The following is a 57671-nucleotide window of genomic DNA, read 5'->3' as shown; positions in this document are numbered from 1 at the left end:
CGCACTAGCACTGCCAGAGACCGTTTGATCAATTTACGATTTTCTAGATTAGGTAGCTGGTCAATCAGTGTTGCTAAATCCGTTGACAGTGAGTTGAAGCCATCCGCAGAAGGAGATAGGGTCATATCGTATCCAGTTGACTACTTATCATTAAAGGTTTTTCGTCAATTGAAAATTGAAAATTGAAAATTGTCAATAGTCAACTCGCTTGACCTTTGGTCACGCTTCGCGAACGCTCCAATTCAAAATTAAAAATTATTAATTCAAAATGACAATCAGTGGGGGCTTGTACCCGGAATTAATTAATTCAAAATTTGTTCTAAACTTGATGCGTAAATTTTTAATTTTTAATTTTTAATTTTTAATTCCCCAAAGGGGTAAAGGATGAATTAGCAATTAACAATTAACAATTAACAATTAACGATTTTCCTGAATACGAAGTGATTAATAAGGTAAGCATTCAGCCGTCAGCCGTGAGCTAAAAGCTCACGCTACTTGAGGTGCCGTGAGCTGACGTAACAGAGATTAAACCAATGGTTAAGCTGTTGTGCATTTAAATTCTACAACACCAAGGCAGAAGGCAGAAGGCAGAAGGCAGAAGGCAGAATGTAAAAGAGTTTCAGTTTTTTTTTCTGATTTAATCAAAGGGAGTTTAAATACGCGACAGCTTACTGGTTTTATTCAAAAGCTGATAGCTGAATGCTGATAGCTGAATGCTTACTTAATAAGACTAGATATTATTCCCCCGACTTATCACGAACGCCTTTAACAATCCGAGAGAGTTCGCTCTTTTCATCGACGGGAATCCGAGTGGGAGAACCACTGATAATTCGTTCGTAATTGCGGAAGGAATCCTTAATTTCTGGTCCATCCTTACTGATAGTGTACTCTCGGATACCTGTATCATGCCAAGAGCCACGCATCTTAAATACATTGATAGCACGGGACATTTCACCACGAATTTCCACATACTGTAGCATTATAATTGTGTCAGTAATTGTAGAAATATGGGAATCGGTAATGGAGTGAGCTCCCATAAATTTATCTGTGGTATTGGTAAAAAATCCAGTTATTTCTTCTTGCTTCGCATAGCCCGTCACACCAATCACAAACTGCCGAAAGGCATTGTTGCTCACTCCCCGTGCTAAAGCAGAAAGAGAGTCGATGGCAATGCGAGAGGGTTTAAATTCAGCAATTTCTGTTTTTATCCGTTGTAAGTGGTCTTCTAACCCCGCTGATTCTGGATAAGAACAAAGAATTTTTAATAAACCCTTTTGTTCCATTTCCTCAAAATTAATGCCCCAAGACGATGCATTACGAGATAGCTGAGCCCGAGATTCTTCGTAAGCAAACAAAATCGCGCGATCACCTTGTATGCAAGCATTTTGGATAAACTTGCTCACTAACAAGGTTTTGCCAGTACCTGTGGCACCCGTTGCCAGGATAATGGAATCCTTAAAGAAACCACCACCACACATAACATCAAGAGTGTTGATTCCGGAAGACACTCTGGCCATGGAAGACCGTTGAGTCAGTCGCATTGCTCCTAAGGGGAAGATATTGATCCCTTGATCCGTAATCGTAAAGGGGTATTCTCCTTTCATATGGGTGGTACCCCGCAGCTTGAGAATTTCTATAGTGCGGCGTCGGCGTTCCCCTTCCAGAACATTACGGACAATGACCACATTATCCGAGACAAACTCTTCCACCCCGAATCTAGCTACTGGTCCATACTCTTCAACTCGCTCTGTAGTCATAATGGTGGTTACGCCAATGCTTTTCAGGCGTGCCACTAGGCGAAAAATTTCTCGACGTACCACAGAAGCAGCATCGTACTGCTGAAATATGGCAGTGATTGAGTCAATGGAAACTCGCTTGGCTTTGTATTTGTGAATGGCGTACTGAATACGCTCGATCAGGGCAGACAGGTCGAAGTTGCCGACAATGTCCTGTCCTTCTGGATCCGGGGAAGCATCCAGAATAAATAGCTTGCCTTCATTAACTAGTTTATTTAGCTCCCAACCAAAGCTTGATGCATTTTTGCTGATATCTGTGGGTGATTCTTCAAATGTAACAAACACACCAGCTTCATCAAAATTGCTAATGCCGTTGTAGAGAAATTGAACGGCTAATAGAGTTTTTCCAGTGCCAGACGTTCCACTGACCAGGGTGGTTCTACCAGATGGTAAACCCCCATGAGAGATTTCATCGAAGCCTTCGATCATTGTCCGTATTTTCTGGACACCGACCGTTGTTACTGAGTTTTGATATAGTTCATTTTGATTAAATTGATTCATATTGGTCTTAAGTAAATGTTCTTAATCAAAAAAAAGTTTAATGGTGTTGCTGACTTGCTAAATCTTGACTATTAATCTAAAATGGTATAAGATATTTAGAAATCCAAATCTCCTTCACGGAGTTCTTCATAGAGCAAATCTAAGCCGATCAAGACTTTTTCTCGATCCGAGAGATCCCCAATGATTTTTCGCACAGGAGGCGGTAAAACTTTTGCCAAGGTTGGTGTTGCCAAAATTTTATCTTCCTCAGCTAGTTGGGGGCTCTTGAGAACATCAATTACTTTGAGAGCGTAAACCCCTTGGAATTCCTGTTCGAGAATAGTTTTCAGTGTTCTCAAAGCCCTGACGGAGTTGGGGGTGTTCCCAGCTACATAAAGCTTGAGAACATAAGTTTTTTTATAGGAACTCATAGGCTCTTAAGTTTAGGAGAAGATGGGTTAAAGGTCAATACAAGGGATCAAGGAACTCAAGGAAACGGTTTTTTAGGAGAGCCTCCCATCAAGCTTACTACTCAATGTTGATCCGATTATGCTGATCTTACAGTTCTCTGGGGATGGAGCGGCGATACATTTCACCTAAGTGAGCAATCACGTCGATTAACGTCAGGCGATAATCCAGCAGTATATCCTCTCTACGCCCTTCCAGCTGCAACTGTTTGGAAAATTCATCCATCAGTTCCATATGAATTTCCACAATCTTAGATATAGAAATATCCGCAAAAAACACTTGTTCTACAAAATGATCGATGTCTTGGTTTAGGGTATCTCCCGGTGCAAAGTACTGTAGAACAATTTGACGATACTGTGATCTTAAGTGTTCTAACAGCTCATCCCTGTCGTTGAGAGATAGATTACGAAAAAAAAGCCGAGGATTTCTCTTGTAGTACACACCAAGGTATCCAAGTCTTTCCCTGAGCTTTTCAGCTAACCGATGCTGCTGCTTACTCAAGAAACTGTAATTAGCTACTGCGAGGTTAGGATAAACTGGGCCAGATGACCTGGGTAAGTTACAGGCGGGAGCTAGGGACAAAAACTCTGTCATCGCCTGTTGGATGAAATCGCCAATCTCAGGTAATTGGTGAATACTAAGTTCGACTTCTGCCGGATGGAACAGATGAGCGCTAGACCTAGCGGTGAATTTATCCGTCGTCTGGTTAGAAGCCAGCTGTTGATTGCTGTCAACCCTAGGGGGGATTTCTGGGGAGTCCGACCGCAAAAATACTGCAGGTAAGGTGGTTCCTTGCAGGTACAAGTAGTGGATCACCTTGGGAAGTGTGTCGGTATCCTGCAATACCAAACAATCAAGATCCTGTTTATGTTGCTCAACCACCTCGAAAAATTCAGATTCGGAGCTAGTAGAGTGTATAATATACTGCTCGCTACCCAAAACCTGAGAAAGGGATTGAGCTAGGGAATCAGAACTGATCAGCGTACATATGGTTAGTTGGGAAAGCAACACAACAGGTCTGGAATAACAAACTGGTTACTCTTACTATATAAGAGTCCTTAAACCAGTAAAATTTTAACATTTTTTTTAACAATGAGCTTAATATAAATTAAATTGAATTGAAACAGTCTGATAATTGAAATTAATTTTGATTTCGCGCCTCACTATATGCCCAGTGTTGAGCAGTATATTGAAAAGTACTTGCTCTTCAAGCATTAGGGGATCGCCCATGCCCTGTTGGGTTTGAGTGAATTCCTTTGTTGCTACTTTAGGAGGATGTGTTGCTACTGTAGGGCTCAACCGCTGTTGAAGCTAGATTGGTTATGTCGATGCCTACTCCCAGTATCCAAAAATTTGCCGAGCTAGTTCCTATTTGTCAAAGGACTTCTGATTTGGCTACTATTCTTGATATTTTTCATGCTTCAAGGCATGACTCGATTGTGGTAGTCAGCGAACAGCAATATCCTGTGGGAGTGGTTAACCTAAGGCAGATCATGCCTCACCTGCTCTCATACGCTAAGGTAGGTAGCTCAGGAGCAACAATGACAACTGGTTTTCTTCACAAACCACTATCTTGGATACAGCCAAACATCATTGAACCCATAACCATCCTACCAGGTAAGCTGAGTCTAAACCAATTCTGGTACTACCTACAAGACCATGGAAGTAGGGAGGGGGGGTTAGGGGAGTTGGGCAGAAACTGGGATAGAGAATTTAACCAATTCCCCATCCCAGATCAGGAACACTGGGCATTAGTAGATGGGGACCAGAAATTTATCGGACTCCTTAACAGTTGCCTGCTGTTAAAATTCTTAGCATCCACATTCACCCAACAACGTTCTGAATCGATAGTAAAGCGTACTCAACCCAAGGGACTGAACCCTAATCCCCTCAGGACTCACCACCCACACTATGGATTAACAGCCAAGAGTTCTTGGGCCAATTCCCTAGGATTATCATCTCGAATCAACTCAGGACTGAAAACTCAGGAAGAAGCCCTAACTTACAGTGCCCAGTTCAAGGGCATGAAACCCTTAGTGCAACTGTTAGAACAACTGCCATTACCCCTAAGCATACAAACCTCGACGGGAAAAGTTTTAGTTGAGAATCTGACCTGGCGTGAGCAGATTGAGACATCATCCGAGGGGACTCCGGGAAATAGTAGCACCACAGGCACTAAGAATACTACCTCTGCTATGAAAAACCCTGGAGCTAGGGAAAAGATACCCTACCGTTCTTCTTACAATCGTCTCTTATCTAATCATGTACCGAGGGAAGTCAGTAAGGAAGGTTTGAAGCAATCGATGGAAGAGCCTAGGACATCGTTAGACTTCCAGTGGCGTCAGCCTGATACCCAGAATTCCCCAACCTTCCATAACCAATCTGCTCCTCGATCTCCAGGACAATGGCCATTATCTGTGGGCAATGTTTGTGACCAGGGAGACAAAACATCTGAACAAGCTGCTGTTGGGCAATACTGTGCTCTTGATACTCCCTATCAAGCAGCAACCACTATTCACGAGCGCGTGCTGCTCTTTTCACCACCAGTCAAGAAAACCGGGGCAAACCATACCCCCTGCCAGGAAACCGCTGCGCCAACTGATCCAACTCTTTCAAACAGCCAGGAGCGGGTATTCTCGTTTGTCAAAATTCCTCTGTCACCTGCTATCGCTGCTCTTTGGGAAGGAGGACTAGAAACTGACAGTTGCGAGCCTAAGGTAGCTTTTAACTATTCCCCATCTCCAATATCTCGGTCTGAGTCACCTAACTCTCAATTGTACCTAGTGTTGGCTCAAGATACCACAGAGCAACGACTCTTTGCCCAAGAACTGGCAGCAAAAAATGCTGATTTAGTGCAACTAAACCGACTCAAAGATGAGTTTTTAGCTTGTATTAGCCATGAACTGAAAACACCTATAACTGCGATTTTGGGTTTGTCAACTTTGTTGAAAGACCAAGCCCTAGGGGAACTCAATCAACGTCAATCCCGTTATGCGCAGTTAATTTATCAGAGTGGGCGTAAGCTAATGACCGTGGTCAACGATATTCTCGATTTGACCCGTATGGAGACTGGTCAACTGAAACTTACCCTCGAACCGGTGCCAATTCGGACTGTATGCGATCGCGCTTATGACCAGGCTCGCTCTGAAATAGACTCAAAACACTCGGAGGACAACAATCGAGATTATCCCACAAAATTCACCCTAGAGATTGAAGCAAGTTTAGAGATGCTGATTGCTGACGAGTTGCGTTTACGGCAAATGTTGGCCCATCTGTTTTCTAATGCCCTTAAGTTTACCGATGGCAGTGGTGAAATTGGTCTGAAGGTCAATTGGTGGCAAGGTTGGATTGCTTTCACGGTCTGGGACACTGGCATTGGTATTCCTGCTGATAAACAGCACTTGATCTTTCAGAAATTCCAACAGCTGGAAAAGCCTCTGACTCGTAGCTTTGAGGGGACGGGTCTGGGATTAGTCTTAACACAACATCTAGCTCACTTGCATGGTGGAGATGTCTCGTTTATTTCCAAGGCAGGGCTCGGTAGTCAGTTTACCTTACTCTTCCCCCCCTGTCCTCCCCACGCTTCATCTGATCAATTGGACAATTGGGATGAGCAACTATCAGAGATTGCCCCTACGGCAAGGTCTCACCCCCCATCTTCGACGCCCAACCGTTTAGTGTTAATTGTGGAAGCTGTACCTCGTTACCTGGAAGGATTGACGGAACAGCTCAAGAGTTTAGGCTATTGGGTGGTGGTTGCCCGCTCTGGTACGGAAGCAATCGAAAAAGCCCGTCGTCTACAACCCTATGCTATTTTACTCAATCCCCTACTACCAAAACTTTCTGGTTGGGATGTCCTAACACTGCTAAAGTCCGATGCCCAAACTAATCACATCCCGGTTTTGGTAACAGCCACCCAGGCCGAAAAACAGCAGGCCACCCACAACAAAGCTGATGGTTTCTTAAGTCTGCCAGTACAAGAGGAAGCATTACGAGAAAACCTGTCTCGGCTGGCTAAAGATGAGAGTAATACCAGTAGTGTGCTAACGATTCTCTATCTCAATCCTGGTGATGGGCGAAAAGGCTATTCTGTAGAGTCCTACCAGAACCCTGACTCGTCTGCACTGACTTATGAGTTAACTTCACTATTGAGTCTAGAAAACTTAGACCTCAATTATCGGGTACTCGAAGCCGATGATTTCGATCAAGCTGAGTTATTGAGCCGGGTTTGGAATCCAGATGTGATTGTATTAAATGGTGCTCGACTGATAAACCCTTTAATCTACTTGAATCAGTTTTCATCATATCCTTGCTTGAGTACTTTACCACTAGTAACCCTGGATCACCAAACTACAGAAGCTGCTAATCAAGTAACTGGTCTTTCGGTCTATCCCTGTTTAGCACCAAATAATCAACAAAAGATGGCTGCCATACTGCAAGTCATTCAAGTGGCAGCTGGAATCAGTTGCAAGCCTACCATTTTAGTGATGGACACGGGGGAGCAGAGGACAAAGTTTAGGGGTAATCCGTTACAGGTTAACAGGTTGAACCTTGAATCCTCTCACTTATCCTACGGGTTGTCAATGGCCGGAAAATCATCAACATCTTGGCTACAGGCACTGATTCAATACTTACAAACTGCTGGTTATTGCAGCTTAGTGGCCTGTTCTTGGGCAGAAGTATACCGTCAAATTCAGGGAAAAAGTGTGGACTTGCTGCTGATTCGATTAACAGATCTCACTAATCCTTCAGAACATTCGAAAGGATTGATAACTCTTGCTCAATTGCCAGAGCGACCACCCATTCTGGTTTTGGATCATCGATTAGAGGCTAAGCAGCACGATCCAGTAATCCAGAGTAGTAACAGTAGTAACTCGAATTCTCAGTTGGAGTTGCTGCTTGAGAAAATTGCTACTCAGATTGTACACTGGCATTCTCAGTCAATGACCCAGTTATTGAAACAGATTAAGCAGCTCATGAACCCAACCCTTTAAAGGGGTGGGATGCAAGTCGGTCATATTGTCCGACACCGTGATTGTCCATCCAGTCTTGGAGACACTTGTTGCGAACAAAGCCAGCCGTGGGGATCATAAAGCCAATGATGCCAAACTGTTTTGTTGAACCTTCCTCTTTTGGATTCAAGTACAAACAACAGCAATTCCTAACTATCTGATCAGTTTATTATACCATAAGGATGCCCTTCGCCCAATTTATAGCGTTGATCGCAGTTATGAGGTACAGTCTTTTTTGACGTTGATTCCCTGTTTTGATGCAGCGCATTCCTATTCCCTATTCCCTATTCCCTATTCCCTCTTCCCTCTTCTCTCTTCAGGTGATCCGCTGTTCCGGTGATCCGCTGTTCCCTAAAATCCCGAAATTTTGTACCTCATAGCTATGATAATTGCTATATTGGTTGGTTGCAATTGATCCCACGGCAAATCAACGATTATGGCGTGAGCCTTCTTTCGAAATTCAAGCTAATATGGAGAAGACACCTCCTATCCAGCCAAAGTTATTTGGATTTATCTCACGTTTACCTTAGCATTTATATTTAATCATAGTTAATATTTGTGGCTAATTAATATCGTAATGTTTAATGAGTTTTACTAAAAATAATTAAACGAAAAACAGGACAAGGTTAAAACGTAATAACAAGCATAAAAATAAATATGAAAACGGCAAACCAACAAACTGGTTACGGTTAACAAAAGGATGATTAAATAGTAAGATTACCAAAAATAAGTGCCAACAATAGTATTGCTTATGGTTAATGAATGGAGCGGTCGCTTAATCTGAGTTGCTAGAAAGTATTTACGTTAATTTAAATAGTAAGTAAGAGTAAGTAAGTTTTTTAAAGGAGGTAGACCATGAAACGTCTTGTGGTATGTTGTGATGGAACATGGCAAGAGTTATCAAGTACTTACCCAAGCAATGTGGTTAAGATTTCTCAGGCAGTTAAAGCATTGGGTAGTCACGGAGTTCTACAAATCGTATTCTACGATGAGGGAATTGGCACAGAAGACTCTCTGAAGAGCAAGCTTTTCGGTGGCGCTTTTGGCAGAGGGATTGATACCAATATCCAGGATGCTTATCGCTTTCTTTGCCTGAACTACATCCCTGGTGACGAAATCTACCTATTCGGTTTCAGCCGTGGGGCTTATACAGTGCGCAGTCTAGCTGGAATGATTTATAAATCAGGCTTGCTATCCCGCTCCGAGATCCGTAAAGCTCCGGAAGCCTACGAAATGTACCGCTCTCGGGATATCAAGCCCAATCACCAACAAATGGTAGAATTCCGCAAAAAATACGGAGAAAGTGTCCCCATTACCTTGCTTGGCTGCTGGGACACGGTTGGTTCCCTTGGTATCCCTAATTTATCCCCCTTTTTGTGGTTTGACAAAAGGTTTAACAAGAGGTACAGATTCCACGATACCTCTTTGAGTCCGATTATTGAGCATGGGTTGCACGCTGTATCCATTGATGAGCAGCGCAAAGTCTTTGACGTGACGCCAATGGACAAAAGCCACCTTTCCCAGACCCAGGTTGTTCGTGAAGTATGGTTTCCAGGGGTTCACGGCTCCGTCGGTGGTGGCTCCCAGGAGCAGAGCGGCTTGTCCGACGGCGCACTGCAGTGGATGATGGACTCAATCGGCAAGATCGGTCTTGGTCTTGAGTTTGACCCAAGGGCAATTCCTACTGGTATCAACCTTGATTATGATATTGATTTCAACAATGCTCTGGGTCTATTCAAGTTCACAGGGCGCAAGCTACGGGAGATTTCGGATAACTTTGATGACCTTCACCAGAGTGTAATAGAACGCTGGATGAAGCGGCCTGATTATCGACCGAGGAATCTGGCTGACAAGCACGGCCCCAGACTAAATCAACTATTACAACTTAAGCAACAGAAGTAAAATAATGATGTCAATTTTGGTTTACTAGTCAACAGCTAATAATTAGTAATTTGTTATTTGAATAAAATTGTGAAGTATGAAGTATGAAGTGTGAAGTGTGAAGTGTGACAACTAAACTTTTAGTTTTTAATTTTAGATTTATCAACAAAAACTTGTTTGGAAACGCGAATGAGTTTATAGGGACCAAGACTAGCTAAGGTAGTATATTGCTCAGGTTTTAGCTTGGCTTTCTTTAGCCTTTTCTTCCTAGCTAACATCAAAACGGAGGGAGGTGAAGGCTGAGTCACTGCTATTTCTTTCATGTAATTTCGTGCTTTTTTACCTTTGCTCATGTAGGTGACGGGTTGCTGGGTGTAAAAAACCACACTGGGTTTTTTGAAACCAATCATAATCAATTCTTCTGACGATTGCTTTTCTTGAACAGCAATGGCAGATAATTGCCGTAGGGGTAATTGACGCACTTGATCCACTAACAAGAAAGTAGGGGTCAACACGAAAATAAGAAAGGCTAAAAATCCCACTAGGTTGACTATCCATAGCCCAAACAACCAACGTCGCCAGAGCAACAGTGCTGCTACAATAGCAGTTATACTCCAAATAATACCTCCCCTCACCATTAAGCCGGATTCTTGCAACTGCTCCGGTAAGTCTGGTGCTGCTGGTCCACTACCGATATATTCGGGAGCCAAAAAAATGGCAGTGGCAAGGGCAATTAACAACAAGAGGTTAAATAGGCTACTGAGTAGCATGGATCGGGAAAGGGGCACACGGGCAGACCAGGAAAGGGTACTAGTATGGGTGAGTTGGTCACTCCACAATAAAGCCAAAAGAATGGCGGCAGCTGGAATTAGGGGTAGCACATAGCTGGGTAGTTTAGTGGCAGCAATGGTAAAAAAGCCGAAAATCCCTACAAACCAGAACAGAGCAAATAAACCCAAATGAGTAGAACGGGGTGAGTTACTCCACCGCACCCGCCGCCAAAATTTTAGTCGTGCGATCGCAAACGGCAAGTAGCTCGACCAAGGGGCAAAAGCTACTAGTACTACTGGAAAATAAAAATACCAAGGCCCAGCGTGGCGGTTAACGGTGCGAGTAAAGCGTTGAATATTGTGATATCCAAAAAACGAGTCGATATAGGCTTGCCCATTGGCTAGGGTTACTAATAGATACCAAGGTAGTGTCAGAGCCAAAATAATCACAATGCCTCTAAATAAGCACATTTCCTGCAATACTTCCCTGCCATTGCCCAGGTAAAGCAGAAAACCACCAATAATTAGTGTGGGTAGAACGATACCGACTGGTCCTTTGGTAAGGATAGCTAGAGCAATGAGCACATAACAGGCTAGGTACCAACGGCAAGGGTATTTGTGAGGGGGTGAGGGGCTTTTAGCAACAGTTTTTTCGCTGCTTCCGAGCTCCTGTGCTCCTGTGTTCCTATGGTTTCGATGGGCATACCCTAGAAAAAAACTTAGTAATGCACCCCCGACACAGGCGCTGAGTAGCATATCTGATACACCGGTTCTTGCCCAGATAATGGTTTGAAGATTCACTGCCATCAGGGTTGAACCAATCCAGGCACAGATCCACAACTGGCGCTGGCGATAGGAAGAGTTGATTTTGCTATCCCTGTGCTGACTTGACTCTACATCAGGGGTAAAGGCAGCAGGACGGGAAATCCCATAATATCGTAGGGTGTAAAAGGCTAATCCAGTTAATGCGATCGCACTCAAGGCTGACGGCAGTCTTACTGCCCATTCATTCACCCCAATCAACCGGTAACCAATTGCCATCAACCAGTAGATTAGGGGGGGTTTATCAAAGCGAGTCTCACCATTGAAATAAGGGGTAATCCAGTCACCTGTCACCGTCATCTGGCGAGCGGCCTCAGCAAACAAGGGTTCAGTTTCATCTACTAAACCGATGTTGCCCAAATTCCACAAAAAAGCTAGCCAGCTGATCAGGAGTAACCACAGAATAGAAAGTGTCCAGATGGTGGTGGGATGCTGTTGCCAAGATTGCCACCAATTTTTAAACCTATTAGCTAATGTAAACTTCATCAATGGGCTAGGGTGTGATTGAGGTCTAGCAGGCTATCATTATTCCAAAAACGGATAGCATGGTCTACACGTGTGTTATTCTTATTTCAACGAGTGTAGTAGATGCAGAATACCCGTCTTAATAATTTAGTTGATTTTTTATGGACGCGGCTGGGGCTATGGTTTGCTAATCCCTGGCGACGCCTGTCGATGGTCCTGATTAGCTTTCTGTTTGGCTTCTTGGTAGGACAAGCCCTGTGTACTACAGCAGGAACTGGCCAGGAATGGATACTATCTGGGATGTTGATTGTTTTTACAGAAGCAGTTAACCGGTTGATTTATAGCGGTAAATTTCCAAAAGGCCAATTAAATCAAACCGTTGACCGGGTTTCATGGTTGGCAGATGTAGTCAATGCTTTTAAAATTGGTCTGGTATACAGTATGTATTTAGAAGCCTTCAAGCTTGGCTCTTAAAATAGTAATCAGTTACTAATGAGTTAGTAATCACTGCTGAGTAATTACTGCTGAATCCTAACAAGGGAGACGTCTGATGCAACTACTGACCGAGAAACGATAAATGACAAGTGACACCAAGAGCGTTGGTCAAATTCTCGAGCAGTGGGTATCAGGAAAAACACCCAATCCCCTTGAATCTCAGCAACTCTTGGCTGAGGAACTGGCTGATCACCTAAAGGCAAAGGCGTTTGGCATCACAGAGGATAATGGTGAACAGGTAATCCAAGCGCGATCGCATTTGTTTGAGATAGTCTACCCAGATATTCTCCGTCTACCGTATTTTGAAACTACTCCTGAAACACAGCAAAAGACTCTCTTATGCCTCTGGAACCTCTGGCTTCCTTTAGCCATGGAGTTGGTATCCTGTCGTAAACAGCTGGGACGTCCTTTGATTCAGGGCATATTAGGAGGGCAGGGCACCGGGAAAACCACTCTAGCGGCAGTCTTAAGTGTGATTCTCCACAAATTAGGCGATGGACTTCGTCCCGCTTTCAGCGAACGCACTCTCAGCCTGTCTATCGATGACCTCTACAAAACCTACAAGGAGCGACAACAGCTTCAAGAACAAGACCGCAGGCTGATCTGGCGTGGTCCCCCTGGAACTCATGATGTTGAGCTGGGTTTACAGCTATTAGACCAATTACGATCCCCTTCCCCTACGCCACAAATCCTCGTGCCTCGGTTTGATAAATCAGCTTTTGGGGGGGCTGGAGACCGAATCACTCCAGAGGTGGTCGAAAGTATTGATATTGTATTGTTTGAAGGGTGGTTTGTTGGGGTTCGACCCATTGAGCCAGAAGCGTTTGATGGCTCTGTTCCAGAACCGATTCATACCTTGGAAGACCGAGAGTTTGCTCGGGATATGAATCAGCAACTGAGGCTTTATGTACCCCTGTGGGAACGATTAGACCGATTGATGGTACTCTACCCTACTGACTACCGCCTCAGTCAGCAATGGCGACTACAGGCAGAGAAACAGATGATTGCTCAGGGTAAGTCAGGGATGGAAGATTCACAAATTAGAGATTTTGTCAACTATTTTTGGAAAGCTCTCCATCCAGAATTATTTATTACACCCCTGACTCGAAACCCAAATCTAGTAGACTTGGTGGTTGAAATTAATCCTGACCACACACCTGGTGTGATTTATTCACCAGGGGATGCTGATTAGGATAAAATCAACGTAAGCATATGCGCGTAGCGCACGCTGCTTGAGGTGCTATCAGCCCTTAGGCGTCAGCTAATCAACGGGAGGTAGTAAACAAGCACCGGGATTGCTGGTACGGCTGGTTGAAAATCCCTGCTCGTTTGACTGATCTGACCCCATGCACTTCTCGTGCCAGAGTAATATAGAGGCAATAGTCAACATCGCTTGATAATTGATGGCATATTTCTCATAACGAGTTGCGATTCGTCGATTTTGCTTGAGGCGATTAATAAGTCGTTCGACTCGATTTCGTTCTCGTTTGCAGACCCCGATTGAAGCGTTCTCGTTTTTTCTCATTGCTTTTCGGGGGGAATAATAGGGGTTGCTCCCTGAAAACGCAGTTTTTCTCTAATTGCTTGACTACTGTAAGCTTTATCACCTAAAAAGTAGCGAAATCGACTTTTTGGTCTTCGAAGTCCAATTCCTTTGACTTTTCCTCCAGTCAGTAAGTCATCAAAAGCAATGGTGTCATGACTACAAGCTGATGTTAGGACAAAAACCATTGGTTTTCCAAACCCTTCAGCTCGCTTTGTGGACTTTTGTAGAGAAACCTCCAAGTGCTACGCCGCTTAGCTTGGTTTTGTTGCCCTCTTTTGCGACCGCCGCATGTTGATGTGCTCTGACTACGGTACTGTCGGCAAAATGGACTTCCCAATCAATCAGCCCAACGGCTACAGCTTTTTGTTGAAGACCTGCCCAAATTTGATCCCAAATACCAGGTTTTCGCCATCGGTAGAACCGACTGGAGACTGTACTGTGAATTCCGTAATCCGGAGGTAAATCTCTCCAGGGTGCGCCTGTTCTCAAGATCGGTGATAATCCCATTAATGATGGAACGATTGTCATGTGCTGGTTTTCCAGTCCGGAGACGAAACCTTAGATAGGGTCGCCTTTATGGGCGACAGGCTATGGGTAAAAGGGTTAAAACTTATTGATTAAGGCGACCCTATCTTACGGTAACTTCGTTCCCAAGCTTTTTGAGGTGGTAATAAGGGCGCTTTGCTTTTCCCACTGTTCGTCGGTTAACTCGCCTCTGTTAGCAATCTCCATTCGTTTTTGTGCTACTTCCGTGCGTCTTTTTACCAAAAATTTTGGGTAATCGCGCCCCGTCCTTATAGGAGACGCGCGCCTCAGAGTTAAGAAGCATTTATTGGGAGCAGGCTATGAGCAAAAGGGTTAAAACTTATTAATTAAGGCTTCTTAACTCTTACGGTAACTTCTAGAGACGGCTTTCTTTTTAAGTGAAAACTTGACAGTTTTCGCACTGCGTGTTATTAAAAATCTCAACAAGAAACCAAAAACTAGATAAATACTATCTAATGATAAGTAGACAACGTAAAAAATATGTATCAGATACATATTGCGTAATTTGGTAAGCACGACTTAAGCGATGCAGAGGTGCGACCCGTGGCGAATTTAATTACGGGTCAAGCGCACCATTACGGTCTTGGGGAGGCAGCGCGGTCTTGGGGGTCTCCCCGGAGACGAAACCTGATTACGTTGAGCCTTTATGGTTGGTAGGTTATGCAAAAAAGGGTTAAAACTTATTGATTAAGGCGAGCCTGTCTTACGGTAACTTCAAACCATGAGCGACTGCCGTGGTTTCCCCCACTCGCGCTTTGCATCAAGACAACGTCTATGAAAAAAAATTAGATAAAAAAAGTATCTATCTATATGTAAAAAAAAGGTAAGGTACGGTGGGGCATACTGGAACCTGGATCGTTGATCCGTTCGCGTAGCGTCGGCTTGGCCGTAGGCCACGCCAAAGGCGAACGCCGATACCCTTGCGGAGAATCGACCTCTACTCTTCCTGACTCCGGCAAGGTTCACGCAAGTTGGCTCTATGAAACAAGAATCCCCGTCCATAAGCGGGCGGGGAGTGTCAATTAGCATACAACAGTTTGCAGACACGCCCTAGATATAAAGCCAGCTTGGGCTATATTTGGGCTTGATTTTGGCTAAAGTACCATTAGTTGAAATCATGTTTTTTCTGACTGCTATAGATAAAAATAAATCTTTTAACTGTTGATCTAAGAAAGATTTATGGTCAAGTTGAGCAAAACGTTTGCTTAGGGTCGGGCTTTGCCCAAATTCCCTTCCTTATGCTCGCGTTCGCTTTTAGCGGCTCCAAAGGAGCATCGCAAATCTCTCTAACCTAAATTATTGGGTTTGCAGACACGCCCTAGAGAAATACAGCGGTTTGCACTTCAATTAGGTACAAATTTATGGGTTTTTAGGGAGCAGGGACTTCGGAGCAGGGACTTCGGAGCAGGGACTTCGGAAGAGGAAAGAAGGAGAAAATCCTGTGTACTTGATAGTTAAGCTGTTGCGCATTTAAACTGTGATAACAGCATTGCCTTTGTTTTTTATTTTTCGTACCCATTTTATAATTAACCCTCCTTCATTTAAAAGATGATTTAACAAACATTCTAATTCTTCAATTGATTTGAAAACTCGATTGGCAATATATTCTTTTGCTGAATGCCAAACCAATTCAATTAAGTTATAATCAGGACTATACTCGGGAAGATATTCTAAATAAATATTCGGCATATCTTCTTCTATTTTATGAATATATTCGGCTTTTTTGTGAAAACTAGCATTGTCTAAAATAATGACGATTTTCGGTCCTTTATTAGCAAAGTCTTCTAGTTGATTACCCGCTTCCATCCATTCATTTTCTAGCTCTTTATAAAAGGTTTTTAAAACTTCATAAAAAGTTTGACTATTGCTTTTTTTGAGGAAATCTACAAATCTTTTTTTATCTGAATATCGCAAAGCTCCCATCACATTAACTCTCCCTTGCCTTTCGGGCAAAGCCCGACGCTGCGCGAACGGTCTCCTCTAACTTTTTTTCGCTTTCCTCTTTTACACCAGTTTTTTCTTCTGATGACTCTCAAACTAAATCCGCTTTCATCCCAAAACCATACCTGAAGACGCTCTGGGCTTTCTTTTTCTATTTTTAAATACTCATCTAGTTTCTTTTTAAATGCTTCCCTTTTTTTAGGGTCTTTTTTAGAATCTAAGCTATACTTTGACCAAAGGTAAACATATTTTTTCTTGACTAGTATCCTACGAACTTGAGACCCACTTAACTTGATGCCTGTTGTATCTTCTAAATGAACGGCTAATTTTTGAGCTGTCCATCGACCAAATTCATATCCTAATTCTTCGGGTTCTTTTTCGACTAATTCTAATAATACTTCTATATATTGTTTTGTTGCTTTTTGGTGATTGCCTTTCATTCTTTTATCTTTAAGACTCTCTAAGTCATCTGGATCTCCGTGGACACACCAATAACAGACTGTGTTCTTTGAACAACCCAAAACTTCAGCAATTTCTAACTGTGTTTTTCCACTATTCAACAACAGCAAAATTAAAATACGTTCTCTAATATTTCCATTTTCTTCTATTTTTAAGGCTTTTTGAAGTATTGTTTTTTGCTCTTGTGTCAGATAATTTTTTGCTGGCATATTTCCTATTATTGGGTTATTTATTAATTTTTATTATACCAATTTAAATGCCGAACAGCTTATGCAAACCGCCGTATGTAAAAAATCAAAATACGCCTGATTCACAATTCCGCTTCGCTCCAATGCCCAAGATATCCTTCCCAGAGACGAAACCGATAGTAGTGGTCGCCTTTATGGTTAAAGATGAAACCTTAGACAGGCTCGCCTTTATGGTCGGCAGGTTATGAATAAAAAGGTTAAAAATTGTGTAATAAGGCGAGCCTGTCTTACGGTAACTCCCAAGGCAGGCTATGCAGAAAAAGGTTAAAACTTGAGGCGCGACCCCGTAATTTAATTCTTCAAGGGGAAAGCGGGCCTCCATTGATTAAGGCGACCCTATCCTTACGGTAACTTCAAGACGCTCACTAAGCACGGGTAGAGCGCGGGGCTGTCGCCATCAGCTCATGGCCAATTTTCTTTCTTGGGCAGACTGTTTTGGCTACTGTTGATGATTCTATCTATTCCTCTTGTTGTATTCATAAAATATAGTCATAAACAAACATCTGTGCTAATCTCTCACAAGGGAGGTAATTAGCACAGATGCGACTCAAAGACTATGCCAAACACATGGCAGTAAGCTACCAGACGGCTTGGAGATGGTGGAAGGCAGGTAAGTTGCCTCATCCAGCATTCCAAACCGAAAGTGGCTCAGTCATCGTTGAGTACTTCCATCAACAGAAAACCCAGCCATCAAACACCAAACGAGTTGCTATCTATGGGCGAGTCTGATCTGCTGAGCATAAGTCAGACGTTGAGCTTCAAGTTGAACGTCTTCAACAGTATGCGATCGCTAAAGGTTACACGATTGTCAAAATTATCAAAGAAGTAGGAAGTGGACTCAACGATAATCGTAAACAATTAGCCACTCTTATGCATTCTGATGGCTACGACATTTTACTAGTAGAGCATAAAGACAGCCTGGCTAGATTCGGCATCAATTACTTGGAGATTATGCTGTATCGTTTAGGTATTCAGTTAGAAATTGTCAACCAAGTAGATAAGGGTAAAGACGAGTTGATGCAGGATTTGATTGCTATTATCAAGTCATTCTCTGCTAGGTTGTACAGGCAAGATCATGCTAAGAAAAAGATCGAAAAAATTATCGCTGAACTCCAAGCTGATGGCGGCGACGAGTACCAGTTAGAACCAAACCCATAAAACCTAGGGAAAACACCGACATCGTAGCTGGCTCTGGTACATCAACAGGGGGCTTGTCTCCCGGCTCACCAGCCACTAATTTAACCTGATACGCTAGTCGAGATTGTGTGGGCCGATTCTCAACTGACATGGTCATAGTTGATTGACCAGTGAGGGTGAAAGCACCTGAAACGTTACTGATGTGTAAATACTGTGCATCAAAAAAACCGCAATCATTAGGATTACTACAAACACTGGATGCGTCAGGAAGACTAGCAGACATGGCACTATCGGTTAACATCAAGTTGCTCAGTACAATGCTGCTGTTATTCTTACGAGCACTAGTCCGTAGAAACAAATCTGAGAAGTTATCCTCTGTAACTGTAGACGAAAGAACCACGTCACCAACGGTATAGGTGAGTTGAGAAATACCATCGAACTCCAGTAAGAAATCAACCGCTTCACCACTGACCCAATTAAATTATTTCTGATCTAAGTTAGTAAAACCACCACTAGCGTTAACCTTGTGGATATCTAGCTCAAAAGTGTTTCCTCCTATTGTTCCAGACCCAAAACGACTCTTGGCAGACAGGAAGATGTCGGGATCTAGGTTCTGGAACTCTGTTTCAGTCAGATTACCACCAATCGTAAACGCACTGGCTCCAAAGGGAGTAAAAGCTAGTCCTAGTGCTGACACTCCCAAACTTAATAGTAAATTACGAGTCATCATTATTTCTCTTGCCTATATGGAGTATTAGTTGTTATTGCAGTAACAACTGATCAAAGTATCGAGACTGAGTGTTTGCGATCGCGTAGCGGCTCTGTTCGCGTAGCGTGGCCTTTGGCCTTAAGAGCCTCGCGTTTGCTTTCTATCCGTATTTCTGTATTAACGTTCTATCTGTATTAACTTTATTGAAATCTGTATTAATAGTTGACGAAGATCGACCCTACCTGCCACGACCTTTGGACAAAAAGCTGATATCCAACAAAGCTAGCGCCCTAACAAACCTTAGGTGCGCTTTCCGCTCTTTGTGCCCTTGACCCATTAAGAATTAAATTCGCCACGGGTCGCACCTGTAGTTGCTGCTGGTTCTGGGACTTGAGCCGATTCAGGGTCAGAGTCAAGAGTTGACCAAAGTACTCGATCACCGAAACAAGGGGGCTCGGGGGATGGGAAGCCCTTACCTTTAGGTATAGGGAGGGATAATCCCCCGCAGCCAGCTGATGGGTTCAATACCCTTGAAGTTGGCTAATAAATCTTTCGGAATATCCAGAATTTTGATGTAGAATAAAAATAGACTCAAATGCACTCTTACACTCTACTTTAGGCTTTGCCGACCCTACGGGAAGGTCGTAAACGGCGCGCCAGTGTAGGTTAGTATCGGCGAGTGGTACCCTTGCTAGAAGTATTGGGGCTGTCTAAAGACGAAACCGATGGATAGGGTCGCCTTTATAGTCGGCAGGCTAAGTAGAAAAGGGTTAAAACTCATGGAATAAGGCGACCCTATCCTTACGGTAACTTTAAAGAAATGACTCGGTTGTAGAAGCGGCGGAGATGTCCGTAGAGTAAGCCAGCCTTGAGGTTCGGCACTTAACCCTTAGGTTCAATCAATCGGGAATCTGGGCGCGTTAAGTCTGCGCTTAGCTACTGAAACCAACACCTTTGCTTTGTCCGGGAAAGCCCCCGGCTTACAGCTGTGGGGAAGCTTACAAAAAAGCCCTTCTTGGTACAAAACTTGGGCTAATTCTTGCCCAAAGCCCCTGCCGCTGCTACTACTAGCGTAGCCCTAAGTCTAGTTATCCTGGTAGTGCAGCCAATATTCCTGCACTAGGGTTCACAACTGAATTACAATTGCTATAGTGATTGTTGCGATTTTTGAAACCCTTGGACTTGGATTCACCTCGGATTTGAGATAAGGGCTAATAATTCGGTATGATAGACGGTTTAGCAAGATTCCGAAACAGGACTATTACATATAGTTGCTGTGTAAGGCGCAGATTTGTTTCCAAATGCCTATTGATTCTTGTCGGCTTACTGAGCTGCTGGTATCTACTGGGAACACCATCAGCATTAGCAAGTTTCGATGATGACAGCTTTGATGGTAATATTTTTGCTCTGTATGCTGGTAATGGCTCTATAGTCCCACCACGAATTACCTTAGAAGATTCTTTGCGCAGGAAAAAGCCAGCTTTGTTGGTGTTCTACTTAGATGACAGTAGGGATTGCAAGCTATATTCTGTCACTATCTCTAAGTTACAGGAGCCTTATGGTAGGGCCGCGAGTTTTATTCCAGTCAACATCGACACTTTGTTACCCGACGCTACCTATACACCCACAGAAGCGGGATACTACTACCAAGATTTAATTCCCCAGACAGTAATGATTGACCAAAAGGCAGAGGTAGTACTCAATGAAATTGGACAAGTTGCTTATGAACAGATAGATGATGTGTTTCGGGAAGTGTTTAACTTACTGCCCCGTTCAGAATCCGTGGAGTTAAAGCTGCGCACTGTCAATGATATTAATGCTCAGTTAACATCAGAGTGATTTAATTTGCCTACTGGTTAGACATCCATCCGATGAAACTCCAACAACTTAACATGAAGACAATTGTTTTAGTCATCAGTGAACTGCCATTGCCGTTTACCCTATTTTTTGGTCACGTTTACGGGTTAAGCTATTTGTAAGTACAGTTAACATCCGTGCTGATGTCCAAGGTTTACAGCACACAGGAGCTAATCAAAATTTTGGCTCAAGAGCGTCGTTCGTGCATGAATGGGCAACGTCTTAATCTGGCAGCTTCGGTGTCTGGCAACCCTGTGATTGATCGCTTTCTGAAACCGGAGGGAATTCAAAAGTTCAGTGCTTATAACGACTTTAAAGCCGCAGTTCACAGCTACCAACGGCAACACCAAGTTTCAGGCATTATTTGGCGCGAACTGACTATGAAAGGAAAGACTCTACGTTATCCTGCTATTGACGAGCAGTTAGCCGCCCTAGAGAGTGACCTGAAAATCCTCAAAGCTGCCAAAGCTGACCTCTTAGAGTTTTGGTATACAGGCATCCAAGGTATGGACTTATACCTAAGTATTAATTTTGGTAAAGACTATCAAAAAATTATGCCCAATGATGTAAAAGAGGTCGCCCATAAAACGGAATGGGCAAATCTCTATGAATATAAGAATTACAACTTTTGGGAAATTATATTGCAGCTAGGTTGGGGGAAACCTGAGGAAGCATCCTATAAACGGGGATGGCCGACATCAGGAAGTGAGTACATTCATGCAGTTAATCCAGGCAAGTGCCCAATTTGTTGACCGCTATCGCCAGGTCGATGGGTTGTGGGTGCATAAAGCAGTATTATAAATATACTAGGAGCGGTCAAACATGAAAGAACAAACTATTAATCAAGTTATTGATCAACAAATAGAAGAATTGGACTATTCAATTCGACAGGAATTAACCAAGCTTGGCAATCAAGCCGCAAAGATGGGTTTAATTGGGGGACATGGTTATTACTTAGGAAGGTACGAAATTCTATGCAAAGGTCAAATCTTCACTCTTTCACCAGAAGAAGCTTACTCTTACCTAAAAAAATTGGTAGCACAACACCAAAGGTAATTGGGAAACTATGAATTGTGAAGGATGAAGGATGAGTTTTCATAATTCATCCTTCATCCTTTGTGATTACCAGCGTGCCTGGGAACCAGACCAAATGTGTTCTACTGATTCACCATAAACCATAGGTTCATCCTCAAAGGTAAGAGCAGTGTAACCACTGGGTTCAACAGACCACATTGGCCAATACTCATTGCCCAACTCACCAGCCTGAAATAGCACTTGATCTGGATTAGCTTGACTCCAGCCTAGCAACAGTGCGTTAGTATAATGAATGCGCTCAGGAGCCAAGGTGGTCACAGTATTTTGGTTGCGATCCCAAATTACTGCGTAATCAGAAGCATCTGACGTATTAAAAAAACCTTCAAATTGCCGCCCTAGAAGGCGATCGCTTGACTCTGTCCAAGACACGGGAATCAGAATAGCGATTGCGCCGCTTAATTTATCATCATTATTAAGGCGCGCGTTCCAATGGGCAGGTAAACTGCCCTTGGGTCGCGCCTGATGGTTAGCTAAGGGAGAAGATGCAGTTATGATGCGCAAATCTCCAGTCTGCAAATTTTCTAGAAACATCACACTACTGATGCGGCTGCGGTACAGTTCTGGCTGTCCTTGTAGTTGAATGCGACTATAGGCAGCATACTTGCCATCAGGAGAAACTAGTGATTGGCTGCGATAGTACCTAAACCCAAAACTCTGATTAGCAACCAGTTCAGCGTGGGTTTCCAAGACCCAATTCCAAGGAATAGGATAAGGACTGTTGAGCGGGTCACTCTGAACGTATGGTTCGGTTAGATCAGGTTTGATAGCTTCTGTTACTTCCCTTAAAGGCTGGGAAGATAGCACCGATGATTGACTGGCTAGGAAGGATTCATTAGCCTTGGCTTTCTCAGCAAATAGGCTAGATGTTATCAACATCAAAGTTGCTAACAATAGTCCTAGTGGTTGATTTTTAAGCCATCCTGATAAACTCAATTGCCTTTTCAACATTGATTAGTCTTTCAGTTACTAATTAGCGTTTCTAGTTAGAGGAGCAACCCCAAGAAATTAGAATATAGTTCCTTAACTTTAGGTTTAAAAGGTTAAAAAGTGATCAACTACCCCGTCCGAACCTGCATTACGAACGGGTTTTTTTACACTTCGGCTCAGTCAGTTACCTAAACCCTCGACTATCAAGCTACCGAAAGCAGACAAATAAAATAAGCCAGGGAAAAATAAAAAATTAACACTCTTTCCTTCCCCTAAGAGGTCTTGGCTGAAGTGGGTAGCCCTCACACAAAAGTTGTCAGGCTTGACATTGGAAGTAACTGGTTGGTTTGGAGGTTTTAGTGTTATGATAGCCATGTGGAATTCAACCTTGTTTTTTTGAATTCTTCTATAATGTAAAATACCTGCGCTTGACCCCTAACGGAGTACAATTGGAGCATCCTGCCTCATTATGTAGAAGGAGATCTAACAAAATTCGGTGTGACTCAACCCGCTACTTCCAACACCAATACCAGACCTGAAACCTCAATAAGTATACTGAACTGCCTACTAATCTTAATTTTCAGGCTACTACTGCTAGGCGTAGGGAGTGGCTTGGCCGTGATATTTGGCATTGTTGTTGCCAATGCTTACCCTAACCCGAATCCAGAAAAACCCCTGATCTTAAAATTACTGGAGCATCTGGATAACAAGGGAGAATCAACGTTTTTCAATTTTAGTTCAATTCGGGAACCAACGGAAGCCAATCCACTAAAACAATTGACACCAGTTCAAAGAGTCCAGCTCAAAGCTCAACTAAGTGAGTTAGACAAGCGAATGAAGAGATTGAGTGAGGACGTGACAATGTTGGAAACTCAGTTGGGAACCTCGGGAGGGAATGAATCTCTTGAAAGGCGCATCCAAGCGATCACTTTGCTTCTGAAGGAACCATCGACTCCAAGTAGCAATGCTCCATTAGTTGGTAATAGCAATGGCAATCGACTAGCTGCCTTGGCTGCCGACAAGTTGAAAGTCACGTTGCCCAGTGATATTTTATTTGAGGAAAGTAAAAGTACGTTACGTCCAGAAGCAGGTTTGATCCTAGACAAAATTGTCACAGATTTGCAAGCCTATCCCAGTAGTACAATCCGAATTGCTATCCACACCGACAACCCCCGCGAAGCCAAAGAGAATCGAAACCTTTCATTTGAGCGTGCTAAAGCAGTTCAGCAGTATCTTAGTAGCGCTTTAGACGATTCATACCGTTGGCTGATTATTGGCTACGGAGAAACTCGTCCTCTGGTCGCTAATGATACTGAGGTTAATCAGCAACGCAATCGTAGGGTGGAAATTGCTGTGGATTAGTCATTAGTCAGAAGCTTATTTGGTTATTTGCTTGAAAGTTATTTGGTTGTTTCCCTTGGGCGTCCGGTGTAGGGTAGGTTGAAGATTAGAGCCTTAACAACTCAAAGCTGGATGTATAACTGGCAAGCTGTAACCTTTAACCTGAAACCAGCTAACCTGAAACCAGCTAACCTGAAACCAGCTAACCTGAAACCTGAAACCAGCTAACCTGAAACCTGAAACCAGCTAACCTGAAACCAGCTAACCTGAAACCAGCTAACCTGAAACCAGCTAACCTGAAACCAGCTAACCTTGGCCAAAAGGCCACGCTACGCGAACAACCCATTAGTTATTGGTAATTTCTAGATGCGAGTTGTATTCTTTGGTACTCCCCAATTTGCTCTACCTTGTTTGGAAGGTTTGTTGAACCATCCTGAATTTGAGGTGGTGGGTGTGGTGACTCAGCCAGATAAGCGTCGAGGACGTGGTAACCAGCTGATTCCTTCCCCAGTGAAATCAATAGCATTAGCACATAAACTACCAGTTTGGCAACCGCAGCGCCTGAAAAAGCATAGGGAAACCCTAACTCAGCTAAGGCAGGTAAAGGCTGATGCTTTTGTGGTGGTTGCCTATGGGCAGATTCTCTCCCAAGAGATTCTGGATATGCCTACGGCAGGTTGTATCAATGTACATGGCTCAATTTTGCCTAAGTATAGGGGAGCAGCTCCGATCCAGTGGTGTCTTTATAATGGTGAAGCCCAAACTGGCATCACAACGATGTTGATGGATGCTGGAATGGATACTGGAGCAATGCTCTTGAAAGCATATACACCAATTAGACTATTGGATAATGCCCAGGATTTGGCACAAACTCTGAGCAATTTGGGAGCTGATTTGTTGATTGAAACCCTCCTCAAGCAAGAGTTACAGGAAATCCAACCAATTCCTCAAGATGACTCATTGGCTACCTATGCACCACTGATTCAAAAGTCAGATTATGGCCTAGATTGGTCACGCTCTAACTTGGAGTTACACAATCAGATCCGGGGATTTTTCCCGAACTGCGTCACCTCATTTCGGGGTAAATCTCTGAAAATCAGTGCCACTGTTCCCTTAGATTCCGCTTACTTATCCGAGTTGCCTTCACAGTTAAAAATGCGATCGCAGGAGTGGTCTACTCTTGATGTTGGTTCAGGTCGTCCTGGAGAAGTTGTAAAGATTGCCAAGACAATCGGTCCAATTATTCAAACTGGAAAGGGAATGTTGTTGTTGCAGCAAGTGCAATTAGCTGGCAAACGTGCTCAATCTGCTTGGGATTTTGCCAATGGTATGCGTTTAGAAGTAGGAGAAGTTCTAGGTAATAGTTAGTTAGTGAGTTTCAGTGTTCAAGGGTTCGTAAAAGCGGCAAGAATCACAGGGTCCGTCTGGATTGACAGCACAACGAATCAATTCAGAGTGAGCATTGAAATAGCAGCTGGCATCCCCAATCACCCAACGCCCCTGGAGCAGGCTTTTTTCACTAGGGTGTCCAAAAGACTGCACATACAGAGCAATTTTATGCAAACGATAGCGCCCTGACTTAAGACAGTAGCGGTGGCGGCGCTCTAAAACTGTGTAGGTTTTACCTTTAAAGTCGAGATAGTTACCGGGTTGAGGTATCCAATCCAGTTGAACATTGCCAATGGTCTGACGTGGGTGCGTCAAAATTAACTCCGTGGGTAGAGAATCAGGCTCCATAGTGCTTATTGTCATTCACGCTACAGTTGAATGGTATCGCAGGCTGTGGGCTGACTATCTAGCCCAACAGAATTCTATAGCAGAAGTCATTTGTCAGAAGTCATTTGTCAGAAGTCAAACTCTTGCGCTTCTTGATGCAGTCGCTCATGGGGGAAACCCCCAAGACCGCTTAGGTGCGCTTTCCGTTGGCGAATTAAATTCGCCACGGGTCGCACCTCTGCATCGCTTACAAAGGGTGTGAGACTTTTGTCATGTCCTAACTGCCCTGGCGACTGCTATACATAGAATTTTCCGGTGAATTATAACACACTGCTGCTAGATTGAAGACTGGATTGATCAACGAAGTGATTAACCGGAGTTGATATTACCCATATTGGTAAATTGGTCATTGAGCAAAAAATGCCTTAAATTCGTGATTGGGGTGCATAAAGTTGGGAATTTAGCAAGTTAATTCTGTAGTCAGCTTAAAAGACTGTCAGATTAAAAGACTATTGTTTCTGTTCTCTTCGTTCCATTAGCAGTTTCTACTTGTTTGCCCAAAACCCCATGACAGCAGTTATTCCTGTGGTGTGAAATTCATCCAAGTTGAACCAACAGCCCAGGCTACCAACGTTGTAACATCCTTGAGTTCCAATGTCTGTGGCTTGGGGGTAGAACTGGTGGAGTTGTTCATCGACCATGATCAATTCACCAACTGGCATTGTCTGTCAAGGACTTGAAAAATTTTCCAGTTATACCCCCATCAAAAATTCATTTACAACACAGTATGAACATCTCTGGTATTTCACTGAGGACTAACGCACTTCCTTGCCTCAGGGCTATTTTCAAGTCAGAAATTCATGGGCGTTTCGCCCACCACAAAGGAATCAAAATCTCTGTTCCCTATGCCATATTCCCTATAGTCAGATTAGCTTAATGCACTATATTCATGTTTTAGACATATGAAGTTACTGTTTGGTCGCCGCTCATCTCCTGTTGTCGAGCCTACTCAGGAAAAAACTTCAGGTTTGGGAACATTCGGTGGGGTCTATACTCCTTCGATTCTCACCATCCTGGGGGTTATTATGTACCTGCGCTTTGGTTGGGTACTTGGTAATGTTGGTTTAGTGGGTACCCTAATCATTGTTACCCTCTCCACCAGTATTACCTTTTTGACGGCTCTGTCTATTTCTGCGATCGCAACTGACCGCATTGTTAGGGCTGGTGGTGCGTATTACATGATTAGCCGTTCCCTAGGAATTGAAACTGGCGGTGCAGTAGGAATTCCCCTTTACTTTGCCCAAGCTCTCTCAGTCGCGTTATACACTATTGGTTTTGCCGAGAGCGTAGTTCAGACCTTTCCCCAGCTCAACCAGCTTTATGTAGCGCTAATTACTACTATTTTAGTGGCAATACTGGCTTTGACTTCCGCTAGCCTTGCCATCCGTATTCAATACTTTATTATGGCTGCGATAGCGCTATCCCTAATTGCTCTATTAGTCGGTAACCATGATTACCCTTATGATGTAGCTAATATTGAGCTGTGGGTGACCTCCAAAGAATCCTTCTGGCGTGTCTTTGCTGTCTTCTTCCCTGCCGTAACCGGTATCATGGCTGGGGTGAATATGTCCGGTGATCTACGCAACCCCATCCGCGCCATTCCCATCGGTACTCTGGCAGCAGTAGGCACAGGATATGCTATTTATATCATCTTACCAATTATTCTATCGATGCGGGTAGGGGGAGAAGCCCTAATTGCCAATCCTCTGATTATGAGGCAGATGGCATTTTGGGGTCCGTCAATCCTACTCGGGGTATGGGGTGCTACTCTCAGCAGTGCCTTAGGGAGTATTCTGGGTGCTCCCCGGATTTTACAGGCACTAGCTAGAGATGGAGTATTACCCCGTTGGATGCGATTCCTAGGTACGGGTAGTGGACGAGATGATGAACCACGGATTGGTACCGCTGTAACGTTGGGAATAGCTACTGCTGCAGTTTGCCTTGGTCAATTAGATATCATTGCACCAGTGCTAAGTATGTTCTTTCTGACCACCTATCTGGTGTTGAATGTAGCAGCTGCCATTGAGGGCTTTTTGCAAAGTCCTTCCTTCCGACCCTCCTTTAAAGTTAACTGGTTTCTGTCACTGTTAGGGGCATTGGGTTGCCTGATCGTAATGTTTTTGATAAATGCCTTTGCCACAGTGGCAGCAGCTGTTATTGTCTTAGGGGTTTACCTTTGGCTACAGCAGCGGGAACTGCGCACAGCTTGGGGGGATGTACGCCGGGGCATTTGGATGGCACTGTTGCGCACTGGTATTTTTCAGATTAGTCATCACCCTGATCCGAAAAACTGGCGACCCCACATCTTGGTGCTGTCGGGAGCTCCCACTAAACGATGGTCTTTGATAGAGTTAGCCGATGCTCTGACCCATAATCGCGGTTTAGTGACCGTTTCGAGTATTTTACCCAGTAGTTCCCATAGTGTTGCTAAGCAGGCACAGTTAGAACAAACCATCAGTGAGTATCTCGAACGGCGTAGTGTACAAGCTCTAGTGCGCTTGGTAACAGCACCGGATCCCTTTACCGGAGCCCGGCAACTGGTGGAAACTTACGGTATAGGACCACTAGTTCCCAATACAGTTTTACTCGGGGATAACGAAACCCTTAGCCGTCGCCAGCCTTACTGTCGCTTGATTACTCACATACACCAGGCAAAGCGTAATGTAGTGATTCTGCGGGAAAATCGGGAGCAGGGTTTCGGTAGTCGTCAACGGATTGATGTTTGGTGGGGCGGTAAGCAAGCCAATGGTAGCCTGATGTTGCTCCTCGCCTATCTATTGCGCAGCGACCTGAAGTGGCAAAATGCTGAGATTTACCTCAAGTTGGTGCTTCCTAATGAAATAGCAGCTCAAGCAGCACGGGCAAACCTAAGTAATTGGGTGAAACAGTTGCGGATTGGGGTTATTTGTCAGGTGCTGGTTTCCCAAGGGCGTTCTTTTAATGCTATTCTTCATGAGTCATCGGCTGATGCTGACTTAATCTTTATGGGTATGGCTACACCAGACGATAAGTTTACTCAATATTACGAAAGCTTACAACAAAAAACTGCTGGTCTTCCTACCATTGTCTTTGTACTGGCTGCCCCTGGGTTTGCTTTCCATGAAGTTCTCAGTGAAGATTTGTAGTATACTAACAGCAATTTAAAATTTTTAATTGCCAATTGACTATTACTATCAAGTCTGGTTAATCACTGATAAAATAGTCTCGGTATTTTTGGTAATGGGTAATGGAGACTTGGTAATCGTTAACTACCAAGTCTCCATTACCTATTACCAGATACAAACCCTATAGCATGAATTGGCAATGCTTAATTTTTGGGTGGCAGTTTAACAATACTTAGCCAGAAGTTTTCAATTGACTTCAATACTTTGAGAAACTGGTCTAATTCAAAGGGCTTAGTGACGTAGGCATTGGCGTTTAGCTTGTAGCTTGTGAGGATGTCCTGGTCAGAATCTGAGGAGGTGAGAATAATCACTGGAATTAAACTCAATTTTGGATCAGATTTAATCTGTGCTAACACTTCACGACCATCCATCACTGGTAGATTCAAATCCAGCAAAATTACGTCGGGACGGGGTGCTTTAGTATAAGGGGATTCTCGACGTAGAAATGCCATAGCGTCCTTACCATTGGTAAAAGTCTGGATATTGTTGCGAGTATTGCTATTTTTTAAAGTAGCTTTGGTCAAGTCTACGTCACGATGATTGTCTTCCACTAGCAATATTTCAATCCGCTGAATAGTATTTCTATAGTTCATAATTCCTGATTTTTTTATGTTGAGATTAAAACAATCAATTTGTAAAGAGTTTATAGTGGCTTTTTTTGGAATACATATAATTTTCGATTAATTGGGGCGTTGTCAGGTATAATCGATAATACTTATCTCCCTCGAAATTACCGATTAATAATTACCAAAATTAACAATTATTTATTTTTGGGTTAGTTGTTAATATTAGATATATATGATTATTGTTTCATAGTTTTAATGATATAATTCTCAATTTAATAATCAATTAATTATTACAGCTTTTTTAAATTAAATTAGGTACAAATTCCTAATTTGTATAGAATAGGGAATAGGGAATAAGGAATAAGGAATAAGGAACAGAACAAAAAAACTGTGTGCCTCATAGTTATGAAAAACGATGTAGTACAAAAAAAGCTTAGTTAAATCAACTATTAAAATGCTCTAACATGAAATAAAATGTCGATAGCAAATGATAAATATTGATAGGAATAATTTTGGTAATTAACCGTTTTTAATTACCGATAACGTATAGTTTTTATACGTGATAATTATGATTTAAGCAATTAGCATTTAACCAGATAGTTCTCATCCTCCCCTCCGAATTTTGGGCAAGTATTAAAACTATCTATTGAATTTGGGTAATAATCTATCCATCAGTACCTATAAATGTACAAAAATTATGATGAAATTATAGATAGTATTTTTACGGATTTTTTTTTAGCTGTGCCAGAAGCGTCTAAGATGCTATTTAACCTCGAAGCCCCTTTTCAACCAACAGGGGACCAACCCCAAGCTATTTCCCAACTCACCACTTACCTCAAGGCTGGCAACCGTATCCAAACTCTACTGGGTGCTACGGGGACAGGTAAGACTTTCTCCGTGGCATCGGTAATTGAAAAAGTTGGCAAACCTACCCTATTACTTGCCCACAACAAAACCTTGGCTGCGCAGTTATGTAACGAATTGCGGGGGTTTTTTCCCCATAACGCGGTGGAGTATTTCATTTCCTACTATGATTACTACCAGCCGGAAGCTTATATCCCGGTCACTGACACCTACATCGAGAAAACCGCGTCAATTAATGATGAAATTGATATGCTGAGGCACTCAGCTACGCGATCGCTTTTTGAACGGCGGGATGTAATAGTTGTGGCTTCCATTAGCTGTATCTATGGGTTGGGTATCCCCTCAGAATATTTAAAAGCCTCGATTCCTCTGCGGGTGAATACCGAAGTTGACCAACGCCAACTCTTACGAGATTTAGTCTCAGTACAGTATTCCCGGAATGATTTAGAATTGGGACGCGGACGGTTCCGGGTGAAGGGGGATGTATTAGAAATTGGCCCGGCTTATGAAGACCGAATTATTCGGGTAGAATTCTTCGGAGATGAAATTGATGCTATTCACTACGTTGACCCAGTTACCGGTGGAATTTTCCAAAGTGTAGAGGGCGTAAATATTTACCCTGCTCGTCACTTTGTTACTCCGGATGAACGGTTGGAAGAAGCTTGTAATGCTATTAAGGCAGAACTTGAGGAACGTTTGGCTCAATTGGAGCAAGCGGGGAACTTGTTAGAAGCCCAACGGTTGGAACAGCGTACCCGCTATGATTTGGAAATGTTGCTCGAAATTGGTTACTGCAATGGTGTGGAAAACTATTCTCGTCACTTGGCTGGACGCAAGCTTGGGGAACCACCAGAGTGTTTGATTGATTATTTTCCCGAAGATTGGCTTTTGGTAGTGGATGAATCCCATGTTACGGTGCCGCAAATTCGGGGAATGTACAATGGCGATCGCGCTCGAAAGCAAGTGTTGATTGACCATGGCTTTCGCTTACCCAGTGCAGCAGATAATCGACCCCTGAAGGCAGAGGAATTCTGGGCAAAGGTGAATCAGTGTATTTTTGTCTCTGCTACTCCTGGGGATTGGGAGATGGAAGAATCTCAAGGGCGAGTCGTGGAACAGATCATTCGTCCTACCGGAGTGCTTGACCCAGAAATCTTTGTCCGTCCTACAGTAGCTCAAGTAGATGATTTGTTGGCTGAGATTAAGCAGCGGGTGGATTGTCAGGAAAGGGTGCTGGTCACAACCTTAACCAAGCGCATGGCTGAGGATTTGACAGAGTATCTGCAAGAACGGGATATTCGGATCAGCTACTTACACTCGGATATTAACTCTATTGAACGGATTGAAATCTTGCAGGGGTTGCGCCAGGGTGAATTTGATGTATTGGTTGGGGTTAACTTGTTGCGAGAAGGGTTGGATTTGCCGGAAGTCTCTCTGGTAGCAATTTTGGATGCAGATAAGGAAGGGTTCCTCAGGGCAGAGCGATCGCTTATTCAAACTATAGGCAGAGCAGCACGTCATGTCCGAGGGCAAGCCATTATGTATGCTGATACCCTTACAAAAAGTATGAGGAAAGCGATTGATGAGACTAATCGCCGTCGTAAGATTCAAAGTGAATATAACATCAAAAATAACATTATACCACAGCCGATTCGCAAAACCGCAAATAATCCAATTTTGACATTTTTGGATGTCTCCCGACGGTTGAATGCTCAACAGTTTGAATCGGTGTTTGAACAGGTGGATGATGTACCTTTAGAGAAGATTCCAGAGTTGATTAATCAGTTAGAAGAACAGATGAAGGAAGCAGCAAAGACGTTGGAATTTGAAACGGCAGCAAAGTTACGCGATCGCATTAAACAGCTGCGGGATAAACTGCTAGTTGACACTCCCCGGTCTAAAGACGCGGGGATTCTTCGCTCAACGACCCGTCTTGCTCAACCTGGCCGGAACCAAGAAGAGTAGAGGACAGATCTCCGGAAGAGTTCGGATTTAAAATCCAGGTTCCGGTGTGCCCCACCGTACCCAAGGCTCTCTCAAGAATGTTGATTGCAGCGTTGTGGTCGCGGTCTAACTGACAACCACACTTACAGGTATGAGTCCTGGTTGATAGAGACTTCTTGACTATCTCGCCGCATTGAGAACAATTTTGGCTGGTATAGGCAGGGTTTACTGCAACAGTTGCCCTGCTAAACTTTTGCCCAAAGTGCTCCAACCATCTTCTAAACTGATACCAACCTGCATCATTAATAGACTTGGCTAGACAGTGATTTTTAACCAGATTTTTTACCCTTAAGTCTTCGTAGGCGACCAGATCGTTAGATTGGATTACGCAACGTGCCAGTCTCTTGGCATGTTCTTCACGCTGCCTACTTATCTTGAGGTGTGCCCTACCTAGTCTATTAATCGCTTTTCTGCGGTTAGCTGAGCCTTTCTTTTTTCGGGAAACTCGGCGTTGATAAAACTTAAGCCGTTTTTCCCCTGTTCTGTAAAATCTGGGATTAGATTCTGTGTGGCCATTAGAGTCGGTGTAGAAATCTTTTAGCCCCACATCTAAACCGACAGTATTGCCAGTAGGTTTTAAAGACTCCTTACAATCAACGGAAACGCCAAACTGGACATAATAGCCATCGGCTCGCTTGACTATCCGGACTCGCTTAATTTGCTTCTTGTCGAAACGCCACAAGTCCCATGTACCCTTAAGCTTAAGCTTCCCTATTCCCTTCTTGTCAGTGAACACGATTGACTTTTTATCAGGGGACAACTTCCATCCTGATTGTTTGTATTCGACCGATCTGCAATGCTTTTGGAATCTGGGAAACCCCTTTTTGCCAGGTACCTTTTTCTTGCAATTTTCATAAAAACGAGTGATCGATGACCATGCTCTTTCTGAGGCAGTCTGGCGAGCTGTTGAGTTTAACTCATTAGCAAATGGGAATTGATGAGCCAACACTTTACTGTACTTGCTGAGATCGAATTTGTTTGTACCCTTATTGTCCATCCATAAACGGATGCAGCTATTTCGGATAAATTTTACAGTCCGAATGGCTTCATCTATGGCTGAGTATTGACTCTTTTTTCCTTTGGCTTTGAATTCCAGAATGATCATCGGTTATCGACCTCTCCCGCTTTACTTTATTCTACAACATCTAGAATAAAATTCCGGAACATTCTCAGAATATTTTTTTCACGGCGGCTTTAGCCGCTACTGCCCTTCATCCCCGGTATAAATACGCGGGGATGAAGGGCTTTGGCTCCCTCGTAAATGAAGCAGTAGAGTATATTCGAGAGTCCCAACTAGTGTAAGTGCATAAATTGGGGATGGACAAACAGGATGATTACGGCTACAGCTGGTGTGAGCAAGGCCAGCAGTTTGAAGCACTAAAGTGACGGAAGCAGAGCGGGGCGCGTCAATCTGATTGCTGCTTAGTGCCAACAACACCTGATAGCAGCCTTGACTGTGGAAGGACTTGTCACCGTGTGGTGTTTGAAACCTGGCGAGAAACTGCCTTAATTCCGGTGCTTAAACCAGGACAGGTGGTAAGGTCAAGTCCGCTTGAATAGCTATAATCAAGAAGATTGATGGGGAGATGGGGAAATGGGGCAGATTTTTATTCAGGGTAATTATCCGGACATGATCTAATTCTCGATCACGCCACCTGCCATCATCCCGGACCCATAGTCAACTTGATTGAGGCTGCTGGCTGTCCGCTGTGGTACCTGCCCCCTGATGCTCCCGACCAAAACCGAACCCCCGAAGTGTTCGGCTGGGCTCAAAAGTCCTCATTCGCCAGGGCTGATATCACTGCCCTTGCTCGCCACAGGCTATCGAGTCTATTCTCAAAATCGAGTCTATTCTCAAAGATGCTGTGTCGTAACACTACTGGCGATCGCTATATTTCCATACATAAAAGTGAGATACATCTACTATTGCTACTACCGTGAGCTAGAACTTAGAGCTTTGATACCAAATCGGCTCTAGTCGCCCCCTGTTCAATCTAGGTCTACTTTAAAGAAAAGGGGGTATTCGAACCAGATTCCATAGGAATTCTATCACTGATGAGACTAACATTGAGCTGTCTTCACCGGTTGAGCCAGATCATTGGTAAGGGAAGATGGGCAGCAAGTAAGTTTTTCCTGCTTGTTTGTTCTTCAACCTATTTGACCTGTTCCCCGTTGCCAACCCCTGTGCAGGCGCAACCGATAGTTGAAGCCAACGATGGTACTGGTACTGTTGTCAACCCTGAGGGTAACCAATTCAACATTGATGGCGGTAAGCTGTCGGGAGATGGTGCGAATCTGTTTCACAGCTTCCAGAAATTTGGTCTGAGTGAAGGTCAGATTGCCATCTTTCTCTCTAATCCTAATATCCAAAATATCCTAGGGCGAGTCACTGGTGGTGATGCTTCTGTCATTAATGGCTTAATCCAGGTTACAGGGGGTAATTCAAATTTATTCCTGATCAACCCCGCCGGGATTGTCTTTGGTCCTGGTGCCAGCATCGATCTACCTGCTTCTTTTACCGCCACCACCGCTACTGGTATTGGTTTTGATGGCGGCTGGTTTAACGCTATTGGTAGCAATGACTATGCTTCTTTGGTAGGCAAGCCCAATACTTTTGATTTTGCTGTCTCCCAACCAGGTGGGATCATCAATTTAGCTGATTTAGCAGTTAAAGAGGGGCAGAATTTAACCTTAGTAGGTGGTACTGTGATCAGTAATGGCACTCTTACTGCATCTGGTGGTCAAGTTACTATTGAGGCTGTGCCTGGAGAAAATTTACTCCGTATTTCCCAGCCAGGTAATATTCTCAGTTTAGAAGTTTCCCCCTCTGCCACTGTTCCCTTCACTCCCCTTTCCCTACCGGAACTGCTGACAGTTGGCGGCGGTGATGCTACAGGAATTGAGGTAAATCGTGAGGGTACAGTACAACTGATAGGTTCTGGTATCCAGGTGGAAGATGGTGATGTGGTGGTCCAGGATATCAGCGCTGGTAAGCAAGTAGTTATTGAAGCAGACGGTAATATTCGGACAGCATCAATTACTTCCGATGGTGGAAGAATTTTCCTCAATAGTAGAGAAGGAGAGATTGATACTAGTAGTGGCACACTGGATTCAACGGCGGTAAGTGGTGATAGTGGAAATATTGACCTGAAAGCAGAAGGTAATATCACTACCGGGAGTCTCAAGGCTTCCAGTAATAATGGTGATGGTGGTGATATTACTGCCGTTAGCGATAGAGGAAGTATTGATACTAGTGCTGGCGTAGTTGATTCTTCCTCTGTGAAAGGTAAAGGAGGAGAGGTTCAATTATTCGCTACCGAGGGAACTATTAATGCTGGTGATATAAATGCTGCTAGTGGTAATGGTGACAGTGGCAACGTTACTCTTGTTGCTGGTAGTGACATCAGTAAAGGAAATGTTACTGCTACTTCTACTATTATTTCCATTCTAGATTTCAGAAACCAGAATTATACTATACAAAGTTCAGAATCTCAAGTCTCACCAGCACCTGAACCTCCACCTTTTTTAGATCTAGATCCACCCATGATTGAACCTCCTTCAGTCATCGACCCAAAGCCATTACCACCGCTACCACCACAACTACAGTCAGATTTTCCACCACTACGACCACCACAACCTCCAACAACAGTAATTCTTGGACCTGTAAATCCTGTAAATCTTTCAAATTCTTCCCTACCACCACAACCACAGTTAGAGAATCAAGCACTACTACCACCTGAATCTCCAAGAAGAGAAATTCTTGGACCTGTAAATCCTGTAAATCCTTCAAATCCTTCCCCAACAACACCATCAGGAAGGTCAGACAATCAAAACTCTGCCTTGCCAAGCCAGGTTAATCGATCAGATTTGGCGGTCAATCAGAGCAAGAGGTTAAACAAGACTCAAGCAATTGGACTAGAACGACTGACAATCCTGGTACTGGAAATTACAGAGTGTCTGGCAGAAGAACAATTGCTCATAAATCCTCAAGGATTTTCTAGACAAGTTGGTGCAAAAGATTACACTAAAGCTGCTGAATGCTATCATAAAAATTTAGAATTTGCACGAAAAATTGGTGATAACTTGCGAGAATCAAAAGCTCTACATAACCTCGGAGTAACTTACTATATTTTGGGAGATTATGGCAAAGCTCTAGACTATCATAAACAGCATTTTACTCTTGCCCAATCAGACCCAAACTTAAGAAGAAAACCGCAAGCTTTAAGTGGTTTAGGAGCAGCTTATGGTGCAATAGGAAACTATGACAAAGCTATTGAATACTATAAACAGGGTCTAGAACTAGTAAACTCAACCGATGAGTCTGAGATGGAAAGGAATATAGTAAGCAATATCGGATTAGCTTACTACGCTAAGAAGGAATATACCAAAGCACTTGAATACAAAGAAAAAAGTTTAGCGATCGCTAAAACATCCGATCACCTACCTGGAAAGGCAAGAGCATTATCTAATTTGAGCTTGGTGTACTATACCCTGACCGACTATAACCAAGCAATTGAATACTCTCAGCAGAGTTTAGCGATCGCACAAAAATTGCAAGATAACTATGGACAGTTAGTAGCCCTAGAAAATTTGGGAATAATTTACTATGCTCTAGAAGACTACAACCAAGCAGTAAACTACCAACGCCAGAGTTTAAAAATTGCCAAGCAACTAGGTGATCGCCACGCCAAGGGACGAGCTTTAAGCAACTTAGGTGATGCTCTCTACAAAGCCGGAAATCCTAAAGAAGCAAATGAGGCTCTATTTGCTGCCATTGAAATTTGGGAGTCTTTGCGGTCAAACTTAGGCAGCAATGACCTTGAGAGAGTATCCATTTTTGAAACTCATCAAACAACTTATAGCGCTTTACAAGAGTATTTAGTAGATCGAAAACAATTCAATCAAGCCCTAGAAATTACTGAAAGAGGACGAGCAAGAGCCTTTGTTGAACTATTAGCGAGAGGTTTATCAGAGTCTGAATCAAACCTCAAAACTAATAAACCGATTGCCCCTCCGAATATCAAACAAATAAAAAAAATTACTGAAGAACAAAACTCGACAATAGTTTTATACTCTCTTATCAAAGAAGTCGTCGAAGCCGAAGGTGTGCGCCAACTTGAAGACAAAGAGCTTTACATTTGGGTAATTAACCCTAGAGGTAAAATCGCTTTTCGTCAGGTTGATTTAACTAATCTAGATACATCTCTGAAAGAATTGGTTGTTATCACTCGTAAATCAATTTTTTTCAGAAGAAGCCCATCCCTAGTTGATTTAGTTCCCAGAGAAAGATTGACTAAAACAGAGAGAGCTGGTCAAACTGAACAATTAAAACAACTGCATCAACTGCTCATTGAACCAATTGCCGAACTCTTACCTACAAATCCCGAAGCTCGTGTAACCTTTATTCCCCACGAATCCTTGTTTCTAGTACCTTTCCCAGCACTACAAGACGCTTCTGGTCAATACCTGATCGAAAAACATACTATGCTCACTGCTCCCTCGATTCAGGTGCTGGATTTAACTAACCAGCAACGGCAACTAGTTTCTGGAGAAGAGATGCTAGTAATTGGTAATCCCACGATGCCTCAAGGTTTGCCCCCTCTTCCTGGAACAGAAACAGAAGCGCTAGCGATCGCTGAGATGTTCAATACTCAAGCCCTGATTGGCAATCAAGCCACCAAGAAATCAGTTGTTGAGCAAATGTCAAAGGCAAAGATCATACATCTAGCTACTCACGGCTTACTGAATGACTTCCAGGGATTAGGTTTACCAGGAGCGATCGCCCTTGCTCCGACTAAAACAGATAAAGGTTTTCTCAGTGCTAGTGAAATACTCGACCTCAAGCTTAGTGCTGAGTTAGTAGTTTTAAGCGCTTGCAACACTGGTAGAGGTCGAGTTACCAGTGATGGCGTGATTGGATTATCCCGTTCTTTAGTGGCTGCTGGTGTACCCAGTGTGGTTGTTTCCCTCTGGAAAGTACCTGATGACTCCACAGCTGACCTGATGATTGAATTCTATCGCCAGCTACAACAAACACCTGACAAAGCAGTTGCTCTACGTCAAGCCATGCTTACGACTCTTAAACAGTACCCAAATCCAGTGGAATGGGCGGCTTTTACTCTGATTGGGGAAGCCGAGTAATCAAGGAGTTGCAGGAGTTCAGAATCACAGAGTTTTGGATTACTATAGTTCCCTAAGGGTGATAAATCTGTACAGAATAATAAACCGATGAACACTGAGCTCCAATTTCCTTGGCAACAAGACGCCGTAATTCGCCAGAGCCAACGTCTAATCCATAGCTTTCATCATTGGACAGGGCGTTCTCTAATCGATACCAGTGGCTCACCTATGGAAATTGCACAGGCACTATTTGAAGCTCCCTTTGTCGTCTACTCTCACAACACTGAATCAGACCCCATTCTAAACTATGGCAATCGGAAAGGTTTAGAATTGTGGGAAATGGATTGGAACCAATTGACTCAGATGCCTTCGAGATATTCAGCTGAGCCAATGGAAAGGGAGGAGCGCTTACGCTTGCTTAACCAAGTCACAACCCAGGGCTATATTAGCAACTATCAAGGTGTCCGCATTTCTAGCACTGGTAAACGGTTCCAGATTTCAGATTTTATCGTCTGGAATCTCATTGATGAGGAAAATAACTATTGTGGTCAAGGGGCTACATTTTCCCAGTGGATACGGATTAATTGACGATGTTGGCCACTTAAATTGTCTATTTTTTATCTATTTTTGAGTAAGGGGGAAAAACTTCAAAGTCCTCTCCCTTGCTCTTGAGCACCCCTGCCCCCTTAGGGATTCAATCAAAGAAATCATTTGTAGCATTAATAGTGCTAATTCCTAGTGCTAATGTAAGCTGACAGCCGTCAGCTGTCAGCTGTCAGCTGTCAGCTTAAAACAAACCTCGTTCCCATAGCGTGCGCCGTTCGCGTAGCGTGCGCCTATGCGCAATGCACAAACGGGAGAATTTAATAATTCGAGATTAATGATAATTGAAAGTCTGGGTAAAAGCCCTTGGCTTGTGGCCACGCTACCCGAACAGCTGACCTAACAGAGATTAAACGAAGGCTTACCTATGCAAGCTAATAGCTGATAGCTGATAGCTGAATGCTTACGTGCTAATTCAGATTAGATACCTCACCGCTTACTTCCCCTTCTTGCAGTATCTTCCCCCACTTCCCGTCTCTTACCGATCTCCATAAATCATCCCCCTACAAGTACAAAGCCGTTATTTGGGTCGGACTAGCCGGGAACTCTATATGTAACTGGCCTCACAGAAGTCCATGTTGTTCAATGATTCTAACCCATAATGATTACAGCTCCAGGCTATCCCATCACTGAGTCAATCGAATCTGGCACTAGAACCCTACTTGGTATTGCATTCTGGTGGTGGATGATAAACAGGAAAATCGCTGGGTGATTGTCAATCTGCTGGCTCCCCTGGGATTTGAACTGATCGAAGCTAGCAGTGGTCAAGAGGCTTTAGACGAAGCCACAGCATTTTCACCAGACCTGATTATCACTGACTTGTTGATGCCACAGATGGATGGCTTTGAGATGATCCGACAGTTATGACAATCCCCCCAATTGCACTCAAAAGTAGTGATTGCGTCTTCGGCTGTTCAACTTCAAGGCAGAAGGAGGCAGGTAGATCCCCATTGGAAACGAGGTCTAAGCTATCTCAAAATTGGTCTGCGCTGGCTCAAAGGAGTAGTCAATAAAGGTAGGCAACTCAGTCGGGCCAGTACCGTTGTTACCTAAAGATCCGCAACCGTGCTTTGCATGCCATAAAGCTGAGGATGATTACTACGACCAGATTTGGTTTTCCCGTATTCGGTCTTTAAAGTGTAGAACCTGATCTGTTTGGTTTTCACACAGATGTGTCAGGCAGTCAGGGAGGAACCTTGAAGCTGGAAACTGAAGTGGGAGCATATAGTGAATTTATCATCACTTTACCTAAACCAGCCGAATAGACCTGATCATTTCCGACTTGAGTATTTTGAACCTGCTTGATCAGGGAAATTAGCATCCTGGTCAAGCTACTACCTTTTCCCATAGGTTTTCCCAGTGGCAGCAAATTAATTGACATTAAAAATTGCTACTTAGCCTATTAATTAGCCTATTAATTAGCCTATTAATTAGCTAAAGATATCCTTAAAAAAGTCTGCTATTACCTCTTCCTTATAATCCTTAAATTCACCAGCATCAAACCAGAGACCATAGCATACCGGGCATTTTTCATACCGAATATGAGTCTGTTTTATATCAACCATTTTGGTCAGTTTTGTCTGGCATTTCGGGCAATTGATATCTCTAATTTTATTAAAGTTACTCCCTGTTTTCGGGTCACCTGTATCTATAATCTCGGAACCTTTTATCTCCTTCAACATTTGAGCTTCCATGGAATCAAACCAGATCCCTTGACAACTGGTGCAGCGGTCTACAGGAATCGTTGAATACACAACTGCTTCTAAGGTTCCTTGACATTTAGGGCATTTCAGCTGGGTCATTTCGCTCAACCATCTCTAGGATTTACATATCATACTCGGTAGCCAGACATAATTCAAGTTGACTGTTCAGAGCAGGGAACTTCGGAGCAGGGATCGGGTATCTTGGAACAGAAAGGGTTTGAGCAACTTTAAGTTTATTAACCAAGAGAACATAAATTTAACATAATTTATGTTCAGTTATTTATTTGATACTTACTCTATCTAAAAATAGAGATTTTATGGTACAGCCAAAACCAGAAGTGACATAATAACTGCCACTGCTCCTAGAACTACTAGTCCCATCTGCCGGAGCAAGAAGACTTCAGCTCCAGACCACCCAACAGCAGTGGCAGCAATAATAGCACGAGCAGGTGAAATCATCGTGGCGTGGGCGCTAGCTCCATTCTGAGCTCCCATCAGCCACTGTAGTGGTAAGCCAGACTGAATGCTTACCTCTTGTTGTAATTGGGAAAGTAGGGCATTACTCGCAGTATTTGAACCAGTAATCCAGCCTCCTAGAGCAGCTAACCAAGGTGCAACCCATATATACTTGTCACCAAGTGTTGCTGCGGCCATGCCTAGACTAGCTATCATGCCACTGGCTTGCATAACTTGAGAGGCTGCTAGAAAACAGGCGAGTGCGATGGCTCCAGGGATAAATTGTTGCCAAGCTTGCCTTGTTATCACTCGCAGTTTGTGTACGACTGTTCCCAAAATTGTGACTGTAGCCAAAGCTGTCAAAAGTAAATAAAAGCCTGGGTTGTAAAGCAGGGGTAGATTTAGATTGATGGCAGCTATTGATATCACAAAATGACTCTTCAGCCAAATTTTTAGAGGAACAACTAAGCGAGAAATCAGCAGAATTGCTGTCAGAATCCCGTAGGGAGCTATTACCTGCCCGAGGGATACTTTAGTAATACCATGCTCAGCCGAATCATGAGCCGTTTTTTCGGAACTATTACGGGCACTGTTGACTAGATTTACTGTTCTTTTTCGTTTTGCCTTATGAAATAGTTTATGAAATAGTTTATGAAATAGTTTTCGGTTTGCCCACACCACTAAGAATGACATTACCAGTGTGCTGCCAAGTACACCTGCCAGTTCAACCCCAGGAATCCAACTGAAGCCCCAAACTCCTATGGTAAGAAGCACTCCCGCAGCGATCGCTTCTGGCCATCGGCGTTGCACGGATTTCTTTCCGCCACTCACTGCTAGTGCCACCAGTCCGTAAACTACGGGCAGAGGAGCAGTCAAAAGAGCAGTAGTCGAACCTAGAATACTAGGATCTAGATTAGTTATTTCCGCTCCAAGAACTGTACCTATGGCTAGCCCTCCCCAAGGTACAGCCATTTGACCCAAAATACCCAGTATAGCTGACTGAGCAGAACTATAACCTAATGCGAGAAACAGTGGAATGACTAAAATGGTACCAACTCCAAATCCACTAACTGACTCGGCAAAGGGAGCGAACCCAATTACTAGCAGCAACACCTGTAAGTCTCGCTCAGGAACTAAACGAGCAATACCCTGTCCTAAAAGGCTCATACCATCTACAGACTTGAGCAGATAGTAAAGTAGCAAACTGGGAAATAGCACGTAGAACACTGATAATGATGTCGCAAGTCCCTTCACCAAAGCAAGTAGTAATTGCCCAGGAAACAAACGAAAAACAGGAAATAGTAGTGTTGATCCGATAGCAGCTATCAAAGTAGCAAGTCCTGCCTGTTGGCTTGGTCGCTGCAATACCACTAGCATTACTATGGCTACCCACAAGGGCATAGTAGCAATTATGATTTCCAAGACATTTGTCTCCTGTATTAACAAAAGTTAATCGTAAGCATTCAGCTATCAGCCGTCAGCCGTCAGCTATCATGCTAATCAACGGGAGGTAGTAAAAAAGCTGGGGGGTGCTGGTACGGCTGGTTGAAAATCCCTGCTCGTACTGATCCGACCCTGTGGAGTTAAAGCGCCTGCTAGCACCTCAAGTAGCGTGCGCGCAGCGCATTAGCTGATAGCTGACGGCTGAATGCTTACAGTTAATCTACTTTTGCTAGCTGACGACTATTTAAATTAGTATTGTGAGATAAGTTGATAGCTTGATCTTGACACAACAGCTTTTCGGTGAACTCCATTTCTCTAAACTGCTGTAATTGCTTTAGTTTGATTTCCAACTCATCTATCCTTTGGATAAGTTTATCAACCACATTAGCTACTGGATCAGGGATGTTACTGTGAGCAAGTGGACTAATCGGCTGGGCGAATTGCCTAACTATTCGTCCCGGAATCCCAACAACAGTGCAGTCATTAGGAACAGACCGTAAAACTACTGAGCCTGCTCCAATACGGCTATTGTTACCAATTTCAATGTCCCCAAGAATTTTTGCTCCCGCTCCGACGATTACATTTTTTCCCACAGTCGGATGACGTTTACCTAGTTGTTTGCCAGTGCCACCTAAAGTAACGCCTTGATAAATTAAGGTTCCATCTCCAACGATGGCGGTTTGCCCAATTACTACACCTGTACCGTGATCAATAAATATGCCCCGACCAAGGGTAGCACCTGGATGAATGTCAATTCCTGTTAGCCAACGGACAATGTAGGATACGAAGCGAGACAGCCAAAATAAACGGTGGCGATATAAGATATGAGCAAAGCGATGAACCGTCACTGCCTGTAAGCCTGGATAGCAAGTTAACACCTCAAGCCAAGAGGAAGCAGCAGGATCTTTCTCAAACACAGCCTCAAAATCTGCTCGAATAGAATCCCACAAGCCTAAAGTAGATGAAGCTGTGGTTTGGCCATGTTTCTTCAAAGCTTCAAGAGAATGCTTCATTTCTGATTTTTGTTTCATTTTGAGTCAAGCTAATATAGCAGTTAGCAGTGAGCTATCAGGCATCGGCTTTTTTGCTTTTCCTTGTCCTGTGTGTCGTTCAGGGTTTTAAGGTGTACCTGATTAAATTGCCAACTGCTATAATAAACTATCGAGCCAATTTGTTATTATTGGGTATTTTGAAGTAGTAGAGTGATTTGATTGATGGACTCTACTTACTTCTATTTCACTCAATTATTCACTCAATTTACAGCTGCCATCTGCTTAGTCATGGCTAATTTGTAGTTATTCGTCCAAAATGTATCCCAATTATGTTTGGCTTTCTGATAGCCAGCTGTTAAATGATCTACGGTAGATGGATCCGCATCAACTATCTCATTAATGGCATCTCTGACCTTTTGACGATGGATAATATCAGCTTCACCAACATGAAAGTTCCAAAACTCCCAATCAATGGTGTGTTTGTTTTCTTTGATATATGGGTTTTTGACAAGATATTTGTACATAGTAGAGAGATAAACTTGGCAAAGGCACTCTCCACCCATGCCACATAATCCAATAACATAGGTGGTAGGCTTGGTTAACGTTAGTTGCTTAATCTCATCAAGCAAAATCTTATTTTCTTCGCTAAGAGAGTCTTCAAATAAATCTTGATTTATACCAATACTTAACAAATAGTTATCCCATAGTTGGAGATGATTATTCTCATGATCTCCTTCACCTAACTCTTCTGCTAGTATCTCAGCTGTTAAGCTTTTAAATTTTCCATAAGGAGCTTTGGAAATTAGAATTGCCAGATTATCAGGAAACTCTTTGGTAAAATGACGGTACTGGATACATATCTGCTGTAAAGCTTCCAGTGGGGCATGTTGTAAATATTGAAGTTTCTTATCAGCTAGATATTCAGCTTCCAGTCGAGAATGATCTGCTATAGTCCAAAATTCATCACGAGTTGTCATTTGTTTATCCTTTGTGTTTTTTATCTTAGCTCTATAACTACCATCATTCGCTAATCTGAAAATCACCTGAGTTTTATCTTAAATCAACTGGTTAATCACCTGTGAAACATCTAATTTGAGATGCCTTATAATTATCAAATTTATATGAAATAGCTTAAAAAAGGCTACATATAGTTATTTTATTATAGGTATAAATACGCGCTATTTTATTTACAAATAATGGTGATCTGATAATTGCTAAAAGCTGTGTAACTTGGCTTTTATATTGCCTATTCCCTATGGCCTATTCCCTATTTGCTATTCCCTATTCCCTATTGCGTATTTCCTATTGCCGATTCCCGATTCCCGATTCCCGATTCCCGATTCCCAGCCCGTAGCGCTCTAATAGGTAAGTGGCAGTAAAAGTCAAAAAAAAACCGGCTTCTGCTCAGAAACCGGTTTTTTTCAAAAGTTTAGCTTATTGTTGATTGAATTAACTTTGATGGACAGGTTCTTTCGCTAAGAACTTCTCTAGTTCAGTCAAGGCATCAGCATCAACTTTAGTTTGCATGGGACAGAACTTTGGTCCACACATGGAACAAAACTCTGCTGTCTTATAGATATCTGCTGGCAGGGTTTCATCATGGTATTCCCGAGCTCGTTCGGGGTCAAGGGAAAGTTCAAACTGGCGGTTCCAGTCGAAGTTGTAGCGAGCAATGGAGAGTTCATCATCCCGGTCCCGTGCTCCTGGACGATTCCTGGCAATATCCGCCGCATGAGCAGCAATCTTGTAGGCAATCAAGCCATTGCGGACATCCTCAGCATCGGGCAGTCCTAAATGTTCTTTCGGGGTTACATAGCACAGCATGGCGGTACCGTACCAGCCAGCCAAAGCTGCCCCAATGGCAGAGGTGATATGGTCATATCCAGGAGCAATGTCTGTCACTAGTGGTCCTAGGACATAGAAAGGTGCTTCTGAACACTCTTCCATCTGCTTTTTGACATTGAACTCAATTTGATCCATCGGCACATGACCAGGTCCTTCTACCATGACCTGTACATCATGTTCCCAAGCATGACGAGTCAACTGCCCCAATGTTTTCAATTCTGCTAACTGGGCTTGATCAGATGCATCATGGGTGCAGCCAGGACGCAGGGAATCCCCTAAGCTGAAGGAGACATCGTATTTCTTGAAAATCTCGATAATGTCGTCAAAGTGGGTATAGAGGGGATTTTGCTTGTGGTGATGAAGCATCCACTTGGCTAGGATACCACCACCACGAGAAACAATGCCGGTTAGCCGGTTTCTGACCAAAGGCAGATGTTCAATTAAGATGCCAGCGTGGATGGTTTGATAGTCAACTCCTTGCTGAGCGTGCTTTTCAATGATGTGGAGAAAGTCATCGGCAGTAAGGTTTTCGACTTTGCCGTGGACACTTTCTAAGGTTTGGTAAACGGGTACTGTGCCAATGGGTACGGGTGAGGCATTAATGATGGCAGAACGAATCTCATCCAAGTTGCCACCGCCTGTAGACAAGTCCATAACGGTATCGGCCCCGTACTTCACGGCCAAGTTAACCTTCTCTAGCTCTTCATCCATATTAGAAGAGTTGGGGGAGGCACCGATATTGGCATTCACCTTACATTTGGAGGCGATACCAATACACATTGGCTCTAGGTTAGTGTGGTTGATATTGGCGGGGATAATCATTCTCCCCTGTGCCACTTCATCTTTGATCAGCTCAACGGGAAGGTTTTCCCGCTGGGCTACGTAGTGCATCTCTTCTGTCAGGAGACCCTGGCGAGCATAGTACATTTGAGTCACATTGCTCTGACCACGGCGCTTGGCAACCCATTCAATTCGCATATTTAATTTCCTCGATCACAGCTTCCCTCCGCCGGTATTAACCGGACTCAGGTTCTAAGGGTGTAATCTCAGCCTGGTTTCTCAGGCACCCCTAGCTTGGTTTGACTATAGTATTACAAAAAAATCCTTCGGATTTAGGATCGCGCTCCTTGCCATAGATTCACACGTGGGGAATCTATGGAATTCGAGATTATTTAGATTAGCTTATGGAATTTTGAACAGGAATAGTTATATCCTTATTGTTTTTTAAGATTTAATTTAAAAATAATACAGGACAGTGCTTAGTTACACTGTCCTGTTACGGTGTTCTATTAAGGTATCCTGTTACGGATGATTAAGAGCTAGAGGCTATTGTATTCACCATTGTATTTACCTAGGTGATTGCCCAAATCGCGGTGTTTTAAAGAGCGATCGCAGCCATCTTGACATCGTTAGTGCTTAGAATCTCTTGGAGTTCTTCAGCATCTACGGTTTCTTTATCAATCAGCATTTCAGCAAGCTTATCGAGGATATGCTTATTGCCAAGAATTACATTCTTAGCCCGTTCGTAGGCTTCATCAACTAGCTTGCGAACCTCTTCATCAATGGTTGATGCTGTGGCATCTGAGAAATCCCGGTCTGAGGCAATATCCCGACCTAGGAACATACTGCCATTCTGCCGTCCTAGAGCTACTGGGCCAAGGCGATCGCTCATACCATAGCGCATCACCATCTGCCGTGCCACCCGAGTCACCTGTTGCAAGTCATTGGAAGCACCTGTGGTCACTTCTTCTTCACCGAAGATAATTTCTTCAGCAATCCGACCACCTAAAGCCACTGCCATCTGATTTTGCAGGTAAGAACGGGAAAACATGCCTGAATCCATCCGGTCTTCGCTAGGGGTGAACCAAGTCAAACCACCAGCACGACCCCGAGGAATAATGCTAATTTTCTGCACTGGGTCATAATCGGGCATTAAGGCACCAACAAGGGCGTGACCTGCTTCGTGAAACGCTACGAGTGTTTTGCGTTTCTCGCTCATTACCCGGTCTTTCTTCTCTGGCCCTGCAAGTACCCGGTCAATGGCATCATTCACCTCATCCATCGAGATTTCGGTTAAGTTGCGACGGGCTGCCAAAATTGCTGCTTCATTGAGCAAGTTGGATAAATCTGCTCCAGTGAAACCAGGGGTCCGACGGGCAATCTTCTCGAGATCCACATCTTTGGCGAGGGTTTTCCCACGAGCATGAACGTTGAGAATTTCCAAACGTCCGGCATAATCAGGACGGTCTACTACTACCTGTCGATCAAAACGACCAGGGCGTAGTAGGGCAGCATCAAGAACATCTGGGCGGTTGGTAGCAGCAATAATAATAATACCGGTATTACCTTCAAACCCATCCATTTCAGTCAGCAGCTGGTTGAGGGTTTGCTCCCGTTCATCATTACCACCGCCTAAACCGGCACCCCGTTGACGCCCCACAGCATCGATTTCATCAATGAATACAATACACGGAGCATTGTTTTTCGCTTGCTCAAATAGGTCTCGCACCCGAGAAGCACCAACCCCTACGAACATCTCGACGAACTCAGAACCAGAGATGGAGAAAAAGGGAACACCTGCTTCCCCAGCTACTGCACGAGCTAAGAGAGTTTTACCGGTTCCTGGAGGTCCGACGAGCAGGACTCCCTTGGGAATTTTAGCTCCAATAGCAGTGAAGCGGTCAGCATTTTTGAGGAAGTCTACTACTTCGTTAAGCTCTAGCTTGGCTTGCTCAATGCCCGCCACATCCCCAAAGGTTACCTGAGTTTGGGGTTCCATTTGGACTCTAGCCTTAGACTTGCCAAAGTTCATGGCTTGAGAACCTGGACCATTCTGGGCACGCCGCAGTAATAGAAACAATCCCACCAAGAGCAAAATCGGGAAGAAGAAGCTGCTTAAGGTCTTGAACCAGAAGCCTTCATCACTCTGGGGTAGAACTGAAATATCTACACCGTTATTATTCAGAAGGTTGATTAGTTGTGGGTCATTGGGGAGATTGACCTCTACCTGACGACCATCTTGAGCGATCGCGATCGCTTTACTGCGGTCAGCACTGATTCTAACGGTTTCCACCTTGCCGCTCTCGACTTGGCTAATCAGCTGGTCGTACCGCCACGTATCTCTACTTGGGGACGGTTTGTCCAAAAATGCTGTACCAAGGGCGATCACCACTATGGCTAGGAGTGCATACAGCCCTGCGTTTCTCCACTTTTTATTCACTCGTTGTTACCTCCATAGATTCGAGGATGTGGCAAATATAGAATTTAGCTTCTTATATTAATTTATGTTAACCTTTCTGAGGAAAACTGGGTGGACTTTATCCTAAAACAGCCTTTCTGGAAGCGTTTTATCCCTTTTGATACCTAAGAATAGTGTTTGGATGGCTGGTGTGGGTTGACCTAAGCCAATGCTTAATATTATAATTTAGCGCTTTGGAGATCGAACAGCCAACAGGAGGGACATGATGGCGGTTTTACGACTTGAAGATGGTAAAACTTATACCGAGCTAAGTGATATTGCCGGAGAATTAGCGTCTGTGAAGGTTGAGCTAAATCACTGGTCTGTAGGGGAGAAGCCAGAAATTCACAGCCTTCTAGAGCAAGACACCCTTAGTGATATTGAAAAGGAAACAGTACTCCAAGCTTTAGATAGCTACTTTGAACAACTTAAGGAAACCGCTGGCTATCAATCCCGTGACTTAATCGTTCTTTACCCAGACTTACCTAATCTTGATGCCCTCCTTTCCAAATTTAAGGATTGTCACTACCATACTGACGATGAAGTGCGCTACATAGTTGCAGGAGTTGGGGTTTTTGGGTTTGTACGTCCTGATGGCAGCCAAATGGAGTTGACTGTGCAACCTGAGGAGTACATTAATGTGCCAGCGAATACTGAACATTGGTTTTATCTGACACCATCACGACGGGTTAAAGCTGTGCGCTACTTTATCACTACTGAAGGCTGGGTTCCGGAGTACACGGGTACGGAAATTCGGATGAAGCCGGTAGTAGCTGTTTGAGAATATCCCAGTTGATAACTTATTTAATATGTCCATTGAAGTTGACTACCGCTTTCCAACCGGTGTTGATGTGGAAAAACAAGCGAAAGTGATTGCTGTTGGGCAAACTGCAGGCACCTGGAATGCTCGTTTTGCCCATCTCGAAAATGTGTTTCGCTCCCATCTTGGTACTGTTGTTCAAGGTGTCATTAACCCTGATGGTTCTGGTTTGGCTACCATCCGTTTTCCCGAAGCTAATGTGGAAAACGATATCCCTACTCTACTAACCATGATTTTTGGCAAATACTCCATGGCAGGACCAGCTAAAGTCATGGCAGTGCGCTTGCCAGAACACTACGGTAGGCATCCCAAATTCGGAATTACCGGAATTCGCGAAAGACTAGGAGTAGTTGACCGTCCCCTGATTATGGCAATTTTTAAGCCAGCCTTGGGACTCTCAGCTGAAGACCATGGAGCGATTTTACAAGAGGTTGCTGGAGCTGGACTTGACATTATTAAAGATGATGAGATTCTGGGGGATTTGGAGATAGCACCAACCCTGAAACGTCTAGAAGTCTGCCGTAAGGTACTCGATGAAATCAAACAGCAAACTGGGCGCACTGTACTCTATGCCGTTAATGTAACTGGTTCGGCTGACAAATTGCTTGATAAAGCTCATACCTTGGTTAAAGAAGGGGCAAATGCCCTGCGGCTGAATGTCTTGACCTACGGTTTCTCTGTCCTAGAAGCCTTAGCTGCTGATCCAGAGATTAATGTGCCAATTTTTGCCCATCCCGCCTTAGCAGGAGCCCTGTGTGGAGCCCCAAACCACGGGATGGCTTACTCAGTGGTTTTGGGAACCCTGATGGCTCATGGTGGGGCAGATGCGGTGCTATATCCCGCCCATTATGGTAGTTTACCCTTTGACCCAGAGGAGGAAAAGCGAATTCGAGATAGTTTGCGATCGCGTAATGTATTTCCTGTACCTTCCGCTGGCATTCATGCTGGGATTGTCCCTAAGGTTGTAGCAGATTACGGACAGGAGGTTATTCTTAATGCTGGAACTGGCATTATGGATCATCCCGATGGTCCTGCTGCTGGCGTTAAAGCATTTTTTGAAGCCCTACATTCCGTGGGATGATTTTTTTGATATACAACAACAGCTATCCCAGCGGTGGAAGAATGGTTAATCTTAGCTCCTCAATCGGAAATGACCAGCAATTACGTTCAGCTATTGATCCAAGACCAACCTTAATTACTGCTGCCAGTCACTTCTATCAATTAGGTTGGATGGTGGGGACAGCGGGTAACCTCTCGGCTAAACAGCCCGATGGCAGCTTCTGGATTACTGCTAGTGGATGCCATAAAGGGCAGCTAGGCAGCAAAGACTTTATTCGCATAGCCGCTGATGGCAGGGTGGTAGAAAAACCATCACCTGAATCTCGTCCTTCAGCTGAAACAAGCATTCATCAAAGTATCTACTCTTTATTCCCAGATGCTAAAGCTTGTTATCATGTTCACACCATTGAGGCGAATTTAGTTTCTGGCTTCACTAAAGAAGATACCCTGCCTTTGCCACCGCTAGAAATGCTTAAGGGATTTGGAGTACGGGAGGAGAACCCCCAAATCACGGTACCAGTATTCGTCAACCATCTAGATGTGTCTCGCATTAGTAGTGAGATATGCGATCGCTTTCAGGCTGCACCCCCATCAGTCAATGTCCTATTAATTCGGAACCACGGTATAACGGTTTGGGCGTCTTCCACCGAACGTGCCCAGATCTACTTGGAGTTAGCTGATTATATTTTTAGATATATGGTAGCTGCTCGACAAATTGAGCTTAGCACTACCTCAATCAAGAATTAACAAATACAATTGCTGAATTGCTTAATCGGAACAATTCAGCAATTATTTAAGGCAATTATTTAACCAGACTTGATTGTAGTCCGTATACTGCGCATCACCAAAATTACTAGGGTAACTATCGTTAGCGGTACGACAAATGTCATCATGATAGTACTAAATCTTGATAAAGCTTGGTGTTGTGTGGCGTTGAGGAATAAATACAAGGTATAGGCACCGTAATAGCTTAAAAAGAGAAATCCCTCCCACCGGGAAATTTGATAGCCAGTAAAGAAAATTGGCAGACAAGCCACCGCTACTGCAATCATTACTGGAATGTCGAAGTTTAGGGCGGGAGTTGACACCTGTACACCATCAGGCACAATCAAGCTACACATCCCCAGCACCAACAGGATATTAAAAATATTGCTGCCAATAGCGTTACCTACAGCAAGATCTCGCTCACCACGGATACTGGCAATAATGGAGGTGGCAATTTCTGGAAGAGAGGTGCCAACAGCGATAATTGTTAAGCCAATAATCAACTCGCTCCAGCCAAACATCTTGGCTAGAGCAATAGCCCCATTAATCAGCCAGCGGGAACCTAGTACTAACATTCCTAAGCCGAAAACAATCAGCCCTAACTGAGTAACTATCTTTTTAAGGCTAGTACGAGACTGGCGAGATTGGGTTTGAGGAGTATCCTGGTCTGGGATTTCCTGATTTTCCTTGCGACTCTGAATAATGGTGAATAAAGTATATGCGATCGCGCCAGCCAACAGGATGCTGCCATCAACTCTACCCAGTTGGCCATCCAAGCTCATAAACAAGAGTAGGAATGATATGCCAATCATCAAAGGTACATCTAATCGTACCAACTGCCGGGATACAACCAAGGGTAACATAGTTGCAGATATGCCTAAGATTAGCAAAATATTGGCAATGTTGCTGCCAACTATGTTACCAAGGGCAATATCCGCTTGTCCGTCATAACTCGACTGCAATGCTACGGCTAATTCTGGGGCACTGGTGCAGTAAGCGACTATAGTCAGCCCGATCACTAAGGGGGAGACACCTGCTACCAACGCCAACTGTGATGCGCCCTTGACCAAGATTTCGGCCCCAAAAACCAAAAGTACAAAGCCAGCAATAAATAAAATGAGAGTGATTATGTTCATTGGCTGTGTGTGAGTAAGTCATTGAGGACGAGTTTACTTCATCAAGCATTAAATTTGCTATAACCTCGACTTAGCCCTGATAATTACCTAGGGTTTATTTAAACCGCAAACACCTCAACGATAACACATATCAAGGGTATTTTTTTCTGTGTTTACCTAGGTTTAGTTTTAGTTATTAACCTAATAATTTATTGGCTAACTGTTTCATATTATTTTTATCAACAAACTCTCTAAAAACAGTTGCTTTAAAGACAGATAGATAAAAGGCGGGATGGTACTGTAGTAGCGGTTCGAGAGTCTACTTGGCTCTTGAATTGGCCTATACAAACATTTCAACTCTACTAGGTGGGCTGCTCAGGATTACCAAAACCTTTGGCTTTCTCCTGAAGCTTGCTCATACTTTTCTCAGTGCCTTCACCTTGCCAAGTCAGAAATGCCCCAAACACACCCTTCTGATTCTTCGACTCCATTGAATCACTGACCAAATAGCTTCCTGTTGGAAACAACAGGGTGCGATGTTTCGTGAGATTATCCTGAACTGCTAGGCGAATGGCGGCTGTGTCATCAGTAATACCATCACCTTTGACACCGTAATCCCGCACATTCACCATGTTCGCATCCAAAGGATAGAGGGGATTCGCTGCTACTGAAGAACTGACCAAGCTGGAAAAGCTAGCAGGTAAGCCGATCACCAATAGTAGGCTGCACAGGTTTAGGGAGAAGAGCATGAGCGTGGCTAGGTGGGGAGGAATTCCTACTAGATTTTTAAGTCTTTGGGATTGGTATTTACGCGGTAGATGTATAAAAAACAACGCTTTGTGGAGCAGTACTGCCAAACCTTTACTGATCATCCAGCGGTACCGGTTCTTAGTTAATCGTGTTTTTAGCATTTTTACCTTACCACTTTCTGTCAAATAAATCACAATTTTTCATCTTTAATTAATTAATTTTTGTTAAATTTAATTCAAGCCAATCTGGCAACAGATCTAAGTACAACTTGGGTTTAATTGAAAATACTGAATGATATCAAGTCCGGTTAATTAGTTTCCCAATAATCCCTGAATTTTTGGTAATGCGTAATGGGGGATGGTTTATCATCAACTAGCAATTACGAATTACTAACTACCAACTAACAATTACTAATTACAAATTACCAATTCACCGCTCAGGAATTATGATAATTAGTCAACCGAATTTGATAGGATACATCGATAGGTTTATTCCTCATAAAATTAATAAAAAAATGATGGATTATAAGTCAAACCTGTTAGTTATTTTGTTGTTAGTGATTTTGGTCTCAACAGTCATATGAAAGTAGCAATTCTTGCCGGGGGTCTCGGTACTCGTCTAGCCGAAGAAACCGACACAAAACCAAAGCCAATGGTAGCAATCGGAGGGCGACCAATCCTCTGGCATATCATGATGCATTATTACCATTATGGCTTCCAAGATTTTGTGATTGCCCTCGGCTATAAGGCAGAAGTCATTAAAAAATACATGGTGGACTATAGTTCACTTAATAGTAACTTAACGGTCAACCTTAACAATGGCAAAGTCATCCAGCACGGTGGTGGAGCACCGGATTGGACAGTTGATTTAATCGATACTGGTATTTACACCAATACAGGCGGTCGGATTAAACGGCTCGCTCCCTATGTAAACAATCAGACATTTATGCTCACTTGGGGAGATGGGGTTTCTGATGTCAATTTAAATGCGCTCCTGGAATTCCATCGTTCCCATGGCAAATTAGCTACCTTAACTGCAGTACGTCCACCTGCACGTTTTGGTTACTTAGAACTAGATGGAAACCAGATTACGGAATTCTCTGAAAAGCCTCAAACCCGAGAAGGCTGGATCAACGGTGCTTTCTTTGTTTTAGAGCCCGGAGTTTTTGATTATATCGACGGTGATGACACCCAGTGGGAAAAAGCACCACTGGAGCGACTCGCTAGAGATGGGCAACTGATCGCTTATCACCACACTTCATTCTGGCAATGCATGGACACCTTACGTGACAAGCGCAGGTTAGAAAGTCTGTGGAACAGTGGCAATGCACCTTGGAAAATTTGGGAGGAAAATAATGCGAGTATTAGTAACTGGTCACAAGGGCTACATCGGCACAGTCATGGTGCCAATGCTACTAGCTCAAGGGTATGATGTATTTGGTCTTGATAGCGACTTATTTGAACAGAGTACCTTTGGTGAAGGAATTCGAAAAATTCCAGAGCTAAAAAAGGATATCCGTGACGTTACGGCAACAGAACTGGAAGGATTTGATGCTCTAATCCACTTAGCAGGGCTTTCCAACGATCCTCTGGGGAATCTCAATCCTGACTTAACCTATGAGATCAATCATGCTGCTTCAGTTCATTTGGCTAAGTTAGCCAAAGCCGCAGGCATCGAGCGCTTCGTATTCTCATCCTCCTGTAGTAACTATGGCGCTGGTGGTGATGATTGGTTGACTGAGGAATCATCCTTCAACCCCGTCACTCCTTACGGCATTTCTAAAGTTCGTGTCGAGCAAGATGTTACTCAGTTAGCGGACGATAACTTTAGTCCTATCTTTCTGCGCAATGCCACGGCTTACGGTGTTTCCCGCCGTCTGCGCTTTGATCTAGTACTCAATAACTTGGTGGCTTGGGCATTTACCACGGGTCAAGTGTATATCAAGAGCGATGGCACCCCTTGGCGTCCCATTGTCCATATTGAAGATATTTCCCAAGCATTTATTGCGGTGTTGGAAGCACCTCGTGAGCTGGTACACAATCAAGGGTTTAATGTCGGACGGAATGAGGACAACTATCGGATTCGAGAGTTAGCGGAAATTGTCAAAGAAACAGTCCCAGGCTGCGAAATTGAATACGCTAAAGATGCTGGACCCGATAAGCGCTGTTATCGCGTTGATTGTAGTAAGATTATTCGGACATTACCCGAATTCAAACCCCAATGGAATGCCCCTCGGGGAGCTCAAGAACTCTACCAGGCTTATCAAACCGTAGGCTTAACCTTGGAAGAGTTTGAGGGACCGAGGTATCAGCGTATCGCTCACATCAAACAATTACTTAGCACTGGAAGATTAGATCAAACCCTGCGTTGGCGTACGGAGCTACCTAGATCTCCTCAAATACAAGCCATGAGTGTTTAGGAGTTGTTGGGTCATTGGTAATCGGTAATCGGTAATCCTACTCTAATTGCCAATTACCAATTACCAAAAGGCCAGAAACACTGGTTGCAGGCACTCTGGAGAATTAGTTAAATTTAACAAACAGTTAACTTGCCTATGGTTCTGGATATTTTTTTTGTTGATGGTTAACAGTTAATTGCCAACCGTTTACAGTCAACAATTAACAGTGATATTATTAAACTAATAATGTATAATTCCATGCCTATTTGTCGTGCTAACAGCACTGATGACTTAGAGTTAATTATTTCCTTCGGTTACACCCCATTAGCTGATGGATTACTTACTAAAGACCAGCTAGATAAACCTGAATATACTGCGCCATTGGATCTGGCGTTTTCTCCTAGCAGTGGTTTAGTCCAAATCACCGAAAGTGTCCCGCCCGAAATCCTATTTTGTCGAGACTACCCCTATTTTTCTTCTGTATCAAAATCGTTACTAAAACACTTTGGAGATAGTGCCAAAGCCATCATTGAATCAAGACAACTCAACAGCAACAGTCTAGTAATTGAAGCAGCTAGTAATGATGGCTATATGCTCAAGAACTTTCTTGAAAAAGGAATTACAGTGCTGGGAATTGACCCAGCCTCTGGACCTGCAGAAGCTGCCCAAAAAGCAGGTATTCCTACTCTTTGTACATTCTTTACGAAAGATTTGGCAATAGAGCTACACTCTGAAGGACGGAAAGCTGATGTTTTTCTTGCTAACAATGTCTTGGCTCATGTGCCAGATCTGAATGGCTTTGTAGCAGGAATTGGGGTTCTGCTGAAAGAGACTGGTGTAGCTGTGATTGAAGTACCCTATGTGGTTGACTTGGTAGATCACTGTGAATTTGACACTATCTACCATCAGCACTTATGCTATTTTTCAGTAACTGCTTTGGATCGGTTGTTTAGGAAACATGGTTTATTCCTAAATGACATCCAACGTACTCCAATCCATGGGGGTTCGTTACGCCTATTTGTGGAGCCTAAGGAACAGGTTAAGGAATCCGTAAAATCTCTATTAGCAGAAGAAGTAGCGCGGGGAGTTGACCGTATTGATTACTACCGTGATTTTGCTAATCGTGTCCAGGAAATTAAGCTTTCTTTACTGGATATCCTCTGGGATTTGAAAAAAAAGGGTAAAAAGGTAGCAGCCTATGGAGCAGCAGCTAAAGCAACTACTCTGCTCAGTTATTTTGGGATTAATAAAACCCTGGTGGATTATGTAGTGGATTTAAATCCATTCAAACATGGTCGCTACATGGGCATTAATCATTTACCGATTTTCCCACCATCAAAACTGTTAGAGGATAAACCAGATTATGTCTTGCTGCTAGCTTGGAATTTTGCTGATGAGATTTTGCAGCAACAGGAAGAGTATCGACAACAAGGAGGTAAATTTATTATTCCGATTCCACAACCAAAGATTGTTTAGAGTTTATGGTTGACGGTCAAGCAAGAGAGTAGGGAGTAGCGATCAGCGCGATCCTCTGAAAGAGCCGCTACGCGATGAAGCGAAGCTTCTGCGCTTGTGCGATTGACCGTTCGCGAAGCGTTGGGCAAAGCCCGAAAGGTCACGCTACGCGATGAAGCGAAGCTTCCGCGCTTGTGCGATTGACCCTAGGTCACGCTACGCGATCGCATAAAAATTAAAACATCCCTAAAACATCCCAGGTTCATTTTTCCAACCACAGATTAATTCTGTCATAACTGCTGCTCGCACACGCTAATAGGGATCTGATTGAGCTCGCTGTTGGAGAAAACGTAAAGTATCTGGGTGATCTTTAGAACTACCATTGGTGAACAGTTAAGATGGTGTGTAATTTGTAACTGATCTAGTTACAAATGCTTACTATCAAGTCAATGCTTTGCTAATTATAGGTTTTGATAACGTTGGTGTTGGCGATCGTAAGCTTGAATTATGGCGTTGCTGATTCTGGGTATGGTTTTGCCC

General features: G+C 43.5%; 48 protein-coding genes, 3 pseudogenes and 1 riboswitch (1 of these 52 only partly in view). Of the genes and pseudogenes, 25 read left to right on the top strand and 26 right to left on the bottom strand.

Annotated elements, in window-relative coordinates:
* From LYNGBM3L_RS10815 to LYNGBM3L_RS10800, 4 genes are all read right to left on the bottom strand, one after another.
* A protein-coding gene (locus LYNGBM3L_RS10815; RefSeq protein WP_008182356.1) for an LOG family protein crosses the window boundary here: on the bottom strand, positions 1-125 show its 5' portion. It extends 943 nt beyond the left edge of the window; the window shows 125 of its 1068 coding nt (coding positions 1-125); its start codon is at positions 123-125; the stop codon falls past the left edge of the window.
* Between the two features lie 612 nt (positions 126-737).
* On the bottom strand, positions 738-2297 hold the full coding sequence (gene kaiC / locus LYNGBM3L_RS10810; RefSeq protein ID WP_008182354.1) for a circadian clock protein KaiC: 1560 nt from the start codon (positions 2295-2297) through the stop codon (positions 738-740).
* A gap of 95 nt (positions 2298-2392) precedes the next feature.
* Positions 2393-2707, bottom strand: a complete 315-nt coding sequence (gene kaiB, locus LYNGBM3L_RS10805) for a circadian clock protein KaiB (protein WP_008182352.1) — start codon at positions 2705-2707, stop codon at positions 2393-2395.
* A gap of 127 nt (positions 2708-2834) precedes the next feature.
* Complete coding sequence (locus LYNGBM3L_RS10800) at positions 2835-3755, bottom strand: circadian clock protein KaiA (RefSeq protein WP_008182350.1); 921 nt, start codon at positions 3753-3755, stop codon at positions 2835-2837.
* A 317-nt stretch (positions 3756-4072) separates the two neighbouring features.
* On the opposite strand from LYNGBM3L_RS10800, the gene LYNGBM3L_RS10795 reads away from it, so the two are divergent.
* Both LYNGBM3L_RS10795 and LYNGBM3L_RS10790 read left to right on the top strand, forming a co-directional pair.
* Entirely contained in the window at positions 4073-7738 is a 3666-nt protein-coding gene (locus LYNGBM3L_RS10795; protein WP_008182345.1) for an ATP-binding protein, read from the top strand.
* Between the two features lie 873 nt (positions 7739-8611).
* Positions 8612-9658, top strand: a complete 1047-nt coding sequence (locus LYNGBM3L_RS10790) for a T6SS phospholipase effector Tle1-like catalytic domain-containing protein (protein ID WP_008182343.1) — start codon at positions 8612-8614, stop codon at positions 9656-9658.
* A 119-nt stretch (positions 9659-9777) separates the two neighbouring features.
* Here LYNGBM3L_RS10790 and LYNGBM3L_RS10785 read toward each other — a convergent pair whose 3' ends face one another.
* A complete protein-coding gene (locus tag LYNGBM3L_RS10785; protein ID WP_008182340.1) occupies positions 9778-11715 on the bottom strand; it encodes an ArnT family glycosyltransferase in 1938 nt (645 codons plus the stop codon).
* 102 nt (positions 11716-11817) lie between these two features.
* Between LYNGBM3L_RS10785 and LYNGBM3L_RS10780 the strand changes: the two genes are divergently transcribed.
* Together LYNGBM3L_RS10780 and LYNGBM3L_RS10775 are read left to right on the top strand one after the other, a co-directional pair.
* Positions 11818-12168, top strand: a complete 351-nt coding sequence (locus tag LYNGBM3L_RS10780) for a DUF565 domain-containing protein (RefSeq protein ID WP_008182338.1) — start codon at positions 11818-11820, stop codon at positions 12166-12168.
* A 103-nt stretch (positions 12169-12271) separates the two neighbouring features.
* Positions 12272-13381 carry a hypothetical protein gene (locus LYNGBM3L_RS10775; protein WP_008182336.1) on the top strand — a complete coding sequence of 370 codons (1110 nt, stop codon included), beginning with the start codon at positions 12272-12274 and terminating at the stop codon, positions 13379-13381.
* Positions 13382-13450: 69 nt separating this feature from the next.
* Here the strand turns inward: LYNGBM3L_RS10775 and LYNGBM3L_RS40335 are convergent, their stop codons facing one another.
* The 4 genes and pseudogenes from LYNGBM3L_RS40335 to LYNGBM3L_RS38180 form a co-directional block, all read right to left on the bottom strand.
* Complete coding sequence (locus LYNGBM3L_RS40335) at positions 13451-13714, bottom strand: transposase (RefSeq protein WP_008182334.1); 264 nt, start codon at positions 13712-13714, stop codon at positions 13451-13453.
* Positions 13711-13920, bottom strand: a complete 210-nt coding sequence (locus LYNGBM3L_RS40330) for a transposase (RefSeq protein WP_008182333.1) — start codon at positions 13918-13920, stop codon at positions 13711-13713. The genes LYNGBM3L_RS40335 and LYNGBM3L_RS40330 overlap by 4 nt, the downstream gene beginning before the upstream one ends.
* 16 nt (positions 13921-13936) lie before the next feature.
* The gene (locus LYNGBM3L_RS10765; RefSeq protein WP_081431951.1) at positions 13937-14263 is read right to left on the bottom strand and encodes a transposase; all 327 of its coding nucleotides are present in this window, start codon (positions 14261-14263) and stop codon (positions 13937-13939) included.
* Positions 14264-15751: 1488 nt separating this feature from the next.
* Positions 15752-16890, bottom strand: a pseudogene (locus LYNGBM3L_RS38180) (IS630 family transposase).
* A gap of 579 nt (positions 16891-17469) precedes the next feature.
* Here LYNGBM3L_RS38180 and LYNGBM3L_RS46450 point away from each other — a divergent pair.
* Both LYNGBM3L_RS46450 and LYNGBM3L_RS10745 read left to right on the top strand, forming a co-directional pair.
* A complete protein-coding gene (locus LYNGBM3L_RS46450; RefSeq protein ID WP_008182324.1) occupies positions 17470-17658 on the top strand; it encodes a hypothetical protein in 189 nt (62 codons plus the stop codon).
* 12 nt (positions 17659-17670) lie between these two features.
* Positions 17671-18087, top strand: a pseudogene (locus tag LYNGBM3L_RS10745) (IS607 family transposase); the annotation flags it as partial.
* Here the strand turns inward: LYNGBM3L_RS10745 and LYNGBM3L_RS49360 are convergent.
* The 3 genes and pseudogenes from LYNGBM3L_RS49360 to LYNGBM3L_RS10740 form a co-directional block, all read right to left on the bottom strand.
* On the bottom strand, positions 18029-18163 hold the full coding sequence (locus LYNGBM3L_RS49360) for a PEP-CTERM sorting domain-containing protein (RefSeq protein WP_324293467.1): 135 nt from the start codon (positions 18161-18163) through the stop codon (positions 18029-18031). The pseudogene LYNGBM3L_RS10745 and the gene LYNGBM3L_RS49360 sit on opposite strands and share 59 nt — an antisense overlap.
* A 12-nt stretch (positions 18164-18175) precedes the next feature.
* A pseudogene (locus tag LYNGBM3L_RS49355) lies at positions 18176-18535 on the bottom strand (choice-of-anchor W domain-containing protein); the annotation flags it as partial.
* Positions 18536-18547: 12 nt separating this feature from the next.
* Positions 18548-18796, bottom strand: a complete 249-nt coding sequence (locus tag LYNGBM3L_RS10740) for a hypothetical protein (RefSeq protein WP_143764203.1) — start codon at positions 18794-18796, stop codon at positions 18548-18550.
* A 1287-nt stretch (positions 18797-20083) separates the two neighbouring features.
* On the opposite strand from LYNGBM3L_RS10740, the gene LYNGBM3L_RS10735 reads away from it, so the two are divergent.
* The 3 genes from LYNGBM3L_RS10735 to LYNGBM3L_RS10725 all read left to right on the top strand — a co-directional run bounded on the left by LYNGBM3L_RS10735 (position 20084) and on the right by LYNGBM3L_RS10725 (position 21688).
* A complete protein-coding gene (locus LYNGBM3L_RS10735) occupies positions 20084-20614 on the top strand; it encodes a thylakoid membrane photosystem I accumulation factor (protein ID WP_008182315.1) in 531 nt (176 codons plus the stop codon).
* A 161-nt stretch (positions 20615-20775) separates the two neighbouring features.
* Entirely contained in the window at positions 20776-21384 is a 609-nt protein-coding gene (locus tag LYNGBM3L_RS10730; protein ID WP_008182313.1) for a hypothetical protein, read from the top strand.
* Between the two features lie 70 nt (positions 21385-21454).
* Positions 21455-21688, top strand: coding sequence for a hypothetical protein (locus tag LYNGBM3L_RS10725; protein ID WP_008182312.1), 234 nt, complete (start codon positions 21455-21457; stop codon positions 21686-21688).
* A 66-nt stretch (positions 21689-21754) separates the two neighbouring features.
* Here LYNGBM3L_RS10725 and LYNGBM3L_RS10720 read toward each other — a convergent pair whose 3' ends face one another.
* A complete protein-coding gene (locus LYNGBM3L_RS10720) occupies positions 21755-22675 on the bottom strand; it encodes a hypothetical protein (RefSeq protein ID WP_008182310.1) in 921 nt (306 codons plus the stop codon).
* 597 nt (positions 22676-23272) lie between these two features.
* On the opposite strand from LYNGBM3L_RS10720, the gene LYNGBM3L_RS10710 reads away from it, so the two are divergent.
* Together LYNGBM3L_RS10710 and fmt are read left to right on the top strand one after the other, a co-directional pair.
* A complete protein-coding gene (locus tag LYNGBM3L_RS10710) occupies positions 23273-24016 on the top strand; it encodes an OmpA family protein (protein ID WP_229414431.1) in 744 nt (247 codons plus the stop codon).
* A gap of 345 nt (positions 24017-24361) precedes the next feature.
* Positions 24362-25363 (top strand): methionyl-tRNA formyltransferase, encoded by a 1002-nt coding sequence (gene fmt / locus LYNGBM3L_RS10705; RefSeq protein ID WP_008182301.1) that lies wholly within the window; start codon positions 24362-24364, stop codon positions 25361-25363.
* On the opposite strand, the gene LYNGBM3L_RS10700 is transcribed toward fmt, so the two are convergent.
* Both LYNGBM3L_RS10700 and LYNGBM3L_RS43255 read right to left on the bottom strand, forming a co-directional pair.
* On the bottom strand, positions 25364-25732 hold the full coding sequence (locus tag LYNGBM3L_RS10700) for a DUF6464 family protein (RefSeq protein WP_008182299.1): 369 nt from the start codon (positions 25730-25732) through the stop codon (positions 25364-25366). It abuts the gene before it with no gap.
* A gap of 524 nt (positions 25733-26256) precedes the next feature.
* Complete coding sequence (locus LYNGBM3L_RS43255) at positions 26257-26433, bottom strand: hypothetical protein (protein WP_008182297.1); 177 nt, start codon at positions 26431-26433, stop codon at positions 26257-26259.
* A 240-nt stretch (positions 26434-26673) separates the two neighbouring features.
* On the opposite strand from LYNGBM3L_RS43255, the gene LYNGBM3L_RS10695 reads away from it, so the two are divergent.
* The gene (locus tag LYNGBM3L_RS10695; protein ID WP_008182295.1) at positions 26674-28896 is read left to right on the top strand and encodes an APC family permease; all 2223 of its coding nucleotides are present in this window, start codon (positions 26674-26676) and stop codon (positions 28894-28896) included.
* A gap of 28 nt (positions 28897-28924) precedes the next feature.
* On the top strand, positions 28925-29062 hold the full coding sequence (locus LYNGBM3L_RS43250; protein ID WP_008182293.1) for a hypothetical protein: 138 nt from the start codon (positions 28925-28927) through the stop codon (positions 29060-29062).
* A gap of 16 nt (positions 29063-29078) precedes the next feature.
* On the opposite strand, the gene LYNGBM3L_RS10690 is transcribed toward LYNGBM3L_RS43250, so the two are convergent.
* Positions 29079-29528 carry a response regulator gene (locus LYNGBM3L_RS10690; RefSeq protein WP_008182291.1) on the bottom strand — a complete coding sequence of 150 codons (450 nt, stop codon included), beginning with the start codon at positions 29526-29528 and terminating at the stop codon, positions 29079-29081.
* 732 nt (positions 29529-30260) lie between these two features.
* Between LYNGBM3L_RS10690 and uvrB the strand changes: the two genes are divergently transcribed.
* A complete protein-coding gene (gene uvrB, locus LYNGBM3L_RS10685) occupies positions 30261-32330 on the top strand; it encodes an excinuclease ABC subunit UvrB (RefSeq protein WP_081432033.1) in 2070 nt (689 codons plus the stop codon).
* Here uvrB and LYNGBM3L_RS10680 read toward each other — a convergent pair.
* Positions 32263-33474 carry an RNA-guided endonuclease InsQ/TnpB family protein gene (locus LYNGBM3L_RS10680; protein WP_008182286.1) on the bottom strand — a complete coding sequence of 404 codons (1212 nt, stop codon included), beginning with the start codon at positions 33472-33474 and terminating at the stop codon, positions 32263-32265. The two genes, uvrB and LYNGBM3L_RS10680, sit on opposite strands and share 68 nt — an antisense overlap.
* Positions 33475-34007: 533 nt before the next feature.
* Between LYNGBM3L_RS10680 and LYNGBM3L_RS49765 the strand changes: the two genes are divergently transcribed.
* The 5 genes from LYNGBM3L_RS49765 (at position 34008) to LYNGBM3L_RS47240 (ending at position 40145) form a co-directional block, all read left to right on the top strand.
* A complete protein-coding gene (locus LYNGBM3L_RS49765; protein ID WP_081431952.1) occupies positions 34008-34310 on the top strand; it encodes a transposase in 303 nt (100 codons plus the stop codon).
* Between the two features lie 114 nt (positions 34311-34424).
* The gene (locus tag LYNGBM3L_RS34810) at positions 34425-38510 is read left to right on the top strand and encodes a CHAT domain-containing protein (RefSeq protein ID WP_052308422.1); all 4086 of its coding nucleotides are present in this window, start codon (positions 34425-34427) and stop codon (positions 38508-38510) included.
* 87 nt (positions 38511-38597) lie between these two features.
* Positions 38598-39077 (top strand): MEKHLA domain-containing protein, encoded by a 480-nt coding sequence (locus tag LYNGBM3L_RS10670; RefSeq protein WP_008182281.1) that lies wholly within the window; start codon positions 38598-38600, stop codon positions 39075-39077.
* Positions 39078-39770: 693 nt separating this feature from the next.
* Complete coding sequence (locus LYNGBM3L_RS10665) at positions 39771-39959, top strand: response regulator (RefSeq protein WP_008182279.1); 189 nt, start codon at positions 39771-39773, stop codon at positions 39957-39959.
* A 27-nt stretch (positions 39960-39986) separates the two neighbouring features.
* A complete protein-coding gene (locus LYNGBM3L_RS47240) occupies positions 39987-40145 on the top strand; it encodes a hypothetical protein (protein WP_229414429.1) in 159 nt (52 codons plus the stop codon).
* A 377-nt stretch (positions 40146-40522) separates the two neighbouring features.
* On the opposite strand, the gene LYNGBM3L_RS10655 is transcribed toward LYNGBM3L_RS47240, so the two are convergent.
* From LYNGBM3L_RS10655 to ftsH3, 6 genes are all read right to left on the bottom strand, one after another.
* Positions 40523-40894, bottom strand: a complete 372-nt coding sequence (locus LYNGBM3L_RS10655) for a TFIIB-type zinc ribbon-containing protein (protein WP_044492624.1) — start codon at positions 40892-40894, stop codon at positions 40523-40525.
* 216 nt (positions 40895-41110) lie between these two features.
* Positions 41111-42673, bottom strand: a complete 1563-nt coding sequence (locus LYNGBM3L_RS10650; protein WP_131827270.1) for an L-lactate permease — start codon at positions 42671-42673, stop codon at positions 41111-41113.
* A 236-nt stretch (positions 42674-42909) separates the two neighbouring features.
* Positions 42910-43725 carry a serine O-acetyltransferase gene (gene cysE, locus LYNGBM3L_RS10645; protein WP_008182271.1) on the bottom strand — a complete coding sequence of 272 codons (816 nt, stop codon included), beginning with the start codon at positions 43723-43725 and terminating at the stop codon, positions 42910-42912.
* 221 nt (positions 43726-43946) lie between these two features.
* Entirely contained in the window at positions 43947-44663 is a 717-nt protein-coding gene (locus LYNGBM3L_RS10640) for an iron-containing redox enzyme family protein (protein WP_008182269.1), read from the bottom strand.
* Between the two features lie 472 nt (positions 44664-45135).
* Entirely contained in the window at positions 45136-46509 is a 1374-nt protein-coding gene (gene thiC / locus LYNGBM3L_RS10635) for a phosphomethylpyrimidine synthase (protein WP_008182267.1), read from the bottom strand.
* A 6-nt stretch (positions 46510-46515) separates the two neighbouring features.
* Positions 46516-46612: riboswitch (TPP riboswitch) on the bottom strand.
* A gap of 297 nt (positions 46613-46909) precedes the next feature.
* Complete coding sequence (ftsH3, locus tag LYNGBM3L_RS10630) at positions 46910-48751, bottom strand: ATP-dependent zinc metalloprotease FtsH3 (protein WP_044492620.1); 1842 nt, start codon at positions 48749-48751, stop codon at positions 46910-46912.
* Positions 48752-48995: 244 nt separating this feature from the next.
* Between ftsH3 and LYNGBM3L_RS10625 the strand changes: the two genes are divergently transcribed.
* Genes LYNGBM3L_RS10625 through mtnB form a run of 3 tightly spaced genes read left to right on the top strand, consistent with a single transcriptional unit; the run spans position 48996 to position 51395 of the window.
* Positions 48996-49550 (top strand): 1,2-dihydroxy-3-keto-5-methylthiopentene dioxygenase, encoded by a 555-nt coding sequence (locus LYNGBM3L_RS10625; protein WP_008182262.1) that lies wholly within the window; start codon positions 48996-48998, stop codon positions 49548-49550.
* A 28-nt stretch (positions 49551-49578) separates the two neighbouring features.
* Positions 49579-50670, top strand: coding sequence for a RuBisCO large subunit C-terminal-like domain-containing protein (locus LYNGBM3L_RS10620; protein WP_008182261.1), 1092 nt, complete (start codon positions 49579-49581; stop codon positions 50668-50670).
* 41 nt (positions 50671-50711) lie between these two features.
* On the top strand, positions 50712-51395 hold the full coding sequence (mtnB, locus tag LYNGBM3L_RS10615; protein ID WP_044492618.1) for a methylthioribulose 1-phosphate dehydratase: 684 nt from the start codon (positions 50712-50714) through the stop codon (positions 51393-51395).
* Positions 51396-51454: 59 nt separating this feature from the next.
* Here the strand turns inward: mtnB and LYNGBM3L_RS10610 are convergent, their stop codons facing one another.
* The 3 genes from LYNGBM3L_RS10610 to LYNGBM3L_RS10605 all read right to left on the bottom strand — a co-directional run bounded on the left by LYNGBM3L_RS10610 (position 51455) and on the right by LYNGBM3L_RS10605 (position 53439).
* Complete coding sequence (locus LYNGBM3L_RS10610; protein WP_008182256.1) at positions 51455-52549, bottom strand: calcium/sodium antiporter; 1095 nt, start codon at positions 52547-52549, stop codon at positions 51455-51457.
* 204 nt (positions 52550-52753) lie between these two features.
* Complete coding sequence (locus tag LYNGBM3L_RS50755; protein WP_499880911.1) at positions 52754-52876, bottom strand: hypothetical protein; 123 nt, start codon at positions 52874-52876, stop codon at positions 52754-52756.
* Positions 52877-52890: 14 nt separating this feature from the next.
* Positions 52891-53439, bottom strand: coding sequence for a glycosyl hydrolase family 28-related protein (locus LYNGBM3L_RS10605; protein WP_044492615.1), 549 nt, complete (start codon positions 53437-53439; stop codon positions 52891-52893).
* 418 nt (positions 53440-53857) lie between these two features.
* Between LYNGBM3L_RS10605 and rfbF the strand changes: the two genes are divergently transcribed.
* From rfbF to LYNGBM3L_RS10590, 3 genes are all read left to right on the top strand, one after another.
* Complete coding sequence (rfbF, locus tag LYNGBM3L_RS10600; RefSeq protein WP_008182252.1) at positions 53858-54709, top strand: glucose-1-phosphate cytidylyltransferase; 852 nt, start codon at positions 53858-53860, stop codon at positions 54707-54709.
* Positions 54633-55697 carry an NAD-dependent epimerase/dehydratase family protein gene (locus tag LYNGBM3L_RS10595; protein WP_071986853.1) on the top strand — a complete coding sequence of 355 codons (1065 nt, stop codon included), beginning with the start codon at positions 54633-54635 and terminating at the stop codon, positions 55695-55697. The genes rfbF and LYNGBM3L_RS10595 overlap by 77 nt, the downstream gene beginning before the upstream one ends.
* Positions 55698-55922: 225 nt before the next feature.
* Positions 55923-57152, top strand: coding sequence for a class I SAM-dependent methyltransferase (locus tag LYNGBM3L_RS10590; RefSeq protein ID WP_044492613.1), 1230 nt, complete (start codon positions 55923-55925; stop codon positions 57150-57152).
* Positions 57153-57671: the final 519 nt, after the last annotated feature.

The organism is Moorena producens 3L (assembly GCF_000211815.1).
Taxonomy (GTDB): domain Bacteria; phylum Cyanobacteriota; class Cyanobacteriia; order Cyanobacteriales; family Coleofasciculaceae; genus Moorena; species Moorena producens.
The sequence above is the reverse complement of the archived record's forward strand: the minus strand, read 5'-3'. Positions and strand labels throughout refer to the sequence as shown.

Excerpts from the sequence above, each read along its gene's own strand:
- kaiC (WP_008182354.1), bottom strand. The coding sequence starts at position 2,297 with ATGAATCAATTTAATCAAAATGAACTATATCAAAACTCAGTAACAACG.
- kaiB (WP_008182352.1), bottom strand. The coding sequence starts at position 2,707 with ATGAGTTCCTATAAAAAAACTTATGTTCTCAAGCTTTATGTAGCTGGG.
- LYNGBM3L_RS10795 (WP_008182345.1), top strand. The coding sequence starts at position 4,073 with ATGCCTACTCCCAGTATCCAAAAATTTGCCGAGCTAGTTCCTATTTGT.
- LYNGBM3L_RS10790 (WP_008182343.1), top strand. The coding sequence starts at position 8,612 with ATGAAACGTCTTGTGGTATGTTGTGATGGAACATGGCAAGAGTTATCA.
- LYNGBM3L_RS10785 (WP_008182340.1), bottom strand. The coding sequence starts at position 11,715 with ATGAAGTTTACATTAGCTAATAGGTTTAAAAATTGGTGGCAATCTTGG.
- LYNGBM3L_RS10780 (WP_008182338.1), top strand. The coding sequence starts at position 11,818 with ATGCAGAATACCCGTCTTAATAATTTAGTTGATTTTTTATGGACGCGG.
- LYNGBM3L_RS10775 (WP_008182336.1), top strand. The coding sequence starts at position 12,272 with ATGACAAGTGACACCAAGAGCGTTGGTCAAATTCTCGAGCAGTGGGTA.
- LYNGBM3L_RS40335 (WP_008182334.1), bottom strand. The coding sequence starts at position 13,714 with ATGAGAAAAAACGAGAACGCTTCAATCGGGGTCTGCAAACGAGAACGA.
- LYNGBM3L_RS40330 (WP_008182333.1), bottom strand. The coding sequence starts at position 13,920 with ATGGTTTTTGTCCTAACATCAGCTTGTAGTCATGACACCATTGCTTTT.
- LYNGBM3L_RS10765 (WP_081431951.1), bottom strand. The coding sequence starts at position 14,263 with ATGACAATCGTTCCATCATTAATGGGATTATCACCGATCTTGAGAACA.
- LYNGBM3L_RS46450 (WP_008182324.1), top strand. The coding sequence starts at position 17,470 with ATGCGACTCAAAGACTATGCCAAACACATGGCAGTAAGCTACCAGACG.
- LYNGBM3L_RS10740 (WP_143764203.1), bottom strand. The coding sequence starts at position 18,796 with ATGATGACTCGTAATTTACTATTAAGTTTGGGAGTGTCAGCACTAGGA.
- LYNGBM3L_RS10730 (WP_008182313.1), top strand. The coding sequence starts at position 20,776 with ATGTCCAAGGTTTACAGCACACAGGAGCTAATCAAAATTTTGGCTCAA.
- LYNGBM3L_RS10725 (WP_008182312.1), top strand. The coding sequence starts at position 21,455 with ATGAAAGAACAAACTATTAATCAAGTTATTGATCAACAAATAGAAGAA.
- LYNGBM3L_RS10720 (WP_008182310.1), bottom strand. The coding sequence starts at position 22,675 with ATGTTGAAAAGGCAATTGAGTTTATCAGGATGGCTTAAAAATCAACCA.
- fmt (WP_008182301.1), top strand. The coding sequence starts at position 24,362 with ATGCGAGTTGTATTCTTTGGTACTCCCCAATTTGCTCTACCTTGTTTG.
- LYNGBM3L_RS10700 (WP_008182299.1), bottom strand. The coding sequence starts at position 25,732 with ATGGAGCCTGATTCTCTACCCACGGAGTTAATTTTGACGCACCCACGT.
- LYNGBM3L_RS43255 (WP_008182297.1), bottom strand. The coding sequence starts at position 26,433 with ATGCCAGTTGGTGAATTGATCATGGTCGATGAACAACTCCACCAGTTC.
- LYNGBM3L_RS10695 (WP_008182295.1), top strand. The coding sequence starts at position 26,674 with ATGAAGTTACTGTTTGGTCGCCGCTCATCTCCTGTTGTCGAGCCTACT.
- LYNGBM3L_RS10690 (WP_008182291.1), bottom strand. The coding sequence starts at position 29,528 with ATGAACTATAGAAATACTATTCAGCGGATTGAAATATTGCTAGTGGAA.
- uvrB (WP_081432033.1), top strand. The coding sequence starts at position 30,261 with ATGCTATTTAACCTCGAAGCCCCTTTTCAACCAACAGGGGACCAACCC.
- LYNGBM3L_RS10680 (WP_008182286.1), bottom strand. The coding sequence starts at position 33,474 with ATGATCATTCTGGAATTCAAAGCCAAAGGAAAAAAGAGTCAATACTCA.
- LYNGBM3L_RS34810 (WP_052308422.1), top strand. The coding sequence starts at position 34,425 with ATGAGACTAACATTGAGCTGTCTTCACCGGTTGAGCCAGATCATTGGT.
- LYNGBM3L_RS10670 (WP_008182281.1), top strand. The coding sequence starts at position 38,598 with ATGAACACTGAGCTCCAATTTCCTTGGCAACAAGACGCCGTAATTCGC.
- LYNGBM3L_RS10655 (WP_044492624.1), bottom strand. The coding sequence starts at position 40,894 with ATGACCCAGCTGAAATGCCCTAAATGTCAAGGAACCTTAGAAGCAGTT.
- cysE (WP_008182271.1), bottom strand. The coding sequence starts at position 43,725 with ATGAAACAAAAATCAGAAATGAAGCATTCTCTTGAAGCTTTGAAGAAA.
- LYNGBM3L_RS10640 (WP_008182269.1), bottom strand. The coding sequence starts at position 44,663 with ATGACAACTCGTGATGAATTTTGGACTATAGCAGATCATTCTCGACTG.
- thiC (WP_008182267.1), bottom strand. The coding sequence starts at position 46,509 with ATGCGAATTGAATGGGTTGCCAAGCGCCGTGGTCAGAGCAATGTGACT.
- LYNGBM3L_RS10625 (WP_008182262.1), top strand. The coding sequence starts at position 48,996 with ATGGCGGTTTTACGACTTGAAGATGGTAAAACTTATACCGAGCTAAGT.
- LYNGBM3L_RS10620 (WP_008182261.1), top strand. The coding sequence starts at position 49,579 with ATGTCCATTGAAGTTGACTACCGCTTTCCAACCGGTGTTGATGTGGAA.
- mtnB (WP_044492618.1), top strand. The coding sequence starts at position 50,712 with ATGGTTAATCTTAGCTCCTCAATCGGAAATGACCAGCAATTACGTTCA.
- LYNGBM3L_RS10610 (WP_008182256.1), bottom strand. The coding sequence starts at position 52,549 with ATGAACATAATCACTCTCATTTTATTTATTGCTGGCTTTGTACTTTTG.
- LYNGBM3L_RS10605 (WP_044492615.1), bottom strand. The coding sequence starts at position 53,439 with ATGCTAAAAACACGATTAACTAAGAACCGGTACCGCTGGATGATCAGT.
- rfbF (WP_008182252.1), top strand. The coding sequence starts at position 53,858 with ATGAAAGTAGCAATTCTTGCCGGGGGTCTCGGTACTCGTCTAGCCGAA.
- LYNGBM3L_RS10595 (WP_071986853.1), top strand. The coding sequence starts at position 54,633 with ATGCGAGTATTAGTAACTGGTCACAAGGGCTACATCGGCACAGTCATG.
- LYNGBM3L_RS10590 (WP_044492613.1), top strand. The coding sequence starts at position 55,923 with ATGTATAATTCCATGCCTATTTGTCGTGCTAACAGCACTGATGACTTA.